This is a genomic window from Ruegeria sp. HKCCD4884 (assembly GCF_013110855.1).
Classification (GTDB): Bacteria; Pseudomonadota; Alphaproteobacteria; order Rhodobacterales; family Rhodobacteraceae; genus Ruegeria.
Window position 1 is genome coordinate 1 of sequence record NZ_WVRJ01000023.1, and the last position, 50,032, is coordinate 50,032.

Here is a 50,032-nt window from a genome sequence, read left to right on the forward strand (position 1 = left end):
TCAGCAATCGCCCTCGCAGCACTCGTTATCTATTGGCTATGAGTCCTGACCCTAGTGGCCAGTTTTGATCAACCCAAACACTTATCCAAACCTTGATTTGTGTCCAAAAGATCGCGTGGAAACTCAAGGGCATATCACGGGTGCGATTTGATCGGATTTATCGAAGGCTGCGGAGAGAAATCGCGATGGTTGGAAACACAATCTACGTGCAGCCATTCAAATCGGGAGGCGGGTATGTTGGCGGGTAGCTGGTAAAAACCGCCATTTTTTCCAATGAATTCAAAGGAAAGTGGCGGACCGAGGAGGATTCGAACCCCCGACCCCTTGATTCGTAGTCAAGTACTCTATCCAGCTGAGCTATCGGTCCGCGTTGGTGAAGCGGTGTTTAGACCCGGTTCGTGGGACGTGCAAGTCGATTCTTCAAAAATTTTTCAAAAAGTCATGTCGCCACGTGGAAGGCTTATTTCGAACACTGTTCCTTCGGGTCCGGTGTGTTTCAAACTCAGGTCTCCACCATGTCCGCGCACAAGTTCCTGCGAAATTGCCAGTCCCAAACCCGAACCGCCCTTTCGAACTCCGCCCTGGAATGGTGTAAACAGGTTTTCGCGCGCTTTTGGTGGAAGACCCGGGCCTGTATCGCTGATTTCAATGCACCAGGTGTCTCCATATTCGCAGCCAGCAATTGTTACTCGCCCGGGTTTGGCAGATGCGACCAGTGCCTGACGCGCGTTGCGCACTAGGTTCATGATGACCCGGAACAATTGTTCGGGGTCTGCGCGGACAATCAGGTCATCTGGCACTTCGTTTACGATTTCAACGCAGGCATCGGCGACGGCAAGCTGCTCACTGGCTGCAACGTCAGCAGCAAGCGCCCGTACAGGAACCATCGTCAAGGTGGGCGCGGGTTCTTCCGCGCGCCCAAAGGCCAGCGTGCTTTCGCACAGCGACACAGCGCGGGTTATGGAGTTCACCAGTTTCGGAGCCATCCGACGAACCAAGGGATCGTCGCTGGATTCGATCCTGTCGGTGAACAGCTGTGCCGACGTTAAGATATTGCGCAGATCGTGACTGACTTTGGCAACTGCCCCACCCAGTTGCGCCAGTCTTTCACGCTGTCGCAACGCCTGTGTCAGATCCGTCTGCAGCATTTTCAGCGCCTCTTCGGCCTCGCGCAGTTCCGTCACTTTCGAGTTTGGCGAGATAATGCCCCGCGCGTCTTCGGGCGCGCTGGCGTAGCGCTGCATATATCCCACTACGCTTTTGATTGGCCGTACAAGCACCACCCGCACAGCCAGGAAAAGCAACGAAGCAGTGATTATCGAAATGACAAAGGAAAGGCCGAGGATACGCAGGCCGTAATCCACCATCGCCATGCGCAATGGGGCGCTGTCCGTGGTGACCTCGATCAAAAGCCCTGCGCCTTTGACGGGTTCGCCAATAACTCGAATGATCTCGTTTTCGGGCTTGAAAATCCGGCTCATGGCGTCACGGATCAAAACCCAAGGACCGGCATCGCGCAGATCGTATGTCTGGGTGATCGATTCCGGAATCGGCGAAGACAACATAAGCTGCCGAACTTCGTCACGACGCAACACGACGTTATATACACCGGCATTCGCCAGCAGTTCCGCCTCGAGGTCCTCGGCCAACATATCGTCTGCCAACAACGCCAATGAGGCAATCTGGGCGCGCTCCAGACGGTTCAGCAGGAAATCCTCGCGGAACCGAGCGATAGACGGGACAAAAATCAGGATTTCGGCCAACATGACGAAGACCGTCGTCAGGATCAGAAATCGGCCCGACAGCGAATTCAAAATGCGCCCCTCCTCAGGTCAGGGAATCCAGCGCTGGACGAACCTGACCACTCGTTTAACTGTCTGATTCTCAAACAGCCTTGGCGTGAAATAAGCACCCGCCACGCGTTTGTTAAGCTCTCCGATCGTCGGATAAGGCGAAACCATAGCGGCGATCTGCCCCATCTTCAGGTTATTGGCCAAAGCCAGCGACCACAAGTTGATCAACTCGCCTGCTTGATGTCCCACAATTGTGGCCCCGACAGGTCGGCCTTTAACAACCATGACTTTGATGAAGCCTTTTGTTTTACGCTCGGATATCGCCCGGTCGTTGTGGTGATAGTCAAACCGTGCAACTTCCAACCTGTTACCATGTTGGTCGCGGGCCTGTGCTTCGGTCATACCAACCTGCGCCAGTTCCGGATCGGTATAGGTCGCCCAGGGGATATGCGCGGTTTTGGCTTTGGACGGCAGGCCAAACAACGCTGAGCGAATAATGATACCCGCGTGGTACCCGGCCACGTGGGTAAACTGCAGCCCACCCGCAACATCACCGATCGCATAGACCTTGCGGTTTGTCGTCTTCAGGGCCTCATCAGTTTTAATGCCGGTCCGGGTGCGCTCAATTCCTGCCACTTCCAGGTTCAGGCGTTCAACATTGGCCTTACGTCCGGCCGCAATCAAAAGATGGGTGCCCCGGTGAATCTCACCGTTCTCGGTCACGACCTCTACTGTGCCTTCACCGCCACGGATCTGCGCCACCATGGCGTCTTCGTGGATGTCGACGCCTTCATTGCGCAACGTCTCCAACACCAGCGAAGCGGCTTCGGGGTCGTCTTTGCCCAACGCCTTCTGACCTTCTATGACAGTGACTTTGCTTCCTAGCCGTCGATGGGCCTGCGCCATTTCCACACCAATCGGGCCGCCGCCGATGATCAGCAGGTGATCCGGTCGCTCGCGCAGGTCGAAAATGGTTTCATTCGTATAGTAAGGAACCGTGTCCAACCCCGGGATTGGCGGCACCAAGGGCGAAGATCCGGTCGCAATCACGATTCGGCGCGCAGAGATCACGTAATCCCCCGCCTGCACTTGGTTGGAAGAGATAAAGGTGCCGTATTCGCGGATCACCTTGACGCCAAATCCTTCGAACCGCTCTTGGCTGTCCATCGGTTCGATCTGGGCGATAACGTTATGCACATGATCCTTGGCCGCCGCATAGTCGATCTGAGGAGCCGCATCCGCGATCCCGAATGCTGCAGAATGCGCCTGACCATAAGCAACCTTCCCGCTTGCAATCAGCGCTTTGGACGGGACGCAGCCGAAATTCAGACAATCGCCCCCCATCTTATGCCCTTCCAACAGAACGACATCCGCACCCATCTGGCTGGCTCCAGCTGCAACTGACAGCCCACCCGACCCGGCCCCAATGACCAGGAGGTCTGTTTTCAATTCGGTCATGGCTCAGCTGTCCTTATTTGCACGCAAGGCTTTGATAACAATGGGCAAAGCGGCCAGAACGCACAAGCCGATAATTGGCCCAATTACGAACGGCTCCCACAATAACGACACATCCGGGGTTTCACCGCGATCAAACACACCACCAAGACCGACACCAATCCACGTGTAGACTATCCCGCCCGGAATAATGCCCAGCGCCGTGGTGATCAGGAAATTGCGGAACTTTACGCCAACCAAAGCAGGCACCAGATTGGCCACAAAGAACGGAACAACCGGAACCAGCCGCAACAGGAACAGGACCGAGATCTCGTTCTCGCGTAGACCGTCTTTCAGTTTCTTGACCGTTCCTTCCGAAGATTCCAACCGGGCGGTCAGCGACTCACCCAACCCCCAGCGTGCAGCCAGGAAAATCGCCGAGGCTCCGATAGTTGCTGCTACAACGTTGAAAACCGTGCCCGCAAACAGACCAAACAGGAACCCACCCGTCATCGACGCCACCGCCGCCCCCGGTAACGAGAACGCCACAATGACGATGTAAATGGCGACAAAGGCAGCCACCATGACCCAATAGTGACCGTCCCGCCAAGCCAGCAAAGCCTCGCGATTGTCCCGCAGGGTTTCAAAGCTCAGATAGTCGCCAAGCGTGAAAAACCCCGCGACGGCAACACCAAGGATAACCAGCAAAGGAATATGGCGCGCAAACCCGCTGCGTGGCGCCTGGCTTGTTTCGGACATAAGGTTTTCCGGTTCTTTCTGCTTCATCTTGTGCTCAAGATGCGCTGCCGGGCGGTCCAGCAACAGGGGGATCACGGGGCCTTGATCTTTGCGGCCCCGAATGTGAGAGATTCCTTCGATATTTAGGTGTTTTGAAATCTTTTTGCCTTTGCGGTTACAGAATTGTTGCAAAAGGCGCGAAAACCCGGTTGTTGGGGTTTGACTTACCCCCCGCTTAGCAGTAGAGGACGGGCTTCGAACACTAGGGCCAGGCGAATCCGCGCCGCACCCGACCGCTATAGATTGGAGACGGAGCGATGAAACGCACCTATCAGCCTTCGAACCTGGTTCGCAAACGCCGCCACGGTTTCCGCGCGCGCATGGCCACCAAGGCCGGCCGCAAGATCCTGAACGCACGCCGCGCACGCGGCCGCAAATCGCTGAGCGCGTAAACCGCTCACCGATCAGGTTATGAACATGACGCCGCCGGAGGCCCCTGTGGATGGTAAACACCACCCCGGGAACATGCCCCCGGCGGCGTCCGTTTGTGCGCCGGTCTCTTTGACTGTTCTCAAAAATCGATCAGACTTCCTGAAAGCTGCACGAGCGCGGCGGCAAGGCACATCTTCCATGATGGTGCAGGCCCGTAAGCGCGCGCCCGACGAAGCCTGCGGCATTCGCGTTGGTTTCACCTGCTCGAAAAAAGTGGGCAACGCAGTCGCGCGCAACCGTGCAAAGCGCCGACTGCGCGAGGCTGCGCGGGCCATTTTGCCCGAGGCGGGCCGCGATGGCTGGGATTACGTTCTGATCGGCCGCGCCGAAGTCACGGCCAACCGCCCATACGACGCACTGTTAGGCGACTTGCGCTATGCATTGCGCAAGGTACACGCTTCGGGCAAATGACCCTTCTGTCCCATATCGTCGCCCTGCCCGTTCGGGCGTACCGGCTGATCTTCAGCCCCTGGGTTGGGTTTAACTGCCGTTACCAGCCAACATGTTCAGCCTATGCCCTTGAAGCGCTGGAGAAACACGGTGCGATCAAAGGGACATGGCTGGCCGCGCGTCGGATCGGGCGCTGTCATCCGTGGGGTGGCGACGGTTATGATCCGGTCCCCGACTCCGATACCTCGACTGACAAGGACTAGACCCGGCGTTCAGTGACCATCTTGCCCGGTTGCGCCATCTGCTGTAGGGGCAGCGCATGTTTGATGATGCAGACGATATCCACCCGCTGTTTGCTGGCGCGCCCTCGACCACCGAGTTCAAGAAGCTGCGCAAACGCATCGTGCGCCAAACCCGTGAAGCGATCGAGCAATACGGGATGGTGGACCCGTCAGCACATGACAAAGACGGCAAACCCCCGCGCTGGTTGATCTGCCTGTCAGGCGGCAAGGACAGTTACACGCTGCTGGCCGTTCTTTATGAACTCAAATGGCGCGGCTTGCTGCCCGTCGATCTGCTGGCTTGCAACCTGGATCAAGGCCAACCCGGCTTTCCCGCGACAGTCCTGCCAGAGTTTTTGGATCGCATGGGTGTGCCACACCGGATCGAGTATCAGGACACTTATTCCGTTGTGATGGACAAGGTCCCGCAAGGCCGAACCTATTGCGCGCTGTGTTCACGCCTGCGCCGCGGCAACTTGTATCGCATCGCGCGGGAAGAAGGGTGTTCTGCCGTCGTACTGGGCCATCATCGCGACGACATTCTTGAGACGTTCTTCATGAACCTCTTCCATGGCGGCCGCTTGGCCACCATGCCGCCAAAGCTGGTGAATGAAGAGGGCGATCTGTTCGTCTTCCGCCCGCTTGCCCATGTCGCGGAAGCCGATTGCGAGAAATTCGCCAACGCAATGCAATACCCGATCATCCCCTGCGACCTGTGCGGCAGTCAGGACGGGCTGCAGCGCCAACAGGTGAAACAGATTCTTGATCAATGGGAAAAGAACAGTCCCGGTCGGCGTCAGGTCATGTTCCGCGCGTTAACAAATGCGCGTCCTTCGCATCTTTTGGACGCAAAACTGTTTGATTTCCTTAACCTTTCAATAAATTCTGACGAAAAAACTACTATCTCGGATGGAATTCCACAGCTGCGTTAACGACTGACTCAGACTGGTTTCTTAGGCTCGGTGGCGTGTCATTCATGCCCAAGGCCAAAAAGCACGATGAGGAACCACTCTACCTTCGACCGTTTCATTCAATCATTGAAACCCATTCTGAACGGCCCAGCTGCACTTGCGTTTATTCCGGCACTCAGTCTGGGCGCATTCTGGCTTGGGGGCGAACGCGCCTTGGTTTCGATGGCATTTGGCCTGCCTCTGGCCGTCGCCGGGCTCGGGGCGTTTTCGAACACCCGGTCCAGTCATCGACGCAGGTCTGCAACTGGGCTTTTGTCAAACGATCACTTTGCATCCGCGCTGAACGAGGTGTTTGCCGAAACCCGTCGCACGGGTGAAGACTCCGCGTGTTTTGCCGTGGTTCTGGATGATTACACCGCGTTGCTCGATCTTCACGGGCAGGCCGCCGCGAACCATGTCGCGCAGCAATTTTATGCACGTGTCATGTCCATGATCCGCACCAGCGACTGTGCAACGCAAATTGGCGAAAACAAGATGAAGGTGGTCCTGCGCCCTAAGCGACAACTGGACCTTGAGACCTGCATCCAGATGTCAGGCCGAATGCAATCGGCCATTGAAGAACCTATCATGCTAAATGGTACAGGCGTTTATATGTCATGTCCCATCGGGATCTGCTTGAGCAGTAGCTTCCCTGAAGGATTGGCCATTGACTGGCGTGACGCTGCAAACAATGCCTTGCTTGAGGCACAGCAAGACGGGCCATCCACGATACGCGCCTTTTCTTCCGCGACCCGGCGGCGCGCTCTGGTGCGCACCAATCTGCGCAAAGAATTTGAAACCGCCTTGGACAGCGGCGAAATTCGCCCATGGTTTCAGCCACAAATTTCGACCGATAACGGGCGCGTTACCGGTTTCGAAGCGTTGGCCCGGTGGGAGCATCCCCAAAAGGGGATTCTGGGGCCTAAGGTCTTTCTGCCGTTTGCCGAACACGCCGATCTGATGGGTCGGTTGGGGCAGACCGTGCGGTATTATGCTTTTTCAGCTATGCGCAACTGAGATCAGTCCAGTTTTCATGTACCGCGTATCGAGGTCAATTTCTCTTCCGATGAATTGCGAGACCCGGACCTGATCGACCGCTTGAAATGGGAGCTGGATCAATTCGACCTGACGCCCGACAGGCTGGCTGTCGAAGTGCTTGAAACCGTTTTCTCTCGTCGACCAGACGATGTCATCACCCGTAACGTCACCGGATTGGCTGCAATGGGGTGCTGCATTGATTTGGATGATTTTGGAACCGGCCATGCATCGATCGCGTCCATCAAGCGGTTTCACGTGTCGCGCATAAAGATCGACCGGTCCTTTGTCACTAAAGCCGATCAAGACCCCAGCCAACAGCAGCTTGCCAGCGCCATTCTGACCATGGCTGAACGCTTGAATCTGGAAACGCTGGCCGAAGGCGTCGAAACCCCGGACGAGCATGCACTCATGGCGCAATTGGGTTGCGATCACGTTCAGGGCTTTGGCATTGGCAAGCCCATGCCTTTCGAAAAAACCAAGGGCTGGATCACTTCATATCGCAACAAATTGGATGGTGTGCCCAAAATTGGACGGGAAACAGGTTAATGAACACTGAATTGAGGCAAAGAAGACCAGTACGTGACGAAATGACGGGCGATTCCGCTTGACCTTTGGGCCCGCACTCTGTTGAACCCTGCGGGTGTCTTTCACTGCTCAAGGTGGCTGTCCCCGATGGACGATCAGAACAAGAACCTCATCCTCGCAACTGCGCTCAGCTTTCTCGTGATCCTGGTCTGGTTTGTGCTGTTCCCTCCGCCGGAACCGACACCCGCACCGGAACAGGCTGAAATTACCAGCGCCGAAGGCAATGAGGTTCAGGCTCCAAGCGCTGCTGATACGGGCACTGTAGGAGAAGCAACTGCGGCCGCGACGGAAGCAGAGCCCGAGGCCCAGGCGCCACGGATCAACATCGACACGCCGCGCCTGACCGGCAGCCTTTCACTGGCTGGTGGGCGCATCGATGAGCTGTCGCTGAAGGACTACAAGGTCTCTCTGGCAGACGATTCTCCAATTGTCGAACTGCTGTCGCCGGTGGGGACCGAGTCAGCTTATTATGCCCTGTACGGCTGGGCCCCCGGTGCTGGCCTAAGTGGCTCGGACGTTCCCGGCCCCAACACCATCTGGTCCGTTGAGCAGGGCGAGACCCTTGGCGTTGACAGCCCTGTGACGCTTGTTTGGGACAATGGTAACGGTCTGACCTTCCGCCGCACCATTTCGGTGGATGAGAACTATATGTTCAGCGTTACGCAGTCGGTCGAAAATGCCACCGAGGCCGAGGTTGGAATGGCCCCTTATGGCATCCTGGCGCGCCACGGCATCGGCGAAGACGGTGATCTGCCTGGTCTGAAAAACTTCTTCATTCTGCATGAGGGTGTTATCGGCATGGCTGACGGCACCCTTACAGAAGTGGACTATGGCGACGTACGTGATTTCGACATCGATCCTAACGAGCGCGCGCAGGCCGAGGTTTATCAGGTCAAGGAAAACGGCTGGATCGGATTTACCGATCACTACTGGATGACCACTCTGATCCCCGACCCGGGATCCGCATTCAAAGCGGCGGCCAAATATGACTCGCGCCGCAAAATCTATCAGACAGAAACGGTTCTGCCGACGCTGACCGTAGCGCCGGGTGCGACCGAGCAGGTCTCAACACGCCTATTTGCCGGTGCAAAAGAATGGGAAGCCATTCAGGAATACCAGTCTGAAGGTGTTCAGAAATTCATCGACAGCATTGATTGGGGCTGGTTCTTCTTCCTGACCAAACCAATCTTTTGGCTGCTGCACAACATCAACGTGCTGATTGGCAACATGGGTTGGTCGATCATCGGCCTGACGCTGATCATCAAGGCGATCCTGTTCCCGCTGGCGTTCAAGTCCTACGTCTCAATGGCGAAGATGAAGGAACTGCAGCCGCAGATGGAGGCCCTGAAAGAGGCCGCTGGCGACGACCGTCAGAAGATGCAGCAAGGCATGATGGAACTGTACAAGAAGGAAAAGGTGAACCCGGCAGCGGGCTGTTTGCCGATCCTGTTGCAGATCCCGATCTTCTTCTCGCTGTATAAGGTGATCTTTGTCACGATCGAACTGCGTCAGGCCCCCTGGTTCGGCCCGTTCCAGGATCTGAGCGCGCCGGATCCGACCTCGATCTTCAACTTCTTTGGCTGGCTGCCCTGGGCCGCACCCGCGCCCGAAAGCTTCATGGCGCTGATCTTCATCGGTATTCTGCCGCTCTTGCTGGGTATCTCGATGTGGCTGCAGCAAAAGCTGAACCCGGCACCAACCGACGCTACACAAGCGATGATCTTTGCCTGGATGCCTTGGGTCTTCATGTTCATGCTGGGCGGTTTCGCCAGCGGTCTGGTTGTCTACTGGATTGCGAACAACACGATCACGTTCACGCAGCAATATCTGATCATGCGCAGTCAGGGCTATACCCCGGACGTGTTCGGGAACATAAAGTCCGGCTTCAAGAAGACGCCGAAGACGGACAACAAATGAGCGGCACAGTCTCAAACCTCTGGCGTCACCCGATCAAAAGCCATGGTCGAGAAGCGCTGAGCCAAGTCACAGTCATCCCCGGGCAGACCATGCCCGGGGATCGCGTTTGGGCGGTGGCTCATGAGGCGGCCAAGACAGATGGTTCGGACTGGGCTCCTTGTTCGAATTTCAGCCGCGTTGCAAAGGCCCCCGAGCTGGCGGCGATCTCGGCCGAGTTGCTTGAAGAGCAAGTGACACTCCGCCACCCCAACCGACCTGATCTGCAATTTGCGCCGGATACCGAACAAGAGGTTTTTCTGGATTGGGTGAAGCCGTTGATGCCAGCGGACCGCGCAGCATCCGCCCGAATTGTCCGGGTTCCAGGACGTGGCATGACGGATAGCGATTTCCCATCCATCAGCCTGTGCAATATGGCATCCCACCGCGCGGTAGAGCAAAAGCTAGGACAATCGCTGTCCACCATCCGCTGGCGCGGGAACATCTGGTTTGACGGTCTGCCCTTGTGGGAAGAGTTTGACTGGCTGGGGCGCGACGTCCGCATTGGGCAGGCCGTGTTCCGTATCCGCGAACGCATTACCCGCTGCATGGCCACCACCGCCAACCCTGACACAGGCACGCGAGACGCGGATACTCTGGGTGCGCTGAGCAATTGGGGCCATCAGGATTTCGGTGTTTACGCCGAAGTCATTCAGGGTGGTGAAGTCCGCCTGAATGATGAGGTGCGCGTGCTATGACATCGCTTCCGTTTCCACTGGCTGAAGAGCCGGATGATTTTTCCAAAGAACGCGGGCGCAAGCTGTTTGCGGGCCCTTCTGAATTTGTCAAAGGCGTGGTCGCCATGAACGGCCTGCCCGCACCCGATCGGCTGGAGGTCTGCTTTGCAGGCCGGTCAAATGTCGGCAAGTCCAGCCTGATCAACGCGTTGACCGGCACCAAGGGTTTGGCGCGCGCCTCAAACACGCCCGGTCGCACGCAAGAGATCAACTTTTTCACCCAAGGCCCCGAGCTTTATCTGGTGGACTTACCCGGCTATGGCTACGCCAACGCCCCGCTGAAAGTGGTGGAGAAGTGGCAAAAACTGCTGAAACAGTATCTCAGTGGTCGCAAGACCTTGCGTCGCGCCTTTGTGCTGATCGATGCGCGCCACGGCGTGAAACCGGTTGATGCCGAGATCATGAAACTGCTAGACACCAGTGCCGTGACATTTCAATGCGTTCTGACCAAGTCGGACAAGGTCAAGGCCAAGGAACGCGAAAAGGTGCTGGACCAAACACGCGCCGCCCTGTCCAAACACCCCGCAGCATTCCCGGAAATTGTGCTGACGTCTTCCGAGAAAGGCGACGGTATCGCAACCCTGCGGTCCATCATTGCGCATCTGGAATAGCTTCACACTTGGCAGGGCCGGACAAAGGCCCTAACACAGGTCTCCAAAGGGACTTTAGCCATGAAGACAAGAGATATGAACCGGGACTGGATCGCCACCGCAGCCACACTCAACAGCGCTCTGCCCTATCTGCAGCGCTACGACGGGGCCATTGTCGTCATCAAGCTGGGCGGTCACGCGATGGGCAGCGATGAGGCGATGGAAAGCTTTGCCCGCGACGTGGTTCTGATGCGTCAGGTTGGGGTTAACCCCGTTGTTGTGCATGGGGGCGGTCCGATGATCAACTCGATGCTGGACAAGCTGGATATCCAGTCCGAATTCGTGAACGGCAAGCGTGTAACAGATACGGCCACCGTTGAAGTGGTCGAGATGGTTTTGTCCGGGTTGGTAAACAAGCGCATTGTCCAGGCGATCAACGATCAGGGCGGCTCGGCAGTTGGCCTGTCTGGCAAGGATGCAAATCTGATGGTTTGTGACCAAACCGACGCATCGCTGGGGTTTGTTGGCACCCCTGCCGAAATGAACCCCAAAATCCTGCAAGACCTGTTCTCGCATGACGTAATCCCGGTGATTGCTCCGTTGGGCGCAGGTCGCAATGGTGAAACATTCAACGTCAATGGCGATACGGCGGCAGGTGCAATTGCTTCGGCCCTGAAAGCAGACCGTCTGCTGCTGCTGACCGATGTCTCGGGCGTCAAGAACGCCGCCGGAGATGTTGTGACCGAACTCAAGGCCGGACAAATTCGCGAAATGACCCGCGAGGGCACGATTGCAGGCGGCATGATCCCCAAAACTGAAACTGCTCTGGATGCCTTGCACAGCGGCGTCCGGGCCGTGGTGATCTTGGACGGGCGCGCGCCGAATGCTGTATTGCTTGAGCTGTTCACGGAACACGGGGTCGGATCGCTGATACGGCCGGACTGACCCGTTTGAGGAAGGGAAAAACATGTCCAATCTTGCGCAGCCTTCCTCTGACCAAAATGCAGTATCCTATGACCACATCGTTGAATCGGCTCATCGTGAGGGGCTGATTGTTATGGGGGCTCTGCATCCCCGTAAGACAGACGCCAAACAGCTTGATACAGGCACGCTGGTCCTTTTGGGGGCCGGAGGGGACTTTTGGCGAGCCTTGAAGGCATCCCCCGAGTGGGGTGCCCCGGACCCGGTTGACCGTTGGTCGACCAGAGTGATTGGTGGGATGGCCCAGAAACTTGGTGCCGAAGTCTATTTCCCTTTTGGCGAGCCGCCTTATGCCCCTTTCATCGACTGGGCCCTGAAATCGGGGCGGACCTTCAGCAGCCCGGTGGGTGCATTGGTGCACGATACCGTTGGCATGATGATCTCATATCGCGGTGCACTACATTTTAACGACGAATTCGACATCCCGAACACAACCGGGCAATCCCCTTGCACCACTTGTGACGCGCCCTGCACGCGAACCTGCCCCGTCGGAGCCCTGAACGCGCAAGAGTTCTATGACGTTTCGGCCTGCCACAGCCATTTGGATACGTCCCAAGGACAGACCTGCATGACTGGTGGGTGTCTTGCCCGGCTTGCCTGCCCTCTTAGCGCGGGCGCGGGGCGTACATCAGAACAGTCAGCCCATCACATGAGGTCGTTCCACCCGTCATGACCCGCACATTGATCCTGACACGCCACGCCAAATCCAGTTGGGAAAACCCGATGCTGGACGACCATGCGCGTCCACTGAACAAGCGCGGGCGCAAGTCAGCCCCCGCAATTGCCAAATGGCTGCGCGTTCATGGATGGGCGCCGGACGAAGTACTGAGTTCAACCTCGGCCCGAACTCGCGAAACCTGGGACAGGATGGGCATGACAGCTGAGCATGTCCGCTTTCAGGATGCGCTTTATCTGGCGAGTCCCGACCAGATGTTACGCCAGCTGTTTGATGCGAAGGGTCAAACCGTTTTGATGCTGGGACACAATCCGGGGATTGCCCAGTTCGCGCAGCAATTGGTTCAGGATGCCCCGAAACATCCGCGGTTTCTGGATTATCCAACCTGCGCGACAACCGTCATAGAATTTGACGTTGACAGTTGGGCCGAACTTCAAAGGCACAGCGGGACGGTTCTTGGCTTCGTCATTCCGCGCGAATTGCCGGAATAGAAAAAGGCGGGGCAACACCCCGCCTTCCTTTTGGTTTCAACTCGCTTAGTGACCCAGAATCTGGCTGAGGAACAGCTTGGTCCGTTCGCTCTGTGGGTTGTTGAAGAACTCTTCCGGTTCGTTCTGTTCCACGATCTGGCCGGCATCCATAAAGATCACGCGGTTGGCGACCTGACGGGCAAATCCCATCTCGTGGGTCACACACAGCATGGTCATGCCTTCTTCGGCCAGTTCGATCATGGTGTCGAGCACCTCTTTGATCATCTCGGGGTCCAGCGCCGATGTCGGTTCGTCGAACAACATGATCCGCGGCATCATGCACAGCGAACGGGCAATCGCCACACGCTGCTGCTGACCACCGGACAACTGACCGGGGTACTTCAAAGCCTGATCGGGGATCTTCACCTTCTCAAGGAAGTGCATCGCGCGCTCTTCAGCCTCTTTCTTGGGCGTCTTGCGCACCCAGATCGGGGCCAGCGTGCAGTTTTCCAGAATGGTCAGATGCGGGAACAGGTTGAAGTGCTGAAACACCATGCCAACCTCAGACCGGATCTTGTCGATGTTTTTCAGGTCATTCGACAGCTCGATCCCGTCCACAACGATCTTGCCCTGCTGGTGTTCTTCCAGCGCGTTCAGGCAGCGGATCAGCGTGGATTTACCCGAACCCGACGGGCCCGCGATAACAATCCGCTCGCCCTGATTGACGGTCAGATTGATGTCGCGCAGCACGTGGAACGAGCCGTACCACTTATTCATGCCGTTGATTTCGATGGCGACCTCGTCGCTCACCTGCATTTTGGAGCGGTCGATTTCGCGGTCAATTGCAAGTTCAGACATGTGTTGAACTCCTTAACGATGATCTGTGGCAAGGCGACGCTCGAGCCACTGAGAATATTGAGAGATGCCGTAACAGACGACGAAGAACAGAAGCGCGGCAAAGCCCAGAAGCTCCCAATAAACGCCGTTCCATTCGGTCGACGCCAGGATGGGACCCCGGATCATGCCCACCAGATCGAACATCGAGATGACCGATACCAGTGTGGTGTCCTTGAACAGGCCCACGGCCACGTTCACGATCCCGGGGATCGAGATCTTCAGAGCCTGCGGCAGGATGATCAGCCGCATCGCCTGCGGGTAATCCAGACCCAGACTGTCTGCTGCTTCGTATTGTCCACGCGGAAGCGCTGCCAGACCGCCGCGGATCACCTCGGCGATATAGGCTGCTGAGAACATGGTGATCATGATCACAACACGCAGGAACAGGTCGACTGTGCTGTCAGGCGGGAAGAAATACGCCAGCATCACCGAAGCCACGAACAGCAGCGTGATCAAAGGCACGCCACGGATGAATTCGATGAAGATAACACAGACCCACTTGATCAGCGGCATGTTCGACTGACGACCCAAGGCCAGCGCGATGCCCAGCGGCACCGACAGAGACACACAGGTCACACCCAACATCATGTTCAGCATGAAGCCACCCAGATCACGGCTGGGAACAGCTGTGAGCCATGCATTCTCGGATGCGCCTTCGGGGATCAGTGCTCCGCCGACGTTCCAAATGACCAGCGCAGTCACGATGGCGCCAAAGAACCCGGCAGCGAAGCTGTTGTTGCCCAGCTTCTGGAACACAGCACCCGCAGCGATGAAACCAACCAGTGCCACCAGAGGAACCAGGATCGTGCCCCCCCAGATCAGCCAGAAGGCCACAAACGGATAGACCGCAGTGAACAGCAGCATCTTGCGTGGCAAGTCAAAGAACAACACCGGAGCAAGGGCGACCAGCATCAGCACAAAGGCCAGGTTCGGTCTCCAATAAGCTTCGGCAGGGTATTTGAAGCCATAGATCAGCTGGGGCCAGCGTTCCGTCAGAACCGCGAAACAGGCACCAGTCTTGCCGTCTAGGATTTCACGACATTCCGCCAAAGAGTTGGCATTCCACACCCCGTTCAAAATCCAGGGCAACGTGTTTTTCAACAGAATGTAGATCAGCACCAGCGACAGCACCGTCAGGATGGTGTTTGTCACGCCCGAGAAGAGGTTCTCGCGCAGCCATTTGACCACTCCGACTTCATTTGCCGGTGGCGGTGAAGGCGGGATAGTGCCTTCGGCCACAAAGGCGATCGGGTTTGTTGTTTGATCACTCATGGCTCAGCGCTCCTTCAACTTAACGGAGGCGTTGTAGATGTTCATCCCCATCGAAATCAGCAACGAAGCTGTGAGGTAGAACAACATTAGCAACAGAACGCACTCGATCGCGCGACCGGTCTGGTTCAGTGTAATGCCGCCTAGGGTCGCGGTGATATCCGCATAGCCAACGGCAATTGCCAACGACGAGTTTTTGGTGATGTTCAGATATTGCGAAATCAGCGGCGGAATGATGACCCGCAGCGCCTGAGGCAGAACAACAAGGTTCATAATCCGCCCTGGACGCAGGCCCAACGCGGCCGCAGCCTCGGTTTGGCCTTTGCTGATCGCCTGAATACCCGCGCGCACGTTCTCTGCGATAAATGCGCCAGTGTAGATAGACAGGGCAAACCACAGCGCAATCAGCGGACCGCCAACCTTGATGCCACCACTGAAGTTGAAGCCTTTCAAAGCGGGAATATCCCAGGTCAGGCCCATGATCAGCATCAACAGAGCAAAAGGCACCAGCCAAACAGCCAGCTTGACTAAGAACGTTTTCGGGCGTTCACCTGTTGCTTCTTGTTTTAAAGTAGCCCGTTTTTCGATCTCTCGCGACGCGAACCACGAGCCGATCAGAACAACGATGACCAGCAACCAGTTCAGAATGGTCGCGCCAAATAGCCCGTTTGCGAACACAGGGCGCGGAATATAGACACCCCTGTTGGTAAAGGCGAAAGCATCGAACAACATGCTGGATGTTGCATTGTCACCCCGGAACGCGCGCGGTCCCGGCAACACGGCAGTCATGATGGTGAAGATGATGATGATCCAGATCAGAACCGGAATATTCCGGAAGATCTCGACATAGACGGCCATCAATTTGGACACCAGCCAGTTGTTCGAAAGCCTCAGAACACCCGCGATAACGCCGAACACCGTAGCCGTAATACACGCCAGAAAGGCGACCAACAGCGTGTTGAGAATACCAACAACCGCAGCACGCCCATGGCTGGACTGGCTGTCGTATTCAACCAGACGCTGGTTGATGTCATACCCGGATGGGTCGCCTAGGAAAGAGTAGGAAATGTTGAGCCCAGCGGCCCGGAGGTTCTGGATCAGGTTATTACCGAGATACCAGATGGAAAGCGCAATAACGATCGCCGCGATCACCTGAAACGTCAGGGAGCGATAGCGGGTGTCGTTAATGAGCATGGACAACCGAAAGTCAGCTTTCGGTGGATCAGTCATAGTCGACATATTTTGAAATCCCCGTAGCGTGCGGTTTTATTTGTCTTGGCGGGTTTGTCCCCGCTCTGCATGTTCCCGCAGCTCTTTGATGTGAAGAGGGCGCAGGTTGCCCTGCGCCCTTCTCCGTAGGTTTTAGCGGAACGGCGGCGAGTACAGCAGGCCGCCTTCGGTCCACTGTGCGTTCAGACCGCGTGCCAGACCAATCGGTGTCTCTTCACCGATGTTTTTGGCGAATACTTCACCATAGTTGCCACCCGCTTTGATGGCTTTGGCCGCCCAGTCAGCGTCCAGACCCAGCATCTCACCCAGAGTACCTTCGGTACCCAGCAGGCGGTTGATTTCCGGGTTGTCGGTGCCGGCGCTCAGCTCATCGATGTTGGCCGAGGTCACACCCAGTTCTTCTGCAGTGATCAGCGCGTTCAGAGTCCAGCGCACAACGTCACCCCACTCGTGGTCGCCGTGACGAACCAGCGGGCCCAGAGGCTCTTTCGAGATGATTTCGGGCAGCAGAACGTGCTCGTCCGGTGCTTCAAACGTGGCGCGGGTTGCGGCCAGGCCAGATGCGTCGGTGGTGTAAACGTCACATGCGCCGGCCAGATACTGCTGCTGCGCTTCGGCGTTGGTTTCAATCGGAACCGGCTCGTAGCTGATGTTGTTCGAGCGGAAGAAGTCCGCCAGGTTCAGCTCGGTTGTGGTACCGGTCTGGATGCAGACGGTTGCGCCATCCAGTTCCTTGGCAGAGCTGACGCCCAGCGCCTTGGGAACCATGAAGCCCTGACCGTCATAGTAGTTTACGCCGGTGAATTCGAACTTCAGGTCGACGTCGCGGCTGAAGGTCCAGGTTGTGTTACGGGCCAGCATGTCGATTTCGCCAGAAGCCAGCGCGGTAAAGCGTGTCTTACCGGTGGTGGGAACAAACTCAACAGCGTTTGCATCGCCCAGAACAGCAGCAGCAACAGCACGGCACAGCGATACATCAAAGCCTTGCCATTCACCATTTGCGTCGGGTGCAGCAAAGCCAACCAGACCGGTGGTCACACCACAGTTCAGCTTGCCGCGCGCTTTAACGTCGTCAACGGTCCCTGCCGCGGCTGCGCCAGCTGCAAGACCGGCAATCGTTGCCGCGCCCAAGATTACGGATTTTTTCATTTTTACCTCTTCCTGATTTTCCACCTCTTACGAGGCGGCTCTGCCCGGCAAGTGGATGCCGGAAAGGTTACCCCAAAGGTGTCTCCCCTTTAGTGGGACTGAGTTTGGGCGTATTCATAAACAAACGTCAAGGGGCCGATCATCGAAATCGATGGTTCATGCACCAAGGTCTTTTAACATTTGCCCAAATATCAGGAAATAAGGCTCAAACCGACATATCAAAGAAGCGTTTTGCGTGCAAAAACGCGATCCTTTTGGTTTCGGCAACCGCATGGGCCTCGTCATCATGACCCCATTGTTCGATCTGCCACGTTTCGTCCAGTCGCGAAATGCGCCATATCTCGTCCGGTTCGCGCCAATCCATGGCTGCGGCAAAGCCGAGAATCAATGACCCTGACAAGCTGACCAGGTCGTGGAAAGCCGCCAGTTGAAACGAATCCAACGCGTGAACGCGCGCGCGCAGTGTCTCAAGAGCAGGGTCAGCTTGCGGTATGTGCAGCACCCCAGCGACCGGCACCAGACGCGCCGACAAGGTTGCCGCGGCCCAGTCAAGGGCGGGGTCCCATTCGGCGCTTTGGCGGTTTTGCAGCTCTTGCGGGTGCGTCGCCCGGTAACACAGCAGATCTGAATCACCGTAATCGGCCAGCATGTCCGCCACCTCGGCGTGTTGAATGCGCACTTTGTCGATTGCAGCATTGGCAGAACGGGTGAACGGCATTGAGGCTGGATCAACCTCTTTGTCCTGTGCGTCCCATTCAGCAGCAACGGCGTCGGCCATGGTGCGGGTCGGCAGGACCAAACCTTCTTTGGCAGGTGTTTTGACGCGCCGACCGTCCAATTCAACCGTAAACCCGCCATCAGTTTCAACAACGGCACTTTCTTTCCAAAAGCGTTTTGGTTTCCAGTCGCTCATTTCCTAGTTCCATATTCCAGCCAGCGCCGTGGGCAACTGGTCAAACGTCTCGATTAAACATGTGGCCGAAGCCAAAGCCGGGCGATCATGGTATCCCCAGGTCACCCCAATTCCTCGCACACCCGCTGCGGCAGCCATATCCATGTCAAAGCTCGTGTCGCCGACCATCACAGCACAATCCGGATCAACACCGGTTTCCAACAAAGCGGTTTGCACCATCGAAGGGTGCGGCTTGGAGGGGTGATGATCTGCAACCTGGCGTGTGACGAAGTAAGCCTCCAACCCGTGCGCCTCGATCAACGCATCAAGACCGCGCTGCGATTTTCCGGTGGCTACTCCCAAAAGCACTTCGGGCACTGCGTGTAACGCTTCAATCGCCTCACGTGCGCCGGGATAAAGCGGTGAACTGGCCGCCCCCAGATCCAGCCGATGTGCGTGGTAAGCCTCTTTGTACCCTTCGACCAGATCACTCTGGACCAAGGATGGTTGATCCGGTGCCAGTCGCGCAATGGCGTGTGGCAAGGACAGACCAACAATCGAAAGGATCGCGTCGCGCGACGGGACAGGCACCGAAGCCGCCTGAAAGCTGGTTGTCATGGAGTGAACGATACTGCCCTGACTGTCGACCAATGTGCCGTCGACATCAAACAGAACCAGCCGCAAAGGTGCGCTCATTGCAGATCCTCAAACGGATCGTCAGCAGCCAGATCTTCGGTCCACCCGAACGTATCCCAGCTGTGCTTCATATGATTCGGCAAAGGTGCCGTGACTGTCACAGGCTTGCGGGTCATCGGGTGTTGAAACGACAGTCGCCGGGCGTGTAGGTGAAGCTTTTTACTAATGATCCCGCCCAGTTGAGCGCCCCAGCCGTCGCCAAGGTTTTCCTGACCCGAGCCGCCGTATTTACCATCCCCGATAATCGGATGCCCTATCGCAGCCATGTGGGCCCGCAGCTGATGCGTACGTCCGGTGATCGGCTCCATTGCAACCCATGCAGCACGGCCGGCGACACGGTAGAGAGTCGCGTAATGCGTATGCGCGCGTTTGGCGCCCGGCGTGCTGTCGATCTCGTTCATATGCACGGGGATCATCTTTTCGCCTTCGCCGTGCTTGCCATGACCCGGTGCTTTGACAAGACCCGTCTTGATCTCACCCAGGTAGGGAGTCGGAACACCGGCAACCAGTGCCCAATAAATCTTGCGTGTGTCGCGGTGGCGGAAAGCGGCCGTCAGACCCTTGGCGGCCTCACGCGTGCGGGCCAGCAGCAGAACCCCTGTCGTATCTTTGTCCAGGCGATGGACCAGGCGCGGGTTCTCGTCATAGCCGAACCGCAGAGCTTCGGACAGGCTGTCGACATGGCGGGTCTGCCCGCTGCCGCCCTGAACCGGCAGGCCCTGCGGCTTGTTGAGCGCCAGAATGTGATCATCGCGGTAGATCACACAGGACTGAATCATCATGGCATCGGCATCCGAGATACGATGTTTGACCTCAGCCGGTTTATGATCCGCGTCAGGCAAAGGCGGCACACGCACCACTTGCCCAACCTCCAGCCGGGTCGAGGCTTTGGCGCGGCTGCCATCGACACGCAGTTCACCCTTGCGGCACATCTTTTCAATGCGGCCCTGACTGACATGCGGAAACAGACGGCGCAGCCAGCGGTCAACGCGCTGATCGCCATCCCCTTCAGCGACTGTAATCATCTGTACGCCACTCATGCCATTATCCCTTGCACCGCGCGGGTGAGCCGCCCGGATTGCACCTTTGTCCGTGTCCCAGAAATCATGGGCGTCTGTCGCGCGCAATGCACCAAGAGTCAAGGTATCTGGTCGTTGCGATCAGATGTTCGAGAAATCCCCGTGCCGCCCCGCCCCGTCCCGGAAACGCCCCGCGCCCGAGGTTCCTTCACGACGGATCGCCTCCAATCCGTTGGCCCACTCCACCTTGAGCGCCTCGCGCACCGGCATACCCCGCGTTTCGATGATCGAACGGCGGTCAGCCCGCACAGCCTCTTGCGGAAAACGTGCGATTTCATGGGCCATTTCTTCAGCTACAGAACGCGCTTCACCCTGCGGGACAATTTTTTCCGCCAGCCCGATCCGATAACACTCCTCAGCCTCGACTTTCCGGCCCGTCAACGCGATCTCCAGCGCTTTGCCTTGCCCCACCAAACGCGGCAACCGGACCGAGCCGCCATCCATCAGGGTAATCCCCCAGCGGCGACAATAAACACCCAGATATGCCGTTTCCGCCATCACACGGATGTCGCACCAAAGGGCAAGCTCCATTCCACCGGCCACGGCGGCACCCTCAATCGCGCCGATGACCGGTTTCGAAAGCTCCAGCCGGGACGGTCCCATCGGCCCAAGTGTCGAAGCGGCTGAACCTATTGGAAAGGTATGCTTGTCGAAATAAGCCTCACGCAGTTCAGGATCGGCCAGCGTGGCGGCGAGTTTCAGATCCCAGCCCGCGCAGAAATTACCGCCTTTGCCCCAGAACACAGCAGCTTTGGCAGAACTGGCTTCAAAACTCAGGAACGCGTCAACCAGAGCCACAGCGTGTTCAGTGTCAACGGCATTCCGCGCATCCGGCCTGTCGTGGATAATGGTCCAGACGTCTTGGGTCTTTTCAATTGAAACCGGCATTTCCCGTCCTCCCTTGCTGGTTTTGACCTAAGGGAAGCGTTCAATTGCGAACCTGTCGCCTGTGACGCGGCGGCATGTTCAATACTGACCCTGCGTAACTAACTGTTGCGCTGTGTCCGAAGCTTGGCAAAGTAATCGAGGCGCTTTTTCAGCTCTCGTTCGAACCCGCGTTCGACCGGCTGATAGAGGACCGGGCGTTTCATGGTTTCCGGGAAGTAGTTCTGACCGGAAAACCCATCCTCGGCGTCGTGGTCATAAGAATAACCCGCACCATATCCCTGATCCTTCATCAGCGAAGTAGGCGCGTTCAGGATATGTTTGGGCGGTGGCTCGCTGCCGGACTGCTTGGCCAGCCGCATGGCCGCTTTGTAGCCCACATATGCCCCATTGGATTTTGGGGCCAGCGCCAAATAAACCAAGGCTTGCGCCAGCGCCAATTCTCCTTCGGGAGACCCCAGCCGTTCATACGTTTCCCACGATTGCAGGCAAATGGCCTGCGCCTGAGGGTCCGCCAGACCGATATCCTCAACCGCCATCCGCGTGATCCGGCGCGCCAGATAGCGCGGGTCTTCGCCGCCGGTTAGCATTCGTGCGAACCAGTACAGCGCAGCATCCGGGTCAGACCCACGTACCGATTTATGAAGGGCCGAGATCAGGTTGTAATGCTCATCACCCGACTTGTCATATTTCACAGCCCGCCGCATCAGCCGCGTCGACAATGCATCGGGATCCAGCGGCGCGTCCACTTTCCAGGCCGAGACTTGTTCGATCAGGTTCAGCAACGCCCGCCCATCACCATCGGCCATTTCCTGCAACGCATCGCGCGCAGCCGGGGTCAAAGGCAATGCGCGGCCCAGCTCTTTCTCGGCACGCTGCGTCAGGCGTTCAAGGTCGGCAAGGCTGAGGCGTTCCAGTACCAGAACCTGCGACCGGCTCAGCACAGCGGCATTCAGTTCAAATGACGGGTTCTCGGTTGTTGCGCCCACCAACAAGATGGTGCCGTCTTCCATATGGGGTAGAAACCCGTCTTGCTGCGCCTTGTTGAAACGGTGGATCTCGTCCACGAACAACAGCGTCCCCTGCCCGTTCTGTCGGCGAATCTTGGCGGCCTCGAAGACCTTCTTCAGGTCAGGTACACCCGTGAAGATCGCACTGATCTGGACAAAATGCAGATCGGTTTCCTGCGCCAAAAGCCGCGCTATCGTCGTCTTTCCCACCCCGGGCGGACCCCAGAAGATCAGGCTGGACAGACTGCCCGCCGCCAGCATCACACCCAGCGGAGCTTCCGGCCCCAGCACCTGCTCCTGACCGATGACGTCGCCCAGTGATTGGGGCCGCAATCGATCTGCCAAAGGGCGGTGCGGGGCATCGACGGGTTCGGTTGGCCCGGTGTCGAACAGATCGCTCATACGTTACAGCCGGAATCGCAAGGACACGGACCGGCCCTCGCGTTGAAGACCCATCTGCACGCGGCGTCCCGGGTTCGTCATTGCGCGTTCAACGTCACCAGGGCGCTGAATATCAACCGCGTTGATTGTCTCGATCACATCGCCGGGTCGCAACCCGGCCCGCGCGCCATAAGGGCCCGGATCAACCACAACAACGCCGGTCAGAGACAGGGGCAGGCCCAGCTTAGTGATCACTGCCGGATTGATCCGGGACACGATCAAGCCCGGCAGAACTGTCGTATCGTCCAGCACGGTTTCTTCGGCAGCGGGTGTTTCCGGCGCCTTGATCAAGGCCACCTCGACCTCATCGCTTTGGTCGCCGCGCAGCCGCGTCAGAACCGAGCTTCCCCCCACACCCGAAATAGACATGCGGAACTTCATTTCAGCGGGGGAGTTCACCTCGTCCCCGTCTACATGGGTGACAACATCGCCCACCTTCAGCCCCGCCTCGCGCAGCGGGCTGAGGTCATGCAGGTCCGAGATCACAACGCCCAGCGGGATAACCAGCCCCAAAGATTCCGCGATATCCGCGCTCATGTGCTGACCCGACATTCCCGCCCAAGGGCTAACAAAGCTGTCATTGCCTTGCTGCGCCTGTTTCAGGAACTCGGCCACCAAATTTGCCGGGATGGCAAAGCCGATACCGTTGGAACCACCGGACCGCGTCAGGATCGACGTGTTGATCCCGATCAGATCACCATTCACGTCGATCAATGCGCCGCCGGAATTACCCGGGTTGATCGCCGCATCCGTCTGAATGAAATACCCGCGACCGTTGCCCGTTGCCGTTCCCGTGCGCGCCAGACCCGAGATGATACCCGAGGACACGGTTTGCCCCACACCAAAGGGGTTTCCGATGGCCAAAGCCAGTTCGCCCACTTCAACCTGATCGGAATCCCGCAGGCTTAGGAACGGCAGGTTTTCGGCCTCTTCCAGACGCAGGATCGCAATGTCGCTTTGTTCATGACCCAGTACAACTGTGGCCGAAAACTCGCGTCGGTCCGTGGTAACAACCCGGATTTCTGTCGCGGATCCAACCACGTGATAGTTAGACACGACATAGCCGTCATCGGACAGGATCACCCCAGAGCCCAACGAGTTTTGCACGCGCGGCTGTGGCGTGCCAAAGCCGCGGCCAAAGAAGTCTTTGAAAAACGGGTCCGAAAAGAACGGGCTGGCGCGCCCCTGCCGCACGATCTTGGCATAGATATTCACGACCGCAGGAGAGGCTTTTTTCACCACAGGAGCAAAGCCCAGCGAAATCTCGGCCTGCGATTGCGGCACGCGTGTTTCAGCCGTCGCAAATGTGGAAACTGCACAGGTCAAAGCGATTAGTGTCGCGCGAAGCATGGATACCTCTACCTCAAAAGCTGCGTAGGATATGCGACTACGGGCGCGCTAATGCAAGCACCTGTCCGGCGCGCTCAATCCAGCGGCGCGTGCAGGCGGGTCCCTTTTGTAATGATCCCACCCCGATTGCCCACTTCGATCGATCCGTAACGCTGCTTGAACACGTCAGGTAACTCCCGGTCTCCGTCGGGTGAGAGCCATAGGCGAAAAAGATGCCGACGGTCGGCCGGATCAGGCCAGTCCACGAAACCCGTCCTGTCATGCAACTGAGAATGGTTGTAGACAAATTGCATATCGCCGGGTTGCAACCGCATGGTCAGATACAGATCTGGGTCGTTCGACAAGGAGTCGAACTTGTCCAAAGCAGCGACATGCTCTGGGGTCAGGCGCATGGCTTCGGGAAACCGCTGCGCGCTGTCGATGTACTGTCGCTGATAGAATACGGTCAGCTTGCCATCATGCCAGTTGAAGGGCGGAATAGTCATATAGGGCTGCATGCCTTCCGGCACTTCACCGCGCCGGTCGGTTGCTATCGGGTCGAACAATCGCTCCAGCAGGTCCGGGCATTCGGCGCGCATCTGGTTGTAGATGGCTTCGGCACTGACCAGCAGTGAATCCCCGCCCTCTTTGGCGTCCCGAAGACACAAAAGCCCCACGATATCGGCACTGTCTGTGTGAAAGGTCTGCCGCTCGTGGGTCTGATAGATCCGCGTGTTCGGGTCACTTGCGTCCGCACCGATGTCCCGGACATGACCCAGAATATGCCCCTGCGCATTTTGGGATCGCGCCGATCCCAAATGGGCACCCACCCCGCAGAAGATCGCGGCGGCCATCTCCTGAGAATAGGTCTCGACCGGCAGGCCCCGTATCACTTCGAACCCAATACCGTTGATCAGCGTGTCTTTTAGAGTTTCAAGATGGCCGTCGAACCGGCGCAGCGGAAAATCTGTTTTGGTGATTTCGCCGATATCCTGCCCCAAGCTTAGATAGTGGCGCGCGGCTTGCTCAAGGTCTGCGACATCTTCAGGGCTCAGATGCAACAGCCATTCATTCTGCCGCGCTACCATTTCCCGTCCGGTCCAAACAGATGGACCGGAGATTTGCGCCGGTAAATCAGAAAACACGGTCATCGCTTCCTCCCCTCACGCTTTCCGCATGTTCGCTTGTGAGAAAGCACAGGTCATCACCTGAAGTCACCGAAACTTGTAAAAACACGACACCGATTCGGTGTGCTTGCTCGAACGGTTCGGGTTCTACTCGGCAGGGGCCCAGTCAGGGCCTGGGTCATATTCTAGGATACCCTCCGCGCGTTCCAGCGTGTCGGGACCCAAGTCCGCCTCGAAAATAATCCCGTTCTCCCCAACAAGAAACGAGTGAATTCCGGTCTCGCCATACTCGGAAGGAACGGCCAACAACGCATGACCTGCTACAAAATGATCGCCGACAAAGTACGAATACGCACCACCCGGAGCATTGGGCCCCTGCCCCTGAAGGATGGTATAGTAATAACCCAGGAAGGGTTCAGGTTCGTAATCCTCTTCGCCGTCGCTCCACCCAGAGGCCACCGCCCGCGCAAGTGCTGCGCCGACAAAGCTGTCTTCCTCGGGCCAGAACAGACCATCTTTCACACCCGGGTCGGAAATGATGTTGCGCGCGAATTCCATCACGCCGTCGCCATTATGGTCCGCCAAACGAAATGCCGCCTGTAGATCGACATAAGCATCAAGCAATTCCAGCACTTCCAGCTCATTCAACCCGATCTCGCGGGCCGAAACTTCTTCGATGCCCGCTTCGAGGTCAAAGTGCCAATCCTCACCGGCCCGAGAAATCGGAATCGGGAAGGGCCAGCTGTCTTCCCCCAGCAAGACGACAACACCGTCCTCGTCCGGCTGGAAACGATAGCCCTCAGCATACATGCCAAGCACTTCCTCTCGTCTGGCGCGGTCTTCTTCGGGGTCGCCGGTTGCAAGCAAGTCTTCGGCTTCAGCCCCAAACACGTCCAGCAACTGGTCCCGATCATCCGACTTCAGAGCACCGACAAACGCATCCAACGCCGCCTGCGGGCTGTTGAATCGGGCGCCCTCAGATGTCGCTGTGCTGGCCGTGGCCAAAAGAATGGCAGAAGAAACTATGAAATTCCGCATCTTATCTCCTCCGCTTTCCCTTGGCCGCGTGCCCGCGTTTTGACGCGCTGTGGGTTCTCTTGCCGGACGCTTTCTTTTGCATGGCTTTGCCTTTGGCCGCAGGTTTTTTCTGCTGAACTGCAGCCCTTTGGGCCTGAGGTTTCTTCGCGGTCTTCGCATTGCTTTTAACCGGTTTCTTGGCGGCACCAGAGGATTGCTTGGTTCTGTCCACAGCCTTCTGTTTCGCGGCGGCTCTGTCAGTGTCGACATTCCCCCGATTGACCTTGGGCAGTTGCTTGTCATTGCCGCGGTTGGCCAGTGCACCACCTGCAATCGCCCCGGCGCCCGCCCCGGCCGCCAACGCCGCAGCGCCCGAGCCGTCCCGACTTATGTCGGCAGCCCCGGATTCTCGGCTGAGCTTTGCGCGCAACTCATCTGTGCGGCCATTTGGCCGGTCAACTGGCAATGTTCCGGCACCCCCGCCAGTGCGTTTGTGATCGGTAATTTTGTTCCGCGCTTGTTGCTGACGGTTCGTATCAGGCTTCCATTCAACATCTTTGCGATTAATGTTGTTGCCGATATTGACGTTACCATCGACGTCTATGTCGATATTCGGGTTTCTGTAGATCGGGCCACCGCCCCATCCACCGCAGTTTCGGCACCCCCAATAACCATACCAATCATCGTCATCGTCGAAAATCTCGTCAATCAACGCCACCGTGCCAAAGGTCAACAGAGCGGCCCCCACCACGTCGCCGGTTGATGGCCCGGTATACACCGTCGCGGGGTCGTATTGGGGAACATAAACGGTTTCCGTGTTGGTCGGTGTGATGACGACGGTCTCATCCTCTTCGACCTCAACCGTTTGTTCCGGGCCGGACACCAGTGCACCGCTGTCGATTGCCTGATCCCGCATCACCTGGACGGCATCCATCACATCGTCAGACTGGGCCAGCATTGCTGTTCCCATCGTTTCGGTCCAGTCGACATGCGTCGCCATTTGCCCAACGACTTCAGGGAACGCTGTTGCAAGCACGCTGACGGACGGGTCCCAACCCATGGCCTCGATTTCAGGTTCAAGCTCCGCCGGATCTCGGTCCGCGTTGTCGATTAAAAAACGCTCGGCCTTTACAATCTCCAGCGGCTGGGTCGAGGCGACAAGTATCTGGATGAGCAGAGTGTCCGGATACAAGGCAACCGGCGCGACCAGAGTTTGCAGTTCTGCGTCGGTCAAAAGGTCAGTTGTTTCTTGCGACGCCGCCTCGGTCGTTTCATCCGTTGTTTCCTGCGCGAAAAGCGCAGTGCTTGCGCAAAACAGGGGCGCAAAAATCAGATATCTAAACATATTGCGATCCTTCAATTTCTTTGAGGATCGCCCAAGTTCATGATTCTGGCAACAAATCTCGGAACATGCGCCACGATTCTAAAAACAACAAAACCCCCGCGTCAGGGACGCGGGGGCTAAAAAATCAGAAAGCCGGGCTTTCTTATTCTTCGTCTGCGGCCTCTTCGGCGGCAACGCGGGCTTTGTCAGCCGCGCCTTTGGCGTCGATGTCACGATCAACGAATTCGATGATCGCCATCGGGGCCATGTCGCCATAGCGGAAGCCAGCTTTCAGGATGCGGACATAACCGCCCTGACGCTCGGCGTAGCGGGGGCCCAGAACTTCGAACAGCTTCGCGACGTCTTTGTCTTCTTTCAGCTGTGCTGCGGCCTGACGGCGGGCGTGCAGGTCGCCGCGCTTGCCCAGAGTGACCAGCTTTTCGATGATCGGGCGCAGTTCTTTTGCCTTGGGCAGAGTTGTCTTGATTTGCTCATGCTCGATGAGCGAGCCAGCCATGTTCGCAAACAGAGCTTTACGGTGCTCATGAGTACGGTTCAGGCGGCGGTAACCACGTGCGTGACGCATTTTTCAATTCCTATCTTGCGTTTTGCTTTGTCTGGTCGGCGATGCGTGTCACCGGCTCTCCTTGGGGCGGAAGTGCCCATGTCGTCCCCGGAAACCCCGGGCATTGGGGAAGACGCGTTTAGAACGCGTCTTCGAATTTCTTGGCCAGATCTTCGATGTTGTCGGGCGGCCAATCCTCGACATCCATGCCGAGGTGCAGACCCATGCCGGACAGCACTTCTTTGATCTCGTTCAGCGATTTGCGGCCGAAGTTCGGGGTGCGCAGCATCTCGGCTTCGGTTTTCTGGATCAGATCGCCGATGTAAACGATGTTGTCGTTCTTCAGGCAGTTTGCCGAACGGACCGACAGTTCCAGCTCGTCCACTTTCTTCAGCAGCAGCGGGTTGAACTCCAGACCATCGTCCTCGTCCTGACGGCTTGCCGATTCCGGCTCGTCGAAGTTGACGAAGATCGACAGCTGATCCTGCAGGATGCGAGCAGCAAAGGCCAACGCGTCTTCCGGTGTGAGCGAACCATCGGTTTCGATCTTCAGGGTCAGCTTGTCATAGTCCAGAACCTGACCTTCACGGGTCGGCTGAACGTCGTAGGCAACCTTTTTGACCGGCGAATAGATAGCGTCGATCGGGATCAGGCCGATAGGTGCGTCTTCGGGCTTGTTCTTCTCAGCCGAAACATAGCCTTTGCCGGTGTTGACGGTCAGTTCCATGAACAGATCGGCGCCATCGTCCAGGTGACAGATAACGTGATCGCGGTTCAGAACCTCGATGCCAGCGCTTTCGCTGATGTCACCCGCAGTGACAATTGCCGGGCCTTTGGCATTGATCGACAGGCGCTTGGGGCCTTCGACTTCCATGCGCAGGGCAACCTGCTTGAGGTTCAGAATGATATCGGTGACGTCTTCACGAACGCCCGCGACCGAGGAAAACTCGTGCAGGACGTTGTCGATCTGAACGCTGGTGATGGCAGCACCTTGCAGCGAGCTCATCAGAACGCGGCGCAGGGCGTTGCCCAGGGTCAGACCAAAGCCACGCTCCAGCGGTTCGGCAACCAGGGTCGCCTGACGTGCGGGATCATTGCCCGGCTTGGCTTCCAGCTGGGTCGGCTTGATCAATTCTGCCCAATTCTTGTGGATCATGTAATCCCTCCATTCCTGTCCGCGCCCCATGACCAACAAGGTGCAGACGCCCGAGGTTCAAAATGACGTGCTGGGGCCGTGCAAATACACAGCCCCAGCTCAATTCAAAATCGCTTAGACGCGGCGACGCTTCGGCGGGCGGCAGCCGTTGTGAGCAATCGGGGTCACGTCGCGGATCGACGTGATGTTGAAGCCCACTGCAGCCAGCGCGCGCAGAGCCGATTCACGACCCGAACCGGGGCCCTGAACTTCGACTTCCAGCGTCTTGACGCCATGTTCCTGCGCCTTTTTGCCTGCATCTTCTGCAGCCATCTGAGCGGCGTAGGGGGTCGATTTCCGCGATCCCTTGAAGCCCATGGTACCTGCAGACGACCACGAAATGGCGTTGCCCTGTACGTCCGAGATCAGGATCTTGGTGTTGTTGAAGGTCGAGTTCACATGGGCAACGCCCGATGCGATGTTCTTACGCTCTTTGCGCTTAACGCGAGTCTTGTCACGTGCCATCAGTCAGACCCTCCCTTATTTCTTCTTACCAGCGATGGCCTTTGCGGGGCCTTTGCGGGTACGAGCGTTGGTGTGGGTGCGCTGACCGCGAACCGGCAGGTTGCGGCGGTGACGCAGACCGCGGTAGCAGCCCAGGTCCATCAGGCGCTTGACGTTCATCTGAACTTCACGACGCAGGTCACCTTCGACGGTGAAGTTTTCGTCGATGTATTCGCGGATTTTCAGAACTTCGGCGTCGGACAGTTCGTTGACGCGACGGGTCGCTTCAATGCCCACGGCTTCGCAGATCGCTTTGGCCGAGGTGTTGCCGATTCCGGTGATATATGTGAGGGCGATAGGTACCCGCTTGGCAGTCGGGATGTTTACGCCGGCAATACGTGCCACGTGTCACTTTCCTTTTCGTTGCGGTTCCGTAACTCCAGAACCTTTTTTCACAACGCTTTACCGTGGCAGTGTGGCCAGAGGGTTCAGCATTATTCGAGGTGGTCGGGGCATTTGGGACGAATCCCGCATGCGGTCTTGATTCCCTTAAGGGATGGGGGTCGATATGGGCTTTTGGAAGGGGCGTCAAGCCCCAACCTGAAGTCAGCCGAGAATCGCCTCGATCGAGGCGGTGACTTCTTCGATGCTGGCCAGACCATTGACCGGGCGCAGGTCGCCCTTGGCATGATAGTACCCGATCAGTGGAGAGGTCTTTTTGTAGTACTCCATCAGGCGAATACGAACGCTGTCTTCGTTGTCGTCCGCCCGCACCGGCTTGCCCGCCGCGCGCGCCTCTTCAGCGCGGCCCACGATGCGCTGCACCAGAACCTCGTCGTCGACGCGCATTTCGATCACCGTGTGCAGCGACTGGCCCATCTTGGTCAGCAAAGCCGCCAAAGCGTCAGCCTGCGCCAGTGTGCGCGGGAAGCCATCAAAGATAAAGCCTGCACCCTTTTCGGTCGTCAGCTTTTCTTCGATCAGGCCGATCACGATCTCGTCGGTGACCAGTTGGCCCGAGTCCATGATCTCGGCAACTTTCTGGCCCATCTCCGTTCCGCTGGTCTTGGCTTCGCGCAACATGTCGCCGGTGCTCAGTTGCACCATGCCGCGGGTTTCAACCAGATGCTGCGCTTGCGTGCCCTTGCCTGCCCCCGGGGGGCCCAAAAGAATGATGTTCATCGACGAGCGGGTCCCTTCCTGCCGCGTTTCTTGCTCTTACCGCGCAGTTGGGACTTTTCAATCAGCCCTTCGTATTGATGCGCCAGCAGATGGCTCTGAACCTGTTGGATTGTATCCATGGTTACAGAGACAATAATCAGAACCGAGGTGCCGCCGAAATAGAACGGGATAGCGAACTGGTTTCGCAGAATCTCGGGCAACAGGCAGACCGCCGCCAGATAGGCCGAGCCCAGAACCAGAACGCGGTTGACCACGTATTCCAGATACTCGGCGGTCTTTTTGCCCGGACGGATACCCGGCACAAAACCGTTTTGCTTTTTCAGGTTGTCCGCCACGTCATCGGGCTTGAACGACACGTTGAACGTATAGAAATACGCAAAGAACACGATCATCGAAGCGAAGAACAACAGATACAGTGGCTGTCCGGGGCCGAAATTGGCCAGCATCCACGACATGATCGGTCCGTTCGCAGCACCCGCCGAGAAGGTTGAGATCGTTACCGGCAGCAGCAGCAGTGAGCTGGCAAAGATCGCAGGGATCACGCCCGCCGGGTTCACTTTGACCGGCAGGTGGCTGGAGCCGCCTTCGTAGACTTTCATACCGGCCTGACGACGCGGATACTGAATGTGAACCTTGCGCAGCGCGCGCTCCATAAAGACCACAAAGGTGATCACAGCGATGACCATCACGATCACGCCAACGATCACTGCGGGGCTGATGGCACCCGAACGTCCCGAGGCAAAGAACTGCGCCAGCGCGGCCGGAACCTCGGCGATGATGCCGACGAAGATGATCAGAGAGATACCATTGCCGATACCGCGCGCGGTGATCTGTTCACCCAACCACATCAGGAACATGGTGCCGCCGACCAGGGTAATCATGGTCGACATACGGAAGAACATGCCCGGATCGGTCGCCAGATCCCCTGCTTCCAGCGAGACCGCTAGACCATAGGCCTGCACAGTGGCCAGCGCCACGGTGCCGAAACGGGTATATTGATTGATCTTCTTGCGGCCCTGCTCGCCCTCTTTCTTGAGTTGCTCAAGCGCGGGAACCATCGATGTCAGCAGCTGCACGATGATCGAGGCCGAGATGTAGGGCATGATGCCGAGGGCAAAGATACCCATCCGCCCCAACGCCCCGCCGGTGAACATCGAAACCATGCCGCCGATGCCCTGCCCCGCCTGCTCCATGAACTCGCGCAGCGCTTGCCCGTCGATCCCCGGCACCGGAATAAAGGTGCCCAGACGATAGACGATCAACAAACCCAGCGTGAACAGGATGCGGTTGCGCAGATCGGTGGCTTTGCCCAAAGCAGCCCAGCTTGTATTGGCTGCCATTTGTTCTGCTGCTGATACCATAAATCGGTCTCTCTTATGCAAACGCCGCCCGGAACCGTTTTCCGGCTCGGACGGCGTCTTGGAAAACTCTGAGGTCTATGTAAGCGGGTCTTGGCCCGCTCACAAGCGATTACTCTGCCGCAGCAGCTTTTGTGACCTTCAGTGAACCGCCCGCTTTTTCGACTGCCTCAACGGCAGACCTCGAAGCACCGGTTACTTCCAGGTTCACTTTGGCGCTGATTTCGCCTTTGGCCAGAACGCGGATACCGTCCAGCTTGCGGCGGACCAGACCGGACGCAACCAGAGCGTCTTCGGTGATCGCAGCCGAAGCATCCAGCTTGCCGGCTTCGACAAACTTCTGGATCAGGCCCAGGTTAACAACGGCGAATGCTTTGCGGTTCGGCTTGCTGAAGCCACGTTTTGGCAGACGCTGGTACAATGGCATCTGACCGCCTTCGTAGCCGTTGATGGCCACACCCGAGCGGGATTTCTGGCCTTTGATACCACGGCCACCCATTTTACCTTTGCCAGAACCCGGACCACGGCCAACGCGCGTGCGTTTCGGTGCGGCGCCAGGATTGTCGCGCAATTCGTTCAGTTTCATTTCGCTTCTCCTAAGCCGGATATGACCCCCGAAGCGTGATGGGCCAAACACGGCATTTCTTGGTTTTGATTCTCATGGCGGAAAGCCACCGCAGGCGTATAGGCCCGATGGCGGGGCTTGGCAAGCCTGCAGATTGCCGTCTGGCCTGCGGTACGGTCACAAGCCCCTGTACGAGGTTTCCAGATGATACCTAAATGACAAGCTCACTGCCTTCTGACCGTTATTTGACTACGAATTGCAGCGGTTTTGACAGAAACCACTTGCCATGCCGGGGTGGTAGTCTATCGGGATGCCTGAAAACACCAGACTGGCAGGCGCATGACTCACCCTTCTCACTCGCTTCGGGACAAGCCGAAGACAACCGCCGCACGTGACTGGGTCACAACGCTTGCCAAATACCGCGAACCGGACCAACTGCGCAGCGCGTTCGAGTTGGGCGTCAGCATTGTTCCTTTCTTCGCGCTTTGGGCTTTGTCCTGGATGTCGCTGTCGGTCAGCTATTGGCTGGCCTTTGCGATTTCCGTGCTCAATGCGGCCTTTCTGCTGCGCTTGTTTGCCATCCAGCATGATTGTGGGCACGGCGCGTTCTTTAAAAACCGGGCTCTCAGCGACTGGGTCGGGCGCGGGATCGGCGTTCTGACCCTGACACCTTATGATGTCTGGCGTCGCACGCATTCTACGCATCACAACAGTTCCGGCAATCTGGGCAAGCGCGGGATGGGCGACATCCACACCCTGACCGTGGCGGAGTATCAAGCCAAAACGCCAATGAACCGGTTCTGGTATCGCGTCTATCGGAATCCGATCACCCTGTTCGTGTTTGGCCCCGGCTATCTGTTTCTGTTTCAGAACCGCCTTCCGCTGGGCCTGACAGACAGCGTCAGGTTCTGGGTCAGCGCCATGGCCACCAATGTCGCCATTCTGGCCATATTACTGACGGTCTATTATTTTGGCGGCCTGATGCCGATGCTGCTGATCTTCCTGCCCTCAACCCTGATTGCCGCAGCCGCCGGAGTATGGTTGTTCTACGTGCAGCACCAGTTCGAGGACACCCATTGGGAGTCAGATGAGAACTGGCAACTGCACGAAGCGGCGTTGCACGGAAGCTCTCATTATATATTGCCGTCGGTGTTGCAGTGGTTCACGGCCAATATAGGCATCCACCACGTGCATCACCTGTACAGCCGCATTCCGTTCTATCGCCTGCCCGAAGTGCTGCGCGATCACGATGAACTGGCCAACAGCAACCGGATGACCATCCGCGAAAGCCTCGCCAACGCGCGGCTACATCTGTGGGATGAGCAAAGCCGTCGCCTGCTGTCCTTCGCCGAGGCGCGGGCGCTGTATGGGTGAAGGACAAACCGTCCCTGACCCCGCCCACCCGTACAGTGCGATGAGCCGTGCCCGCGACTGCCCGTGGGATGGCATTGCAACGGCTGATCAGTGCGATTTATGGTGCCAGATACATCCGAATTCCTAGCGAGACGCAAACGTCCCCAAAGCGCCAGCCCGCCGGGACGGGCAGTCGCTGGCGCGGCGGCCTTCGGCCTTGTCCCGCGCTTTGTTGAGCAAGTGAATGAGGCCAATAAGTACATGTGACCTTGTATGAGGGGAGCACCATTGATGTGTCCACCGGTCTCTGATCGTGCCTGTCTTTGGAGAGAGATAGTGGCCCCGCGAAAGCGCAAGTTTTTTATTTGAGCCACTCCGGGTCGCAATAGCCGCTATCTTGAACTCGTTTCAATAAATCATAGGCCTCGTCGCTGTATTGATGGAACATCGATGTATTCACTCTTTGTTGCCGATGGTACTTGTTGTCCCCGGCTTTCATATCGAAACCTGTTTCTGCTTTTACTTGGTCGATCAACTTGACAGCTATGTGCCAAGATTTGCCTCCCAAAGCTTTGCCGAGTTCGGTGGATGAAAACCGGTACTTTGCGCTAAGGATCGAGGCGTCTGAAACAGTTGTTATTCCAAATAGTTTCGCAAACTCCGTCGGGTTATCCAATTTGCGCTCAAGAAAATCGTAATCGACTTCAAGAGTGTTGCGAGGTGCGTCAGTCCGGACGAGTTCGTAAGAACGAGCAAGGATCGCGCGCATCATTGAGGCAGGAACAGCGTTTATAGTATCAGGAGACTTAAATGCTTCAAAAACCCATTGAAAATCTGAAGTGACTATCAGCTTCACACGTACGCTTCTTTTTTCCTCAATCTGTATAAGTTTCTCAGTAGGCAGCGAAGACTTTGTCACGGCGTCAGGATCATATTCCACGAAGTAGATATTCTCGATGAGTGAGCCAGGCAAAGCCAATGCTTCATCAATGTCTGAAAGTAATGCGCGTACGTTGGGATCACTTGCACTATAGCCCGCAATCAGGAGTGGGTGCTCGTTGAACAGAGAAAGGAGTCTGGCTGCTATGAACTTCTTTTTTCTCCCAAAAGTTTCGTAGTCTTCAGACGTAATTACGATTTGAGAAATATCTTCTATACAGCCATGTATCTTGAATATTTCACCGATTGCTAGAGGCATTCCTTTAAGCGCAGTTTGACCAACAATCACTTTGTAATCGGGGAAGACTTTTTCGAGAAAGGTGTCATAATTTGTTGTTAGTATCGCATGCGGTTTGATCTCTTTCAGCGCATTAATCTCATCCGCGATTGGAGGATTGAAGCCGTCGATCTCAACATCTGAGTATTCGCGAATTACTTCGGAAACTGCATATTTCAAGAAAGCATCAGGAGAGACAGTAGCGTCAAATAGTGTGTCAGGAAACTTGTTGCTTCCAGTGTCCCAAGCCCAGTCCCGATATTTTTCGGCAAAAAGGCTGCCAATTTGAGGCTCCGCCGTACAAGACTGAGCGTAGTAAGCGTATGCTCTGTCAATCAGGGGACAATCGTCTGCAATTCTCTCAAGCAATCCCGACCAAGTGGGCGCGTCCAAATATCTTCGTGACATACCTGACCCGAAAAAGAGCACCGGTTGACAACGCAATGTCGATATCTGCTGTGCCACGTCTTCAGTTATTACGGCCTTGTAGTCCTCGTAGCTCATAAAAATCCCAATCAAACAAATGTAAGGGTTTGTAGTTTAGCAGAATTCAACCTAAGGGTGGGCTGGTGAAATTAGAAGAGACTTCTAGTGACAAACGCAGTCTAAGTTCCCTATAGACACCCATCCCCAACACTGCTAAACGCACCCAATCTTGCGGCCTCGGATTCGTTCCGGGGCCTCTGATATTTGTAACCGGGGACCTTCGGGGCCCTATACCCTTGGCACCTACGGGGGCCTATCACATAGCGGGGAAACTCCCTGCACTTGCTAAACGGAAGACAGAAAGCATGGCACTCAAGTCGTACAAGCCGACGACGCCGGGCCAGCGCGGGCTGGTGCTGATCGACCGTTCGGAGCTTTGGAAAGGACGTCCGGTCAAGTCTCTCACAGAGGGTTTGACCAAATCGGGCGGCCGGAACAACACCGGACGGATCACTTCACGCCGCCGCGGCGGTGGCGCAAAGCGTCTCTACCGGATCGTTGACTTCAAACGGAACAAATTTAATGTCGCGGCAACCGTCGAGCGGATCGAATATGACCCGAACCGGACCGCATTCATCGCACTGGTAAAATACGAAGACGGCGAGCAGGCATATATCCTGGCTCCGCAGCGTCTGGCTGTTGGTGACAAAGTCGTGGCATCCGCCAAGGCCGACATCAAGCCGGGCAACGCAATGCCGTTCTCGGGCATGCCCATTGGTACCATCGTCCACAACATCGAGATGAAGCCTGGCAAAGGCGGTCAGATCGCACGTGCGGCCGGTACTTACGCTCAGTTCGTTGGTCGCGATGGCGGCTACGCTCAGATCCGTCTGAGCTCGGGCGAGCTGCGCATGGTCCGTCAGGAATGCATGGCCACCGTCGGTGCCGTGTCCAACCCCGACAACAGCAACCAAAACCTCGGTAAAGCCGGTCGTATGCGCCACAAAGGCGTTCGTCCGTCGGTTCGTGGTGTTGCAATGAACCCGATCGATCACCCGCACGGTGGTGGTGAAGGTCGTACCTCGGGTGGCCGTACACCGGTTACGCCGTGGGGTAAGGACACCAAGGGTAAGCGTACCCGCAACAAGAACAAAGCGTCCCAGAAGCTGATCATCCGCTCGCGGCACGCCAAGAAGAAGGGACGTTAATCTATGTCTCGCTCTGTTTGGAAGGGTCCTTTCGTCGATGCTTACGTGCTGAAAAAAGCCGAAGCAGCGCGCGAGTCGGGCCGCAACGAAGTCATCAAAATCTGGTCGCGTCGTTCCACCATTCTGCCCCAGTTCGTGGGTCTGACCTTTGGTGTGTACAACGGCCAGAAGCACATTCCCGTCAACGTCTCGGAAGACATGATTGGTCAGAAGTTCGGTGAGTACTCGCCGACCCGTACCTATTATGGCCACGCCGCAGACAAAAAAGCGAAGCGGAAGTAAGTCATGGGCAAGGAAAAGAACCCCCGCCGCGTGGCTGAAAACGAAGCAATGGCGAAAACGCGCATGCTTCGCACCAGCCCGCAGAAACTGAACCTGGTTGCGCAAATGATCCGCGGCAAGAAAGTTGAGAAGGCTCTGACCGACCTGACTTTCTCGAACAAGCGTGTCGCGCAGGACGTCAAGAAGTGCCTGCAGTCCGCAATCGCGAATGCCGAAAACAACCACAACCTGGACGTTGACGAGCTGATCGTCGCCGAAGCATGGGTTGGCAAGAACCTGGTCATGAAGCGCGGTCGCCCGCGTGCCCGTGGCCGTTTCGGCAAGATCATGAAGCCGTTCTCGGAGATCACCATCAAGGTGCGTCAAGTTGAGGAGCAAGCCTAATGGGACATAAAGTCAATCCGATCGGCATGCGCCTTCAGGTCAACCGCACCTGGGACAGCCGCTGGTACGCTGATACCAAGGACTACGGTGATCTTCTGCTGGAAGACATCAAGATCCGTGAGTTCATCAACAAAGAGTGCAAGCAGGCCGGTGTTGCACGTGTGATCATCGAACGTCCGCACAAGAAGTGCCGCGTCACGATCCACACCGCACGTCCGGGTGTCATCATCGGCAAGAAAGGTGCAGACATCGAAGTTCTGCGCAAGAAGCTGGCCAAGATGACCGACAGCGAACTGCACCTGAACATCGTCGAAGTGCGCAAGCCGGAACTCGATGGTCAACTGGTTGCCGAGTCGATCGCTCAGCAGCTGGAACGCCGTGTCTCGTTCCGCCGCGCGATGAAGCGTGCCGTTCAGAACGCCATGCGCATGGGCGCCCTGGGTATCCGGGTGAACGTCGCTGGTCGTCTGGGTGGTGCCGAAATCGCACGGACCGAGTGGTACCGCGAAGGCCGCGTGCCTCTGCACACCCTGCGTGCCGACATCGATTACGCACATGCCGAAGCGATGACCCCCTACGGGATCATCGGGATCAAGGTCTGGATCTTCAAAGGTGAGATCATGGAGCACGATCCGCAGGCACGTGACCGTAAAGCACAGGAACTCCAGGATGGTCCGGCACCTCGCGGTGCAGGCGGCCGTCGCTAAGGGGGAATTGAGATGCTTCAACCAAAGCGTACAAAATTCCGCAAGATGCACAAAGGCCGGATCAAGGGTGAAGCCAAAGGCGGCTCTGATCTGAACTTTGGCACTTACGGTCTGAAAGCTCTGCAGCCTGAACGCGTCACCGCGCGTCAGATCGAAGCTGCACGTCGTGCTATGACCCGTCACATGAAACGTCAGGGTCGTGTCTGGATCCGTATCTTCCCCGACACTCCGGTCACTGCAAAGCCGATCGAAGTTCGTATGGGTAAAGGTAAGGGTTCGGTGGACCGCTGGGTTTGCAAGGTCAAGCCCGGTCGCGTGATGTTCGAGATCGACGGCGTCAATGACGACATCGCTCGCGAGGCCCTGCGCCTGGCTGCGATGAAACTGCCGATCAAGACCCGCGTCGTGGTTCGCGAAGACTGGTAAGCGATTGGGGCTCAGGCCCTGTTCGTTAAAAGATTGACCCCCCGTCGGGACACCGGCGGGGGTTTTATGTTGGGGCGCTGCCCCCGCCGCGGCAAGCCGCGCCTCCCCCGAGGTATTTTCAGCCAGATGAAAAATGGATCCCTGCTTCATCTGGCCAAAAATATCTCGGAGCGCGAGGCAGAGCCTCGCAATTCCGCCATCGCCTTCCCCGCATCACTGGTCTAAGAGAGGGCGCATGGCACAGATTGAATCACTCTTCGTTACCCGTCTCTATCGCGCAGCTTTGTCCGAGTTTGGTCCCAAAATCGACGCGGAGGAGCTTGAAAATTCTTGCCTTGTCATCGCCGAAGATGACGAGGCCGGACAGGATTGGTGCGAAGAAAACGGCTATTTCGGCTATACCAGCTATGCCTCGCTGACGGACCTGCCCTGGCGGTTCCCGATCTTTGCCGATCTGGTGAGAGTGCTGGATCAACACGTGGCGGCCTTTGCCAAGGATCTGGAGTTTGATCTCGGCGAAGGAGAGCTGAAGCTGGAGGATCTGTGGATCAACATCCTGCCCGAAGGTGGTATGCACTCCAGCCACCTGCACCCGCACAGCGTCATTTCAGGCACGACCTATGTGGCGATGCCCGAAGGGGCGAGCGCGTTGAAGCTGGAAGATCCGCGCTCGGGCCGCATGATGGCCGCGCCGACGCGTCTAAAAGGCGGACGGCGGGATTTGCAGCCGTTCATCTATATGAAGCCACAGGTAGGCGACGTCCTACTGTGGGAAAGCTGGCTGCGCCACGAAGTGCCGATGAATATGGCCGAGGACGAGCGGATCAGTGTCAGCTTCAACTACAAGTGGGATTGACCCCTGTATCAGGCATGCAATGGAAGTTGCGACTCCGGTATTCTGGAGTGGCGCTTTGGTGTTGTTCCTATTGACGCTCTATCGAACAGGCTGGAATTTTCGAGAGAGCACCTTAAAGATGGTCGGATTGCGGGGGTTAGGCGACCTCACAACGCTTGAATTGGTTGTTTGGGCAGCAACAATGGGCGGAACGTTTTACGTGTTCTTTCAGGTTTTGGATGCGTGTAAAGATTTGTAGCGATCAATCAGTTTTTTGACCCGATAGATTCTCTCCAAACTTTCCCTTGCCACCCACCCCCTAAACCCTTATACGGCGGCATCCTGCAAGTCCCCCGGCCGAGTCGGGGGATTCGCATGTCTATCATTCATCCACCAGGTCCAAGGTGACCCTGCAAGGGGGCCTTCTGGTGTTTTGAGCAAAGGAAAAAGGCGATGAACGCCCAAGAACTGCGTGACAAGACCCCGGACCAGCTCCGCGAGGAACTGGCCAACCTGAAGAAAGAAAGCTTTAACCTGCGCTTTCAACAGGCAACCGGTCAGCTGGAAAATACAGCTGGTATCAAAGCGGCCCGCCGCAATGCTGCCCGCGTCAAAACCATTCTGAACGAAAAGGCCGCTGCCGCGGCATCGGAGGAGTAATCCTATGCCCAAGCGTATCCTGTCCGGAATCGTAACCAGCGACGCCAATGAGCAGACCGTGACTGTTTCGGTTGAACGCCGTTTCAAGCACCCGCTGCTGCAGAAAACCGTTCGTAAGTCCAAGAAATACCGGGCTCACGACGAAAAGAACGCCTTCAAGGTCGGCGACACCGTACGCATCATCGAATGCGCGCCGAAATCGAAGACGAAACGTTGGGAAGTTCTGGAAGCGTAAGCTTCCGGGATTTTTCATTTGTCGAAACCCTGGGGGATCTAATCAGACCAGCCCCCACAGGTCGGGAGAAACCACATGATCCAGATGCAGACCAATCTGGATGTTGCTGACAACTCCGGCGCACGCCGAGTTCAGTGCATCAAGGTCCTGGGTGGTTCCAAGCGTAAATACGCCTCCGTTGGCGACATCATTGTCGTCTCGGTGAAGGAAGCCATCCCGCGCGGCCGCGTAAAGAAAGGTGACGTCCGTAAGGCCGTCGTCGTACGCACCGCCAAAGAAGTCCGTCGCGAAGACGGCACCGCGATCCGTTTTGATCGCAACGCCGCCGTCATCCTGAACAACAACAACGAGCCAGTCGGTACCCGTATCTTTGGCCCCGTTGTTCGCGAACTGCGCGGCAAGAACTTCATGAAAATCATCTCGCTGGCTCCGGAGGTGCTGTAATCATGGCTGCTAAACTCCGCAAAGGCGACAAGGTCGTCGTGCTGGCCGGCAAGGACAAGGGAAAAGAGGGAACCATTTCCTCGGTTAACCCGAAAGCCGGTAAAGCCGTTGTCGATGGCATCAACATCGCCATCCGCCACACCCGTCAGTCGCAAACCTCACAAGGTGGTCGCCTGCCTCAGGCAAACCCGATCGAGCTGTCGAACCTGGCGCTGCTGGACAAGAACGGCAAAGCAACCCGCGTTGGCTTCCGCATGGAAGGTGACAAGAAGGTCCGCTTCGCCAAGACCACAGGGGACGTGATCGATGCTTGATAACGCAACCTACACCCCGCGTCTGAAAGCACAGTACGCTGAAACCATCCGTGCCGCTCTGAAAGAAGAGTTCGGCTATAAGAACGACATGCAGCTGCCCAAGCTGGAAAAAATCGTTCTTAACATCGGTTGTGGTGCTGAGGCGGTCAAAGACTCGAAGAAAGCAAAAGCTGCTGTCGAAGATCTGACGGCGATTGCTGGTCAACAGGCCGTTGCAACCAAGGCGAAGAAGTCGATCGCGGGTTTCCGCGTCCGTGAAGACATGCCGCTGGGTGCGAAAGTGACCCTGCGCGGTGACCGGATGTACGAATTCCTGGATCGTCTGATCACCATCGCGCTGCCGCGCGTTCGTGACTTCCGCGGTGTTAAGCCGTCTTTCGATGGTCGTGGCAACTTTGCCATGGGCATGAAAGAGCACATCGTGTTCCCGGAAATCGACTTCGACAAAGTCGACGAAGTCTGGGGCCTGGACATCGTAATCACCACCACAGCGAAAACCGACGCTGAAGCGAAGAGCCTGTTGAAAGCATTCAACATGCCTTTCAACGCGTAAGCGCCGGGAGGATTGAGACATGGCTAAAAAAGCAATGATCGAACGCGAGAAAAAGCGCGAACGCCTGGTGGCCAAATATGCCGCAAAGCGTGCCGAGCTGAAAGAAATCGCGAATGACGAGAGCCGCCCGATGGAAGAGCGTTTCAAAGCGCGTCTGAAACTGGCGAAACTGCCGCGCAACAGCTCGGCTACACGTCTTCACAACCGTTGTCAGCTGACCGGTCGTCCCCACGCTTACTACCGTAAGCTGAAGGTCAGCCGTATCGCGCTGCGCGAGCTGGGTTCTGCTGGTCAGATCCCCGGCATGGTGAAATCGAGCTGGTAAGGGAGACATAGATATGAATGATCCTATCGGCGATATGCTCACCCGTATCCGCAACGCGCAAATGCGCGGCAAGTCCACCGTTTCCACCCCGGCTTCCAAGCTGCGCGGTTGGGTTCTGGACGTGCTGGCGGACGAAGGCTACATCCGTGGCTATGAAAAGACGACCGGTGCAAACGGTCATCCGGCCATCGAAATCAGCCTGAAATACTACGAAGGCACCCCTGTTATTCGCGAACTGAAGCGGGTCTCGAAACCCGGTCGTCGCGTATACATGGGCGTCAATGACATCCCGCAGGTCCGTCAGGGTCTGGGCGTGTCGATTGTCAGCACTCCGAAAGGTGTGATGTCGGACGCAAACGCTCGCTCCAACAATGTTGGCGGCGAAGTGCTCTGCACCGTCTTCTAAGGAGGTCTGCAATGTCTCGTATTGGTAAAAAACCGGTCGAGCTGCCCAGCGGCGTTACCGCCTCTGTGTCCGGCCAGACCATCGAAGTGAAAGGTCCGAAAGGCACCCGCAGCTTCACCGCCACCGACGACGTAACGCTGTCGGTTGAAGACAACGTGGTCAAGATCGACCCCCGTGGCATGTCCAAGCGTGCCCGCCAGCAGTGGGGCATGAGCCGCACCATGGTTGCCAACCTGGTAACCGGTGTGACCACAGGCTTCAAAAAAGAGCTGGAGATCCAGGGTGTTGGTTACCGGGCTCAGATGCAGGGCAACACCCTGAAGCTGAACTTGGGCTACAGCCACGATGTTGATTTCACTGCTCCGGAAGGTGTCACCATCACCGCACCGAAGCAGACCGAAATCGTTGTGGAAGGTATCGACCAGCAGCTGGTGGGCGAAACCGCGGCCAAAATCCGCGAGTGGCGCCGTCCCGAGCCGTACAAAGGCAAGGGCATCCGCTATAAGGGCGAGTTCATCTTCCGCAAGGAAGGCAAGAAGAAGTAAGGACGCAAACAATGGCAAACAGCAAAAGAACCCTGTTTCTGAAGCGCCGCCTGCGCGTTCGGAACAAACTTCGCAAAGTCAACGCCGGCCGTGTACGCTTGTCGGTTCACCGTTCGAACAAGAACATCAGCGTTCAGCTGATCGACGACGTTCGTGGCGTGACCCTGGCTTCGGCCTCGACCCTGGAAAAAGATCTGGGTGTTGTTGGCAAGAACAACGTCGAAGCGGCCACCAAAGTGGGCGCGGCCATCGCCGAGCGTGCCAAGAAGGCAGGCGTCGAAGAGGCCTATTTCGATCGTGGTGGCTTCCTGTTTCACGGCAAAGTGAAGGCTGTCGCCGACGCTGCGCGTGAAGGTGGTCTGAAGATCTAAGACTTGTGGGCAGCTTTGCGGCTGCCCCGATGATCCGGGGGCCTCGGCAACAGTCGGGGCTCACTTGGATTGAAGTAAACGGCGTCACAAGCGCCACATGAGAAAAGGGATGCCAAATGGCAGAACGTGAAAACCGTCGGGGCCGTGGCCGCGACCGTGAAGAGGCACCGGAATTTGCAGATCGTCTGGTCGCAATCAACCGTGTGTCGAAAACCGTAAAAGGTGGTAAGCGCTTTGGCTTCGCCGCTCTGGTGGTTGTCGGCGATCAGAAAGGCCGCGTCGGCTTTGGCAAAGGTAAAGCGAAAGAAGTACCTGAGGCCATCCGTAAGGCGACCGAACAAGCCAAGCGTCAAATGATCCGCGTGCAGCTGCGCGAAGGTCGGACCCTGCACCACGACATCGAAGGCCGTCACGGCGCCGGTAAAGTGGTTATGCGCACCGCACCTGAAGGTACTGGTATCATCGCCGGTGGTCCGATGCGTGCCGTGTTCGAAATGCTGGGCGTCAAGGACGTTGTGTCCAAGTCGCTGGGCTCGCAGAACCCGTACAACATGATCCGCGCCACCATCAACGGCCTGCAGAAAGAGCAGAGCCCGCGTTCGGTTGCCGCACGTCGTGGCAAAAAAGTTGCCGACATCCTGCCCAAGCGGGACGAAGCACCTGCTGCTGCTGAAGCAGAAGCATAAGGAGAGCGACCCATGGCAAAAACCATCGTCGTCAAACAGATCGGTTCCCCGATCCGTCGCCCCGCCGAACAGCGCGCAACCCTGATCGGTCTGGGTCTGAACAAGATGCACAAAACCCGTGAGCTGGAAGATACTCCTTCGGTTCGTGGCATGATCCGCAAGATCCCGCATCTGGTCGAGATCGTCGAAGAGCGCGGCTAAGCCCGAAACCTTCGAGAATTTCAAAGAACGCCCCTGACTTCATTCAGGGGCGTTTTTTTTGTCATTGATACCTGGACGCCCAGCCAACACCAATCTGCAGGACCACAACACCGAGTCCAAAGGCATGCGCCCACAGGCCCAGAAACACCTGAGGGCGGGGAATCCTCGACTTTTGCGGCTTTTTGGCTAGACTTTAGGGCCACATAGTCAGGGGGTTTTTTGATGACCGACACAGTGTCCGAACCTGCCGAATCCGAGATTCTTAGAATCGGTGACGAAAAGTATCAAAAAGCAGAAAAACTCATCCGAACGACGCAAGGAGCGAACGCATCCAACGGGTTAAAGCTGGACCGGCACATAACTGTTGCGAGATCTTATTTCTGGGACGCTGAGGGCCGATCCACCCTTTTCCCTCGCCTTCTGGGAATCGAGTTTAAGGGTAAACGGGTCGGCGTCTTTCAGGAAGCAAAGTCATTTACCGTTTTGCTCGACACTGATGGTGAAGAATACGAGGTCGGGGTTTCTGTGCGCCTTGAGGTCAATGCCGACCGGTTTGAGTTGGGGGCGCAGGTGTCAATTCCAAATATCGCAGCAGAAGCACAGCTGGGTCACAGCAAGGCCGAGATGGAGATCAGTGTGCTTGGTTATTACGGCCCCCTCGGAGACATCCTGCCCGCGCCCAAGGCAGTAGATGTAACGAGCTACGCAGAATACCTTGAGTCCTTTCGAAAAATTCAAAGGCTGGTCTTTTCAGAAGACGGGGCGCAATACCACCATCCGATTCCCTTGGGAGAAAGACGAATTGTTCAGGCTGCGTCGAGTCTAAGCAGCTAGAGTCAATTCACCCCAGCAACGAAAAAGTCACTCTGGGTACATCGAGCGGAAACACTCAGGTTTTGCGCTGCACACGGTCACGTACATGTCGCCCAGCTGTTATTCCCTTGGTGCATATCGGCTAGACCGAAACTTCCGTTGTTAGCGATAACTTTCGACCTTATCTCAGCCTTGTCCAAACAAGGAACACAAAAAGGAAACGTCAAGGAATACGCCTTGATTTGAGAAAGGAACAAAAAGATGACAACTGCTGCACTGACACATTCAGGCTTGAACTTTACCGCACGGATTACAGACATGATCGAGCGCGTGAAAGCCGCGCGCGCCCGTGCTGCCGAGTACCAGCGCACGTTTTCCGAGCTGCAACGTCTGAGCAACCGCGAACTCGATGACATCGGCATCCGTCGTTGTGACATCGCGGATATCGCACACAAGCATGTCTACTGTTCGTAAATTCGAACAACCGAAAGCAAGACACAAAGGCGCCAGAGGGCGCCTTTTTTGTCTCACGCATTTGCTCTCTGAATGGCTAGAAGGCGCGTCACGGCAAGGGGAACCCCTTGTAGATCGTAATGCAGCTGTACGAAGCTAAAATCCGGCTCTATGTCGCTTTCGAACCGTAGGCGTCCCGCACTATGCGTTTCGCCGATCCGTGGCCTGCTGGACACCCTACCCCAAAGACCGCCTACGGCAGAGTGGTTCTGACTCCACTGCAACCCTCTGCTTGAGCTTGATATGGCCCAGCACCTCACGAAACGCGCGGTGCTTGGGTTTGCCTTCCAGATAATCCGCCAGTTTGAGCAGGTTGATCGGATGCTTCTTAACAAGCGTTTCGATCCGCTGCACAGCATCGTCCAACGCATAGTGGTCCACGAACTGGCAAGCCACCTGCGTCGGGGTCAGCAGACAATAGTCCTGAGCCCGCTTGTCCGTATAGCGCGTGATGTCGAAGGGCGACGCGCCAAGGGCATGGAACTTTGGAACATGTACGCGCATGTCCGCTTTGACGTGCTCCAACACCGTGCCGGAGGTTTGACGGAACCCCAGCGGACCAAGCTTGCCAACAACATGGCGACGCATCGCCGGAGAGATCATGTCCACATCCGCCCGGTCGTATTTCAGATCATCGAAAACCGACAAAAGCCCCAGCTTTTCGTCAGCAATCTGGAAATAAGGTTCGGTGCTGAAGGCCCGCATCCGTTCCCGCACCTGCGCCCGCTCAATTTCAGGGTCCGAAACGAAATCGGCCCCGGCGGGTTGAACCGCCGAGGCCGTAAATAGTCGCAGTAAGCGTCGGATCAAAGACCGGTGCTCACATCGATTGTGTTACCCTCTTCCAGGGTCACATATGCTTTTTTGACGTCTTTCCGGCGACCCAGCTGGCCGCGGAACCGCTTGACCTTGCCTTTGGTCACGGTGGTGTTCACCGCTTTGACCTTCACACCAAACAGCGCCTCAACGGCCTCTTTGATCTGCGGCTTGTTGCTGTCGATCGCCACTTCAAAGACAACCGCGCCGTTTTCGGACGCCATGGTCGACTTTTCGGTGATGATCGGCTTGCGGATCACGTCGTAGTGTTCTGCCTTCGCGCTCATTTCAGACGAGCCTCCAGTGCTTCGACAGCCGCTTTGGTGAGCACCAGGGTGTCACGCTTGAGGATGTCATAAACGTTTGCACCCATCGACGGCAGGATATCCAGACCTTCGATGTTGCGCGACGCCTTCAGGAAACCTTCGTTCACGGTCGCGCCGTCGATGACCAGAGCGCGTTTCCAGCCCAGGTTTGCAACCTGTTTGGCCAGTGCGGCGGTCTTGCCTTCGGCTTCGGCGTTCTCGATCACAACCAGTTCACCTGCTTTGGCTTTGGCCGACAGAGCGTGGCGCAGGCCAAGCTTGCGGAACTTCTTCGGCAGGTCGTGGCCGTGCGAACGAGGGGTCGGGCCCTTGTAGATACCACCCTTGCGGAAGATCGGCGCGTTGCGGTCACCATGGCGTGCGCCACCGGTGCCCTTCTGGCGATAGATCTTCTTGGTCGAGTAGCTGGTTTCCGAGCGGGTCTTGACCTTGTGGGTGCCGGCCTGCGCGTTGTTGCGCTGCCAACGGACCACACGGTGCAGGATGTCCGCACGCGGCTCGAGACCGAACAGATCGGCGTTCAGCTCGATGTCGCCGGCTTTGCCGCCGTCCAGTTTGATTACATCAAGTTTCATGCTTCACCACCTTCCGCGGGAGCTTCTTCCGCAGGTGCTTCGGTTGCAGCCGATTTCACAGCAGCCGGGAAAGGCAGGCCTTCCGGTGCTTTCTTCTTCACGGCGTCCTTGACGGTGACCCAGCCCGATTTCGGTCCGGGAACGGCGCCTTTGATGAAGACCAGGTTCCGGTCGGCGTCGGTTTTGACAACTTCCAGGTTCTGGGTGGTGACACGGGCAGCACCCATGTGACCGGCCATCTTCTTACCTTTGAACACCTTGCCCGGATCCTGACACTGACCGGTCGAACCGTGCGAACGGTGGCTGATCGAAACACCGTGCGAGGCGCGCAGACCACCGAAGTTGTGGCGCTTCATCGCACCGGCAAAGCCTTTACCGATCGAGGTGCCCGAAACGTCAACCTTCTGACCTTCCAGGAAGTGTTCTGCCGAAATCTCAGCACCCACTTCGATCAGGCCATCTTCAGAGACGCGGAACTCAGCAAGCTTACGCTTGGGCTCAACCTTGGCAGCGGCATAGTGACCCCGCATGGCTTTCGAGGTGCGTTTTGCCTTGGCAGCACCCGCGCCCAGCTGAACGGCAGTGTAGCCGTCTTTGTCAGCGGTGCGCTGTGCAACAACCTGCAGGTTGTCCAGGTGAAGCACGGTCACAGGGATCTGCTTGCCGTCTTCCATGAACAGGCGGGTCATGCCAACTTTTTTTGCGATAATACCAGAGCGCATAATCTATACCCTCCGATCTTACGACTGCAGCTTGATCTCGACGTCCACACCAGCAGCGAGGTCGAGCTTCATCAGCGCGTCAACGGTCTGGGGGGTCGGATCAACGATGTCCAAGAGACGCTTGTGCGTGCGGATCTCGAACTGGTCGCGGGATTTCTTGTCAACGTGAGGGCCACGGAGAACCGTGAACTTCTCAATCTTGTTCGGCAGCGGGATCGGGCCGCGCACGTTCGCGCCGGTCCGCTTGGCAGTGTTGACGATCTCTTGCGTGCTGGCATCCAGAACGCGATAGTCAAATGCCTTCAGCCGAATACGGATGTTTTGGCTTTGCATATTAACAGCCTTTTATCAGGCGTTGAGGTTGAGAGGAGGACAGACGCGCATCGCCAACCCTCTTCGAACCCAAAAGGCGGGAATCACCCCGCCTTGATGTTCTCGTTGAGAACTCGCGCGTATTAGTGGGATTGGTGCGGTTTGGCAAGGGGGTATCTGTGCAAACTGGGCGCTTCACAAAATCGGATCAGAAAACCGAAACACCTAGGTGCATTCTACATAAGATCCGTAAGGACAAACTCTCTTGAACAGATCACTCACCGTGCGCTTAGACCCCCACGCCCAGAATTAAACCCAATACGTCAAAGCCAATGGCAGAACCAGCAGCGTCGTCAGGGTTGACAAGAGGATAAATCCCGCCACGTCCGGTGCTCTGTCGGGCTGGTACTGGTCTGCGAAAAGATAGTTCGCGACGGACGAAGGCATCAAGCAGCACAGAATAACGACGCCGCGCTCAGTACCAGTGAAGCCAAATAACCAAGTCGCAAACAAGGCCACGACAACTGCGATGCCTAAATGAGCAATGGTCAACACACCCGCTTGCCGCACATCTCTTATCTGAAAAGAAGCCAAGGTATGCCCCATCGTCAAAAGGAGCAGCGGGATCGTTAAACCACCCAAGATATTGAAACTCGACTCTATTGGTTGTGGCAGGCTGAATCCGGTGAAAACAACGCCCAAAGCGATGATCGCCGCGTAAATTACCGGAGAAGTGATCAGCCTTTTTATCGAAATAGAACCGGATGGAATCCATATTCCGATGGAAAACATGCAAAGAAGAATGACCACGACAAAGCCCATTGCATAGGCCAACCCTTCTCCGCCAAAGGCCAGCAACGTGACCGGCAACCCTATGCCCCCGATGTTTCCGTACATTAACGGGCCGAGAAAAACGGGCACAGAATATCCTAGCACTCTGAGGGCAATAAAACTCAGCGCGGCGAAACCAGCAACGATTGTCGCCGCTGCGGCCATCACCGTCAGAAAGGTGTTTGCTTCGATCTGCGCCGTTGAAAGATGCGATATAACAAGCGTGGGAAAGCCGACACGCGATATCAGCCCGTTTATCACTTTGTTGTCGAAGGGCTCTTTGAACAGAGCCAGACAGTATCCTATGCCCGCACAGATCAGAACGGGTAGAATGATATTGAAAACATTCAGGAATACATGTTCGAGATGTGTAATCATCGCAGTTTCCGACCCTGTTAGCAGAGTGCGCGTTCAAATCTGAAGAACACTGTACCAACGTCGACAATGTGGCAAGGTCTGGCGTTCGAGCTGCTGGTTAACAGTGCTCCGCGAAGTGCGTGGTACTGCGCTGTTTCTGATTTGCCCCGAGCTTCGGCACAAGTCACCCGTTCTGAACAGTTTCCGTTGGATTAGGCGCAAGACATTTCGACGAATAGCCTCTGCCTCATGTGTTCGCCCGGTTGGCACAAGATGTACAAGCTTGAAATGGTAGAAAAGAAAAAGGCCGCCCCCTGTGGGACGGCCTTCTTTAGTTCAACGATGTGACGGGCTGAAGCCCGGCCTACCGTGATTACTCGATGATTTTCGACACAACGCCAGCGCCGACGGTGCGGCCACCTTCGCGG

Annotated in this window: 60 protein-coding genes, 1 tRNA gene and 1 pseudogene; 31 read left to right on the forward strand and 31 right to left on the reverse strand. The window is 56.8% G+C overall.

The genetic code is table 11. From position 1 onward, the window contains the following. Positions 1 to 290 precede the first annotated feature (290 nt). From GS636_RS21890 to GS636_RS21905, 4 genes are all read right to left on the reverse strand, one after another. A tRNA-Arg gene (locus GS636_RS21890) sits at positions 291 to 367 on the reverse strand. Positions 368 to 431: 64 nt separating this feature from the next. Further along, a complete protein-coding gene (locus GS636_RS21895) occupies positions 432 to 1,817 on the reverse strand; it encodes a HAMP domain-containing sensor histidine kinase (protein WP_171186684.1) in 1,386 nt (461 codons plus the stop codon). 15 nt (positions 1,818 to 1,832) lie between these two features. Continuing rightward, positions 1,833 to 3,251 carry an NAD(P)/FAD-dependent oxidoreductase gene (locus GS636_RS21900; RefSeq protein WP_171672761.1) on the reverse strand — a complete coding sequence of 473 codons (1,419 nt, stop codon included), beginning with the start codon at positions 3,249 to 3,251 and terminating at the stop codon, positions 1,833 to 1,835. 3 nt (positions 3,252 to 3,254) lie between these two features. Then, on the reverse strand, positions 3,255 to 3,986 hold the full coding sequence (locus GS636_RS21905; RefSeq protein WP_171092033.1) for a TVP38/TMEM64 family protein: 732 nt from the start codon (positions 3,984 to 3,986) through the stop codon (positions 3,255 to 3,257). A gap of 296 nt (positions 3,987 to 4,282) precedes the next feature. Here GS636_RS21905 and rpmH point away from each other — a divergent pair, with 296 nt between their 5' ends. The 11 genes and pseudogenes from rpmH to GS636_RS21960 all read left to right on the forward strand — a co-directional run bounded on the left by rpmH (position 4,283) and on the right by GS636_RS21960 (position 13,129). Then, a complete protein-coding gene (gene rpmH / locus GS636_RS21910; protein ID WP_005980833.1) occupies positions 4,283 to 4,417 on the forward strand; it encodes a 50S ribosomal protein L34 in 135 nt (44 codons plus the stop codon). 25 nt (positions 4,418 to 4,442) lie between these two features. Then, a complete protein-coding gene (gene rnpA, locus GS636_RS21915; protein WP_171672764.1) occupies positions 4,443 to 4,868 on the forward strand; it encodes a ribonuclease P protein component in 426 nt (141 codons plus the stop codon). Further along, positions 4,865 to 5,110, forward strand: coding sequence for a membrane protein insertion efficiency factor YidD (gene yidD / locus GS636_RS21920; protein WP_171091944.1), 246 nt, complete (start codon positions 4,865 to 4,867; stop codon positions 5,108 to 5,110). The genes rnpA and yidD overlap by 4 nt, the downstream gene beginning before the upstream one ends. A gap of 56 nt (positions 5,111 to 5,166) precedes the next feature. Continuing rightward, on the forward strand, positions 5,167 to 6,060 hold the full coding sequence (gene ttcA, locus GS636_RS21925) for a tRNA 2-thiocytidine(32) synthetase TtcA (protein ID WP_171672766.1): 894 nt from the start codon (positions 5,167 to 5,169) through the stop codon (positions 6,058 to 6,060). Positions 6,061 to 6,126: 66 nt separating this feature from the next. After that, positions 6,127 to 7,662, forward strand: a pseudogene (locus tag GS636_RS21930) (EAL domain-containing protein). 126 nt (positions 7,663 to 7,788) lie between these two features. Beyond that, positions 7,789 to 9,618 carry a membrane protein insertase YidC gene (yidC, locus tag GS636_RS21935; protein WP_171186624.1) on the forward strand — a complete coding sequence of 610 codons (1,830 nt, stop codon included), beginning with the start codon at positions 7,789 to 7,791 and terminating at the stop codon, positions 9,616 to 9,618. Further along, the gene (locus GS636_RS21940; protein WP_171235901.1) at positions 9,615 to 10,352 is read left to right on the forward strand and encodes an MOSC domain-containing protein; all 738 of its coding nucleotides are present in this window, start codon (positions 9,615 to 9,617) and stop codon (positions 10,350 to 10,352) included. The genes yidC and GS636_RS21940 overlap by 4 nt, the downstream gene beginning before the upstream one ends. Further along, positions 10,349 to 11,002, forward strand: a complete 654-nt coding sequence (yihA, locus tag GS636_RS21945; RefSeq protein WP_171672769.1) for a ribosome biogenesis GTP-binding protein YihA/YsxC — start codon at positions 10,349 to 10,351, stop codon at positions 11,000 to 11,002. The genes GS636_RS21940 and yihA overlap by 4 nt, the downstream gene beginning before the upstream one ends. A gap of 60 nt (positions 11,003 to 11,062) precedes the next feature. Next, a complete protein-coding gene (gene argB / locus GS636_RS21950; RefSeq protein ID WP_171672772.1) occupies positions 11,063 to 11,926 on the forward strand; it encodes an acetylglutamate kinase in 864 nt (287 codons plus the stop codon). Positions 11,927 to 11,948: 22 nt separating this feature from the next. Then, a complete protein-coding gene (locus GS636_RS21955) occupies positions 11,949 to 12,635 on the forward strand; it encodes a ferredoxin (RefSeq protein ID WP_171672774.1) in 687 nt (228 codons plus the stop codon). Further along, a complete protein-coding gene (locus tag GS636_RS21960) occupies positions 12,632 to 13,129 on the forward strand; it encodes a histidine phosphatase family protein (protein WP_171672777.1) in 498 nt (165 codons plus the stop codon). The genes GS636_RS21955 and GS636_RS21960 overlap by 4 nt, the downstream gene beginning before the upstream one ends. 45 nt (positions 13,130 to 13,174) lie before the next feature. Here GS636_RS21960 and GS636_RS21965 read toward each other — a convergent pair whose 3' ends face one another. From GS636_RS21965 to rplO, 20 genes are all read right to left on the reverse strand, one after another. After that, a complete protein-coding gene (locus GS636_RS21965; protein WP_171091963.1) occupies positions 13,175 to 13,966 on the reverse strand; it encodes an amino acid ABC transporter ATP-binding protein in 792 nt (263 codons plus the stop codon). Between the two features lie 12 nt (positions 13,967 to 13,978). Then, positions 13,979 to 15,277: an amino acid ABC transporter permease gene (locus GS636_RS21970; protein WP_171672779.1), complete on the reverse strand. Its 1,299-nt coding sequence runs from the start codon at positions 15,275 to 15,277 to the stop codon at positions 13,979 to 13,981. A gap of 3 nt (positions 15,278 to 15,280) precedes the next feature. Beyond that, positions 15,281 to 16,513: an amino acid ABC transporter permease gene (locus tag GS636_RS21975; protein ID WP_171672782.1), complete on the reverse strand. Its 1,233-nt coding sequence runs from the start codon at positions 16,511 to 16,513 to the stop codon at positions 15,281 to 15,283. Positions 16,514 to 16,636: 123 nt separating this feature from the next. Further along, a complete protein-coding gene (locus GS636_RS21980; protein ID WP_171186639.1) occupies positions 16,637 to 17,653 on the reverse strand; it encodes an amino acid ABC transporter substrate-binding protein in 1,017 nt (338 codons plus the stop codon). A gap of 205 nt (positions 17,654 to 17,858) precedes the next feature. Then, on the reverse strand, positions 17,859 to 18,566 hold the full coding sequence (locus GS636_RS21985; protein WP_171672784.1) for an ATP12 family chaperone protein: 708 nt from the start codon (positions 18,564 to 18,566) through the stop codon (positions 17,859 to 17,861). 3 nt (positions 18,567 to 18,569) lie between these two features. Then, positions 18,570 to 19,241 (reverse strand): HAD-IA family hydrolase, encoded by a 672-nt coding sequence (locus GS636_RS21990; RefSeq protein WP_171672787.1) that lies wholly within the window; start codon positions 19,239 to 19,241, stop codon positions 18,570 to 18,572. Then, positions 19,238 to 20,281 carry an RluA family pseudouridine synthase gene (locus tag GS636_RS21995; protein WP_171672789.1) on the reverse strand — a complete coding sequence of 348 codons (1,044 nt, stop codon included), beginning with the start codon at positions 20,279 to 20,281 and terminating at the stop codon, positions 19,238 to 19,240. The genes GS636_RS21990 and GS636_RS21995 overlap by 4 nt, the downstream gene beginning before the upstream one ends. A gap of 120 nt (positions 20,282 to 20,401) precedes the next feature. Then, positions 20,402 to 21,208 carry a crotonase/enoyl-CoA hydratase family protein gene (locus GS636_RS22000; protein ID WP_171672792.1) on the reverse strand — a complete coding sequence of 269 codons (807 nt, stop codon included), beginning with the start codon at positions 21,206 to 21,208 and terminating at the stop codon, positions 20,402 to 20,404. Positions 21,209 to 21,306: 98 nt separating this feature from the next. Beyond that, positions 21,307 to 22,617: a replication-associated recombination protein A gene (locus GS636_RS22005; protein ID WP_171672794.1), complete on the reverse strand. Its 1,311-nt coding sequence runs from the start codon at positions 22,615 to 22,617 to the stop codon at positions 21,307 to 21,309. A 3-nt stretch (positions 22,618 to 22,620) separates the two neighbouring features. Beyond that, positions 22,621 to 24,006: a trypsin-like peptidase domain-containing protein gene (locus GS636_RS22010; RefSeq protein ID WP_171672796.1), complete on the reverse strand. Its 1,386-nt coding sequence runs from the start codon at positions 24,004 to 24,006 to the stop codon at positions 22,621 to 22,623. A 74-nt stretch (positions 24,007 to 24,080) separates the two neighbouring features. Further along, positions 24,081 to 25,136 carry a TauD/TfdA family dioxygenase gene (locus tag GS636_RS22015; RefSeq protein WP_171672799.1) on the reverse strand — a complete coding sequence of 352 codons (1,056 nt, stop codon included), beginning with the start codon at positions 25,134 to 25,136 and terminating at the stop codon, positions 24,081 to 24,083. Positions 25,137 to 25,259: 123 nt separating this feature from the next. Further along, positions 25,260 to 26,150, reverse strand: coding sequence for a DUF2950 family protein (locus GS636_RS22020; protein ID WP_171672801.1), 891 nt, complete (start codon positions 26,148 to 26,150; stop codon positions 25,260 to 25,262). Position 26,151: 1 nt separating this feature from the next. Then, positions 26,152 to 27,474: a DUF3300 domain-containing protein gene (locus tag GS636_RS22025; protein WP_171672804.1), complete on the reverse strand. Its 1,323-nt coding sequence runs from the start codon at positions 27,472 to 27,474 to the stop codon at positions 26,152 to 26,154. A 142-nt stretch (positions 27,475 to 27,616) separates the two neighbouring features. Beyond that, positions 27,617 to 28,039, reverse strand: coding sequence for a 50S ribosomal protein L17 (gene rplQ / locus GS636_RS22030; RefSeq protein WP_170387757.1), 423 nt, complete (start codon positions 28,037 to 28,039; stop codon positions 27,617 to 27,619). A gap of 118 nt (positions 28,040 to 28,157) precedes the next feature. Beyond that, positions 28,158 to 29,174: a DNA-directed RNA polymerase subunit alpha gene (locus GS636_RS22035; RefSeq protein WP_171672806.1), complete on the reverse strand. Its 1,017-nt coding sequence runs from the start codon at positions 29,172 to 29,174 to the stop codon at positions 28,158 to 28,160. 114 nt (positions 29,175 to 29,288) lie between these two features. Continuing rightward, a complete protein-coding gene (gene rpsK, locus GS636_RS22040; protein WP_008757289.1) occupies positions 29,289 to 29,678 on the reverse strand; it encodes a 30S ribosomal protein S11 in 390 nt (129 codons plus the stop codon). A gap of 15 nt (positions 29,679 to 29,693) precedes the next feature. Continuing rightward, positions 29,694 to 30,062 carry a 30S ribosomal protein S13 gene (rpsM, locus tag GS636_RS22045; RefSeq protein WP_170332212.1) on the reverse strand — a complete coding sequence of 123 codons (369 nt, stop codon included), beginning with the start codon at positions 30,060 to 30,062 and terminating at the stop codon, positions 29,694 to 29,696. Between the two features lie 201 nt (positions 30,063 to 30,263). After that, a complete protein-coding gene (locus GS636_RS22050) occupies positions 30,264 to 30,839 on the reverse strand; it encodes an adenylate kinase (RefSeq protein ID WP_171091987.1) in 576 nt (191 codons plus the stop codon). After that, positions 30,836 to 32,200, reverse strand: a complete 1,365-nt coding sequence (gene secY / locus GS636_RS22055; RefSeq protein WP_171091989.1) for a preprotein translocase subunit SecY — start codon at positions 32,198 to 32,200, stop codon at positions 30,836 to 30,838. Before secY ends, GS636_RS22050 begins: the two co-directional genes overlap by 4 nt. A 109-nt stretch (positions 32,201 to 32,309) precedes the next feature. Further along, entirely contained in the window at positions 32,310 to 32,783 is a 474-nt protein-coding gene (gene rplO, locus GS636_RS22060) for a 50S ribosomal protein L15 (protein ID WP_171672808.1), read from the reverse strand. A 318-nt stretch (positions 32,784 to 33,101) separates the two neighbouring features. On the opposite strand from rplO, the gene GS636_RS22065 reads away from it, so the two are divergent. Then, positions 33,102 to 34,136 carry a fatty acid desaturase gene (locus GS636_RS22065; protein WP_171672811.1) on the forward strand — a complete coding sequence of 345 codons (1,035 nt, stop codon included), beginning with the start codon at positions 33,102 to 33,104 and terminating at the stop codon, positions 34,134 to 34,136. 340 nt (positions 34,137 to 34,476) lie between these two features. Here the strand turns inward: GS636_RS22065 and GS636_RS22070 are convergent, their stop codons facing one another. Beyond that, on the reverse strand, positions 34,477 to 35,835 hold the full coding sequence (locus tag GS636_RS22070; RefSeq protein ID WP_171672813.1) for an SIR2 family protein: 1,359 nt from the start codon (positions 35,833 to 35,835) through the stop codon (positions 34,477 to 34,479). 287 nt (positions 35,836 to 36,122) lie between these two features. Here GS636_RS22070 and rplB point away from each other — a divergent pair, with 287 nt between their 5' ends. The 19 genes from rplB (at position 36,123) to GS636_RS22165 (ending at position 45,626) form a co-directional block, all read left to right on the forward strand. After that, positions 36,123 to 36,965: a 50S ribosomal protein L2 gene (gene rplB, locus GS636_RS22075; RefSeq protein ID WP_171672816.1), complete on the forward strand. Its 843-nt coding sequence runs from the start codon at positions 36,123 to 36,125 to the stop codon at positions 36,963 to 36,965. 3 nt (positions 36,966 to 36,968) lie between these two features. After that, positions 36,969 to 37,247 carry a 30S ribosomal protein S19 gene (gene rpsS, locus GS636_RS22080; protein ID WP_005980699.1) on the forward strand — a complete coding sequence of 93 codons (279 nt, stop codon included), beginning with the start codon at positions 36,969 to 36,971 and terminating at the stop codon, positions 37,245 to 37,247. Between the two features lie 3 nt (positions 37,248 to 37,250). Next, positions 37,251 to 37,631 (forward strand): 50S ribosomal protein L22, encoded by a 381-nt coding sequence (gene rplV, locus GS636_RS22085; protein WP_039538267.1) that lies wholly within the window; start codon positions 37,251 to 37,253, stop codon positions 37,629 to 37,631. Then, the gene (gene rpsC / locus GS636_RS22090) at positions 37,631 to 38,338 is read left to right on the forward strand and encodes a 30S ribosomal protein S3 (RefSeq protein WP_171091997.1); all 708 of its coding nucleotides are present in this window, start codon (positions 37,631 to 37,633) and stop codon (positions 38,336 to 38,338) included. Before rplV ends, rpsC begins: the two co-directional genes overlap by 1 nt. 12 nt (positions 38,339 to 38,350) lie before the next feature. Beyond that, a complete protein-coding gene (rplP, locus tag GS636_RS22095) occupies positions 38,351 to 38,764 on the forward strand; it encodes a 50S ribosomal protein L16 (RefSeq protein WP_117872242.1) in 414 nt (137 codons plus the stop codon). A gap of 235 nt (positions 38,765 to 38,999) precedes the next feature. Further along, complete coding sequence (locus GS636_RS22100; RefSeq protein WP_171672818.1) at positions 39,000 to 39,620, forward strand: 2OG-Fe(II) oxygenase family protein; 621 nt, start codon at positions 39,000 to 39,002, stop codon at positions 39,618 to 39,620. A 432-nt stretch (positions 39,621 to 40,052) separates the two neighbouring features. Then, positions 40,053 to 40,259 carry a 50S ribosomal protein L29 gene (rpmC, locus tag GS636_RS22105; protein WP_010437082.1) on the forward strand — a complete coding sequence of 69 codons (207 nt, stop codon included), beginning with the start codon at positions 40,053 to 40,055 and terminating at the stop codon, positions 40,257 to 40,259. Between the two features lie 4 nt (positions 40,260 to 40,263). After that, positions 40,264 to 40,494, forward strand: coding sequence for a 30S ribosomal protein S17 (gene rpsQ / locus GS636_RS22110; RefSeq protein ID WP_171092001.1), 231 nt, complete (start codon positions 40,264 to 40,266; stop codon positions 40,492 to 40,494). A gap of 75 nt (positions 40,495 to 40,569) precedes the next feature. After that, positions 40,570 to 40,938 (forward strand): 50S ribosomal protein L14, encoded by a 369-nt coding sequence (rplN, locus tag GS636_RS22115; RefSeq protein WP_008757934.1) that lies wholly within the window; start codon positions 40,570 to 40,572, stop codon positions 40,936 to 40,938. Between the two features lie 2 nt (positions 40,939 to 40,940). Beyond that, a complete protein-coding gene (gene rplX / locus GS636_RS22120; RefSeq protein ID WP_171672821.1) occupies positions 40,941 to 41,252 on the forward strand; it encodes a 50S ribosomal protein L24 in 312 nt (103 codons plus the stop codon). Continuing rightward, the gene (gene rplE, locus GS636_RS22125) at positions 41,245 to 41,805 is read left to right on the forward strand and encodes a 50S ribosomal protein L5 (protein ID WP_171092004.1); all 561 of its coding nucleotides are present in this window, start codon (positions 41,245 to 41,247) and stop codon (positions 41,803 to 41,805) included. The genes rplX and rplE overlap by 8 nt, the downstream gene beginning before the upstream one ends. Before the next feature lie 19 nt (positions 41,806 to 41,824). Beyond that, positions 41,825 to 42,130, forward strand: a complete 306-nt coding sequence (gene rpsN / locus GS636_RS22130) for a 30S ribosomal protein S14 (protein WP_068340744.1) — start codon at positions 41,825 to 41,827, stop codon at positions 42,128 to 42,130. A gap of 13 nt (positions 42,131 to 42,143) precedes the next feature. Beyond that, positions 42,144 to 42,536, forward strand: coding sequence for a 30S ribosomal protein S8 (gene rpsH / locus GS636_RS22135; protein WP_170373360.1), 393 nt, complete (start codon positions 42,144 to 42,146; stop codon positions 42,534 to 42,536). 11 nt (positions 42,537 to 42,547) lie between these two features. Next, on the forward strand, positions 42,548 to 43,081 hold the full coding sequence (gene rplF, locus GS636_RS22140; protein WP_170467582.1) for a 50S ribosomal protein L6: 534 nt from the start codon (positions 42,548 to 42,550) through the stop codon (positions 43,079 to 43,081). Positions 43,082 to 43,092: 11 nt separating this feature from the next. After that, positions 43,093 to 43,452, forward strand: coding sequence for a 50S ribosomal protein L18 (gene rplR, locus GS636_RS22145; protein WP_039523386.1), 360 nt, complete (start codon positions 43,093 to 43,095; stop codon positions 43,450 to 43,452). 116 nt (positions 43,453 to 43,568) lie between these two features. Further along, entirely contained in the window at positions 43,569 to 44,138 is a 570-nt protein-coding gene (gene rpsE / locus GS636_RS22150) for a 30S ribosomal protein S5 (protein ID WP_155148691.1), read from the forward strand. A gap of 12 nt (positions 44,139 to 44,150) precedes the next feature. After that, the gene (gene rpmD, locus GS636_RS22155) at positions 44,151 to 44,339 is read left to right on the forward strand and encodes a 50S ribosomal protein L30 (protein ID WP_050605831.1); all 189 of its coding nucleotides are present in this window, start codon (positions 44,151 to 44,153) and stop codon (positions 44,337 to 44,339) included. Between the two features lie 222 nt (positions 44,340 to 44,561). Further along, positions 44,562 to 45,173 carry a hypothetical protein gene (locus GS636_RS22160; RefSeq protein ID WP_171186665.1) on the forward strand — a complete coding sequence of 204 codons (612 nt, stop codon included), beginning with the start codon at positions 44,562 to 44,564 and terminating at the stop codon, positions 45,171 to 45,173. Between the two features lie 240 nt (positions 45,174 to 45,413). After that, complete coding sequence (locus GS636_RS22165; RefSeq protein WP_171186667.1) at positions 45,414 to 45,626, forward strand: DUF1127 domain-containing protein; 213 nt, start codon at positions 45,414 to 45,416, stop codon at positions 45,624 to 45,626. 216 nt (positions 45,627 to 45,842) lie between these two features. Here GS636_RS22165 and GS636_RS22170 read toward each other — a convergent pair whose 3' ends face one another. The 6 genes from GS636_RS22170 to GS636_RS22195 all read right to left on the reverse strand — a co-directional run bounded on the left by GS636_RS22170 (position 45,843) and on the right by GS636_RS22195 (position 49,625). Further along, on the reverse strand, positions 45,843 to 46,475 hold the full coding sequence (locus tag GS636_RS22170) for a hypothetical protein (RefSeq protein WP_171672823.1): 633 nt from the start codon (positions 46,473 to 46,475) through the stop codon (positions 45,843 to 45,845). Further along, complete coding sequence (locus tag GS636_RS22175; RefSeq protein ID WP_008757532.1) at positions 46,472 to 46,768, reverse strand: 50S ribosomal protein L23; 297 nt, start codon at positions 46,766 to 46,768, stop codon at positions 46,472 to 46,474. The genes GS636_RS22170 and GS636_RS22175 overlap by 4 nt, the downstream gene beginning before the upstream one ends. Further along, positions 46,765 to 47,382, reverse strand: coding sequence for a 50S ribosomal protein L4 (gene rplD, locus GS636_RS22180; protein WP_155148664.1), 618 nt, complete (start codon positions 47,380 to 47,382; stop codon positions 46,765 to 46,767). The genes GS636_RS22175 and rplD overlap by 4 nt, the downstream gene beginning before the upstream one ends. Beyond that, positions 47,379 to 48,104, reverse strand: a complete 726-nt coding sequence (gene rplC, locus GS636_RS22185) for a 50S ribosomal protein L3 (RefSeq protein ID WP_170574972.1) — start codon at positions 48,102 to 48,104, stop codon at positions 47,379 to 47,381. Before rplC ends, rplD begins: the two co-directional genes overlap by 4 nt. 18 nt (positions 48,105 to 48,122) lie before the next feature. Beyond that, positions 48,123 to 48,437 carry a 30S ribosomal protein S10 gene (rpsJ, locus tag GS636_RS22190; RefSeq protein ID WP_008756422.1) on the reverse strand — a complete coding sequence of 105 codons (315 nt, stop codon included), beginning with the start codon at positions 48,435 to 48,437 and terminating at the stop codon, positions 48,123 to 48,125. Between the two features lie 288 nt (positions 48,438 to 48,725). Beyond that, positions 48,726 to 49,625: an AEC family transporter gene (locus tag GS636_RS22195; RefSeq protein WP_171672824.1), complete on the reverse strand. Its 900-nt coding sequence runs from the start codon at positions 49,623 to 49,625 to the stop codon at positions 48,726 to 48,728. Between the last annotated feature and the right edge of the window lie 407 nt (positions 49,626 to 50,032).

Excerpts from the sequence above, each read along its gene's own strand:
- GS636_RS21900 (WP_171672761.1), bottom strand. The coding sequence starts at position 3,251 with ATGACCGAATTGAAAACAGACCTCCTGGTCATTGGGGCCGGGTCGGGT.
- GS636_RS21905 (WP_171092033.1), bottom strand. The coding sequence starts at position 3,986 with ATGTCCGAAACAAGCCAGGCGCCACGCAGCGGGTTTGCGCGCCATATT.
- rpmH (WP_005980833.1), top strand. The coding sequence starts at position 4,283 with ATGAAACGCACCTATCAGCCTTCGAACCTGGTTCGCAAACGCCGCCAC.
- rnpA (WP_171672764.1), top strand. The coding sequence starts at position 4,443 with ATGACGCCGCCGGAGGCCCCTGTGGATGGTAAACACCACCCCGGGAAC.
- yidD (WP_171091944.1), top strand. The coding sequence starts at position 4,865 with ATGACCCTTCTGTCCCATATCGTCGCCCTGCCCGTTCGGGCGTACCGG.
- ttcA (WP_171672766.1), top strand. The coding sequence starts at position 5,167 with ATGTTTGATGATGCAGACGATATCCACCCGCTGTTTGCTGGCGCGCCC.
- yidC (WP_171186624.1), top strand. The coding sequence starts at position 7,789 with ATGGACGATCAGAACAAGAACCTCATCCTCGCAACTGCGCTCAGCTTT.
- GS636_RS21940 (WP_171235901.1), top strand. The coding sequence starts at position 9,615 with ATGAGCGGCACAGTCTCAAACCTCTGGCGTCACCCGATCAAAAGCCAT.
- yihA (WP_171672769.1), top strand. The coding sequence starts at position 10,349 with ATGACATCGCTTCCGTTTCCACTGGCTGAAGAGCCGGATGATTTTTCC.
- argB (WP_171672772.1), top strand. The coding sequence starts at position 11,063 with ATGAAGACAAGAGATATGAACCGGGACTGGATCGCCACCGCAGCCACA.
- GS636_RS21955 (WP_171672774.1), top strand. The coding sequence starts at position 11,949 with ATGTCCAATCTTGCGCAGCCTTCCTCTGACCAAAATGCAGTATCCTAT.
- GS636_RS21960 (WP_171672777.1), top strand. The coding sequence starts at position 12,632 with ATGACCCGCACATTGATCCTGACACGCCACGCCAAATCCAGTTGGGAA.
- GS636_RS21965 (WP_171091963.1), bottom strand. The coding sequence starts at position 13,966 with ATGTCTGAACTTGCAATTGACCGCGAAATCGACCGCTCCAAAATGCAG.
- GS636_RS21970 (WP_171672779.1), bottom strand. The coding sequence starts at position 15,277 with ATGAGTGATCAAACAACAAACCCGATCGCCTTTGTGGCCGAAGGCACT.
- GS636_RS21975 (WP_171672782.1), bottom strand. The coding sequence starts at position 16,513 with ATGTCGACTATGACTGATCCACCGAAAGCTGACTTTCGGTTGTCCATG.
- GS636_RS21980 (WP_171186639.1), bottom strand. The coding sequence starts at position 17,653 with ATGAAAAAATCCGTAATCTTGGGCGCGGCAACGATTGCCGGTCTTGCA.
- GS636_RS21985 (WP_171672784.1), bottom strand. The coding sequence starts at position 18,566 with ATGAGCGACTGGAAACCAAAACGCTTTTGGAAAGAAAGTGCCGTTGTT.
- GS636_RS21990 (WP_171672787.1), bottom strand. The coding sequence starts at position 19,241 with ATGAGCGCACCTTTGCGGCTGGTTCTGTTTGATGTCGACGGCACATTG.
- GS636_RS21995 (WP_171672789.1), bottom strand. The coding sequence starts at position 20,281 with ATGAGTGGCGTACAGATGATTACAGTCGCTGAAGGGGATGGCGATCAG.
- GS636_RS22000 (WP_171672792.1), bottom strand. The coding sequence starts at position 21,208 with ATGCCGGTTTCAATTGAAAAGACCCAAGACGTCTGGACCATTATCCAC.
- GS636_RS22005 (WP_171672794.1), bottom strand. The coding sequence starts at position 22,617 with ATGAGCGATCTGTTCGACACCGGGCCAACCGAACCCGTCGATGCCCCG.
- GS636_RS22010 (WP_171672796.1), bottom strand. The coding sequence starts at position 24,006 with ATGCTTCGCGCGACACTAATCGCTTTGACCTGTGCAGTTTCCACATTT.
- GS636_RS22015 (WP_171672799.1), bottom strand. The coding sequence starts at position 25,136 with ATGACCGTGTTTTCTGATTTACCGGCGCAAATCTCCGGTCCATCTGTT.
- GS636_RS22020 (WP_171672801.1), bottom strand. The coding sequence starts at position 26,150 with ATGCGGAATTTCATAGTTTCTTCTGCCATTCTTTTGGCCACGGCCAGC.
- GS636_RS22025 (WP_171672804.1), bottom strand. The coding sequence starts at position 27,474 with ATGTTTAGATATCTGATTTTTGCGCCCCTGTTTTGCGCAAGCACTGCG.
- rplQ (WP_170387757.1), bottom strand. The coding sequence starts at position 28,039 with ATGCGTCACGCACGTGGTTACCGCCGCCTGAACCGTACTCATGAGCAC.
- GS636_RS22035 (WP_171672806.1), bottom strand. The coding sequence starts at position 29,174 with ATGATCCACAAGAATTGGGCAGAATTGATCAAGCCGACCCAGCTGGAA.
- rpsK (WP_008757289.1), bottom strand. The coding sequence starts at position 29,678 with ATGGCACGTGACAAGACTCGCGTTAAGCGCAAAGAGCGTAAGAACATC.
- GS636_RS22050 (WP_171091987.1), bottom strand. The coding sequence starts at position 30,839 with ATGAACATCATTCTTTTGGGCCCCCCGGGGGCAGGCAAGGGCACGCAA.
- secY (WP_171091989.1), bottom strand. The coding sequence starts at position 32,200 with ATGGTATCAGCAGCAGAACAAATGGCAGCCAATACAAGCTGGGCTGCT.
- rplO (WP_171672808.1), bottom strand. The coding sequence starts at position 32,783 with ATGAAACTGAACGAATTGCGCGACAATCCTGGCGCCGCACCGAAACGC.
- GS636_RS22065 (WP_171672811.1), top strand. The coding sequence starts at position 33,102 with ATGACTCACCCTTCTCACTCGCTTCGGGACAAGCCGAAGACAACCGCC.
- GS636_RS22070 (WP_171672813.1), bottom strand. The coding sequence starts at position 35,835 with ATGAGCTACGAGGACTACAAGGCCGTAATAACTGAAGACGTGGCACAG.
- rplB (WP_171672816.1), top strand. The coding sequence starts at position 36,123 with ATGGCACTCAAGTCGTACAAGCCGACGACGCCGGGCCAGCGCGGGCTG.
- rpsS (WP_005980699.1), top strand. The coding sequence starts at position 36,969 with ATGTCTCGCTCTGTTTGGAAGGGTCCTTTCGTCGATGCTTACGTGCTG.
- rplV (WP_039538267.1), top strand. The coding sequence starts at position 37,251 with ATGGGCAAGGAAAAGAACCCCCGCCGCGTGGCTGAAAACGAAGCAATG.
- rpsC (WP_171091997.1), top strand. The coding sequence starts at position 37,631 with ATGGGACATAAAGTCAATCCGATCGGCATGCGCCTTCAGGTCAACCGC.
- rplP (WP_117872242.1), top strand. The coding sequence starts at position 38,351 with ATGCTTCAACCAAAGCGTACAAAATTCCGCAAGATGCACAAAGGCCGG.
- GS636_RS22100 (WP_171672818.1), top strand. The coding sequence starts at position 39,000 with ATGGCACAGATTGAATCACTCTTCGTTACCCGTCTCTATCGCGCAGCT.
- rpmC (WP_010437082.1), top strand. The coding sequence starts at position 40,053 with ATGAACGCCCAAGAACTGCGTGACAAGACCCCGGACCAGCTCCGCGAG.
- rpsQ (WP_171092001.1), top strand. The coding sequence starts at position 40,264 with ATGCCCAAGCGTATCCTGTCCGGAATCGTAACCAGCGACGCCAATGAG.
- rplN (WP_008757934.1), top strand. The coding sequence starts at position 40,570 with ATGATCCAGATGCAGACCAATCTGGATGTTGCTGACAACTCCGGCGCA.
- rplX (WP_171672821.1), top strand. The coding sequence starts at position 40,941 with ATGGCTGCTAAACTCCGCAAAGGCGACAAGGTCGTCGTGCTGGCCGGC.
- rplE (WP_171092004.1), top strand. The coding sequence starts at position 41,245 with ATGCTTGATAACGCAACCTACACCCCGCGTCTGAAAGCACAGTACGCT.
- rpsN (WP_068340744.1), top strand. The coding sequence starts at position 41,825 with ATGGCTAAAAAAGCAATGATCGAACGCGAGAAAAAGCGCGAACGCCTG.
- rpsH (WP_170373360.1), top strand. The coding sequence starts at position 42,144 with ATGAATGATCCTATCGGCGATATGCTCACCCGTATCCGCAACGCGCAA.
- rplF (WP_170467582.1), top strand. The coding sequence starts at position 42,548 with ATGTCTCGTATTGGTAAAAAACCGGTCGAGCTGCCCAGCGGCGTTACC.
- rplR (WP_039523386.1), top strand. The coding sequence starts at position 43,093 with ATGGCAAACAGCAAAAGAACCCTGTTTCTGAAGCGCCGCCTGCGCGTT.
- rpsE (WP_155148691.1), top strand. The coding sequence starts at position 43,569 with ATGGCAGAACGTGAAAACCGTCGGGGCCGTGGCCGCGACCGTGAAGAG.
- rpmD (WP_050605831.1), top strand. The coding sequence starts at position 44,151 with ATGGCAAAAACCATCGTCGTCAAACAGATCGGTTCCCCGATCCGTCGC.
- GS636_RS22160 (WP_171186665.1), top strand. The coding sequence starts at position 44,562 with ATGACCGACACAGTGTCCGAACCTGCCGAATCCGAGATTCTTAGAATC.
- GS636_RS22165 (WP_171186667.1), top strand. The coding sequence starts at position 45,414 with ATGACAACTGCTGCACTGACACATTCAGGCTTGAACTTTACCGCACGG.
- GS636_RS22175 (WP_008757532.1), bottom strand. The coding sequence starts at position 46,768 with ATGAGCGCGAAGGCAGAACACTACGACGTGATCCGCAAGCCGATCATC.
- rplD (WP_155148664.1), bottom strand. The coding sequence starts at position 47,382 with ATGAAACTTGATGTAATCAAACTGGACGGCGGCAAAGCCGGCGACATC.
- rplC (WP_170574972.1), bottom strand. The coding sequence starts at position 48,104 with ATGCGCTCTGGTATTATCGCAAAAAAAGTTGGCATGACCCGCCTGTTC.
- rpsJ (WP_008756422.1), bottom strand. The coding sequence starts at position 48,437 with ATGCAAAGCCAAAACATCCGTATTCGGCTGAAGGCATTTGACTATCGC.
- GS636_RS22195 (WP_171672824.1), bottom strand. The coding sequence starts at position 49,625 with ATGATTACACATCTCGAACATGTATTCCTGAATGTTTTCAATATCATT.